At 51.0% G+C, this 57,671-nt stretch carries 42 protein-coding genes and 3 tRNA genes (1 of these 45 running past the window's edge); 24 read left to right on the top strand and 21 right to left on the bottom strand.

All coding sequences use genetic code 11. From position 1 onward, the window contains the following. From QET93_RS00225 to phoU, 6 genes are all read left to right on the top strand, one after another. Nucleotides 1-1,013, top strand: the 3' portion of a protein-coding gene (locus QET93_RS00225) for a flotillin family protein (RefSeq protein ID WP_280126763.1). The gene continues 481 nt to the left of window position 1, outside the view; the window shows 1,013 of its 1,494 coding nt (coding positions 482-1,494); the start codon falls outside the window, past its left edge; the stop codon is at nucleotides 1,011-1,013. 267 nt (nucleotides 1,014-1,280) lie between these two features. Continuing rightward, the gene (gene pstS / locus QET93_RS00220; RefSeq protein ID WP_280132569.1) at nucleotides 1,281-2,282 is read left to right on the top strand and encodes a phosphate ABC transporter substrate-binding protein PstS; all 1,002 of its coding nucleotides are present in this window, start codon (nucleotides 1,281-1,283) and stop codon (nucleotides 2,280-2,282) included. Between the two features lie 34 nt (nucleotides 2,283-2,316). Then, on the top strand, nucleotides 2,317-3,243 hold the full coding sequence (gene pstC, locus QET93_RS00215; protein ID WP_280126765.1) for a phosphate ABC transporter permease subunit PstC: 927 nt from the start codon (nucleotides 2,317-2,319) through the stop codon (nucleotides 3,241-3,243). Nucleotides 3,244-3,246: 3 nt separating this feature from the next. Next, complete coding sequence (pstA, locus tag QET93_RS00210) at nucleotides 3,247-4,134, top strand: phosphate ABC transporter permease PstA (protein WP_322190029.1); 888 nt, start codon at nucleotides 3,247-3,249, stop codon at nucleotides 4,132-4,134. After that, nucleotides 4,112-4,879: a phosphate ABC transporter ATP-binding protein PstB gene (gene pstB, locus QET93_RS00205; RefSeq protein WP_322190028.1), complete on the top strand. Its 768-nt coding sequence runs from the start codon at nucleotides 4,112-4,114 to the stop codon at nucleotides 4,877-4,879. The genes pstA and pstB overlap by 23 nt, the downstream gene beginning before the upstream one ends. A 22-nt stretch (nucleotides 4,880-4,901) precedes the next feature. Further along, nucleotides 4,902-5,564: a phosphate signaling complex protein PhoU gene (phoU, locus tag QET93_RS00200; RefSeq protein WP_280132567.1), complete on the top strand. Its 663-nt coding sequence runs from the start codon at nucleotides 4,902-4,904 to the stop codon at nucleotides 5,562-5,564. A 449-nt stretch (nucleotides 5,565-6,013) separates the two neighbouring features. Here the strand turns inward: phoU and QET93_RS00195 are convergent. Together QET93_RS00195 and QET93_RS00190 are read right to left on the bottom strand one after the other, a co-directional pair. Then, nucleotides 6,014-6,090: transfer RNA gene (locus QET93_RS00195), tRNA-Pro, on the bottom strand. A gap of 32 nt (nucleotides 6,091-6,122) precedes the next feature. Next, nucleotides 6,123-6,198 (bottom strand) — tRNA-Phe (locus tag QET93_RS00190). 208 nt (nucleotides 6,199-6,406) lie between these two features. Here QET93_RS00190 and QET93_RS00185 point away from each other — a divergent pair. The 6 genes from QET93_RS00185 (at nucleotide 6,407) to QET93_RS00160 (ending at nucleotide 12,315) form a co-directional block, all read left to right on the top strand. Then, a complete protein-coding gene (locus QET93_RS00185) occupies nucleotides 6,407-7,438 on the top strand; it encodes a DUF6268 family outer membrane beta-barrel protein (protein WP_322190027.1) in 1,032 nt (343 codons plus the stop codon). 125 nt (nucleotides 7,439-7,563) lie between these two features. Next, on the top strand, nucleotides 7,564-8,055 hold the full coding sequence (locus QET93_RS00180) for an HAD-IA family hydrolase (RefSeq protein ID WP_322190026.1): 492 nt from the start codon (nucleotides 7,564-7,566) through the stop codon (nucleotides 8,053-8,055). Nucleotides 8,056-8,176: 121 nt separating this feature from the next. Continuing rightward, entirely contained in the window at nucleotides 8,177-10,021 is a 1,845-nt protein-coding gene (locus QET93_RS00175) for a DEAD/DEAH box helicase (RefSeq protein WP_280126770.1), read from the top strand. Between the two features lie 139 nt (nucleotides 10,022-10,160). Then, the gene (gene plsY, locus QET93_RS00170) at nucleotides 10,161-10,814 is read left to right on the top strand and encodes a glycerol-3-phosphate 1-O-acyltransferase PlsY (RefSeq protein WP_280126771.1); all 654 of its coding nucleotides are present in this window, start codon (nucleotides 10,161-10,163) and stop codon (nucleotides 10,812-10,814) included. Continuing rightward, on the top strand, nucleotides 10,815-11,822 hold the full coding sequence (locus QET93_RS00165; protein WP_280132564.1) for an NAD(P)H-dependent glycerol-3-phosphate dehydrogenase: 1,008 nt from the start codon (nucleotides 10,815-10,817) through the stop codon (nucleotides 11,820-11,822). A 58-nt stretch (nucleotides 11,823-11,880) separates the two neighbouring features. Further along, nucleotides 11,881-12,315 carry an exosortase system-associated protein, TIGR04073 family gene (locus tag QET93_RS00160; RefSeq protein ID WP_280126773.1) on the top strand — a complete coding sequence of 145 codons (435 nt, stop codon included), beginning with the start codon at nucleotides 11,881-11,883 and terminating at the stop codon, nucleotides 12,313-12,315. Nucleotides 12,316-12,568: 253 nt separating this feature from the next. Here the strand turns inward: QET93_RS00160 and QET93_RS00155 are convergent, their stop codons facing one another. After that, complete coding sequence (locus QET93_RS00155) at nucleotides 12,569-13,147, bottom strand: hypothetical protein (protein WP_280126774.1); 579 nt, start codon at nucleotides 13,145-13,147, stop codon at nucleotides 12,569-12,571. A gap of 107 nt (nucleotides 13,148-13,254) precedes the next feature. Between QET93_RS00155 and folP the strand changes: the two genes are divergently transcribed. Further along, nucleotides 13,255-14,205 carry a dihydropteroate synthase gene (folP, locus tag QET93_RS00150; protein WP_280126775.1) on the top strand — a complete coding sequence of 317 codons (951 nt, stop codon included), beginning with the start codon at nucleotides 13,255-13,257 and terminating at the stop codon, nucleotides 14,203-14,205. A gap of 53 nt (nucleotides 14,206-14,258) precedes the next feature. On the opposite strand, the gene QET93_RS00145 is transcribed toward folP, so the two are convergent. Genes QET93_RS00145 through QET93_RS00125 form a run of 5 tightly spaced genes read right to left on the bottom strand, consistent with a single transcriptional unit; the run spans nucleotide 14,259 to nucleotide 18,587 of the window. Further along, entirely contained in the window at nucleotides 14,259-15,098 is an 840-nt protein-coding gene (locus QET93_RS00145) for a D-hexose-6-phosphate mutarotase (RefSeq protein WP_280126776.1), read from the bottom strand. Then, nucleotides 15,095-15,733 carry a pyridoxamine 5'-phosphate oxidase gene (pdxH, locus tag QET93_RS00140; RefSeq protein ID WP_280126777.1) on the bottom strand — a complete coding sequence of 213 codons (639 nt, stop codon included), beginning with the start codon at nucleotides 15,731-15,733 and terminating at the stop codon, nucleotides 15,095-15,097. Before pdxH ends, QET93_RS00145 begins: the two co-directional genes overlap by 4 nt. A gap of 42 nt (nucleotides 15,734-15,775) precedes the next feature. Then, entirely contained in the window at nucleotides 15,776-16,630 is an 855-nt protein-coding gene (gene nadC, locus QET93_RS00135; protein ID WP_280126778.1) for a carboxylating nicotinate-nucleotide diphosphorylase, read from the bottom strand. A gap of 22 nt (nucleotides 16,631-16,652) precedes the next feature. Beyond that, entirely contained in the window at nucleotides 16,653-17,537 is an 885-nt protein-coding gene (locus QET93_RS00130; protein ID WP_280132563.1) for a farnesyl diphosphate synthase, read from the bottom strand. A 36-nt stretch (nucleotides 17,538-17,573) separates the two neighbouring features. Continuing rightward, nucleotides 17,574-18,587, bottom strand: a complete 1,014-nt coding sequence (locus QET93_RS00125; RefSeq protein WP_345786058.1) for an aspartate-semialdehyde dehydrogenase — start codon at nucleotides 18,585-18,587, stop codon at nucleotides 17,574-17,576. Between the two features lie 143 nt (nucleotides 18,588-18,730). On the opposite strand from QET93_RS00125, the gene QET93_RS00120 reads away from it, so the two are divergent. Next, entirely contained in the window at nucleotides 18,731-19,429 is a 699-nt protein-coding gene (locus tag QET93_RS00120; RefSeq protein ID WP_280126781.1) for a hypothetical protein, read from the top strand. A gap of 24 nt (nucleotides 19,430-19,453) precedes the next feature. On the opposite strand, the gene QET93_RS00115 is transcribed toward QET93_RS00120, so the two are convergent. Beyond that, nucleotides 19,454-20,179 carry a GDSL-type esterase/lipase family protein gene (locus QET93_RS00115; protein WP_280132561.1) on the bottom strand — a complete coding sequence of 242 codons (726 nt, stop codon included), beginning with the start codon at nucleotides 20,177-20,179 and terminating at the stop codon, nucleotides 19,454-19,456. Nucleotides 20,180-20,316: 137 nt separating this feature from the next. On the opposite strand from QET93_RS00115, the gene QET93_RS00110 reads away from it, so the two are divergent. Further along, nucleotides 20,317-20,664, top strand: coding sequence for a hypothetical protein (locus QET93_RS00110; protein ID WP_280132560.1), 348 nt, complete (start codon nucleotides 20,317-20,319; stop codon nucleotides 20,662-20,664). A 122-nt stretch (nucleotides 20,665-20,786) separates the two neighbouring features. On the opposite strand, the gene QET93_RS00105 is transcribed toward QET93_RS00110, so the two are convergent. Further along, complete coding sequence (locus QET93_RS00105) at nucleotides 20,787-22,166, bottom strand: L-serine ammonia-lyase (protein ID WP_280132559.1); 1,380 nt, start codon at nucleotides 22,164-22,166, stop codon at nucleotides 20,787-20,789. A gap of 41 nt (nucleotides 22,167-22,207) precedes the next feature. Next, nucleotides 22,208-23,137: a thioredoxin-disulfide reductase gene (gene trxB, locus QET93_RS00100; protein ID WP_280132558.1), complete on the bottom strand. Its 930-nt coding sequence runs from the start codon at nucleotides 23,135-23,137 to the stop codon at nucleotides 22,208-22,210. A gap of 202 nt (nucleotides 23,138-23,339) precedes the next feature. Between trxB and QET93_RS00095 the strand changes: the two genes are divergently transcribed. Together QET93_RS00095 and QET93_RS00090 are read left to right on the top strand one after the other, a co-directional pair. Beyond that, nucleotides 23,340-23,414 (top strand) — tRNA-Val (locus QET93_RS00095). A 131-nt stretch (nucleotides 23,415-23,545) separates the two neighbouring features. Beyond that, entirely contained in the window at nucleotides 23,546-24,613 is a 1,068-nt protein-coding gene (locus tag QET93_RS00090) for a site-specific integrase (RefSeq protein ID WP_280132557.1), read from the top strand. Here the strand turns inward: QET93_RS00090 and QET93_RS00085 are convergent. From QET93_RS00085 to QET93_RS00045, 9 genes are all read right to left on the bottom strand, one after another. Then, nucleotides 24,610-31,674, bottom strand: coding sequence for a hypothetical protein (locus tag QET93_RS00085; protein WP_280132556.1), 7,065 nt, complete (start codon nucleotides 31,672-31,674; stop codon nucleotides 24,610-24,612). The genes QET93_RS00090 and QET93_RS00085 overlap by 4 nt on opposite strands. 21 nt (nucleotides 31,675-31,695) lie before the next feature. After that, entirely contained in the window at nucleotides 31,696-34,095 is a 2,400-nt protein-coding gene (locus QET93_RS00080) for a putative peptidoglycan-binding domain-containing protein (RefSeq protein WP_280132555.1), read from the bottom strand. Nucleotides 34,096-34,154: 59 nt separating this feature from the next. After that, on the bottom strand, nucleotides 34,155-34,664 hold the full coding sequence (locus QET93_RS00075; protein WP_280132554.1) for a hypothetical protein: 510 nt from the start codon (nucleotides 34,662-34,664) through the stop codon (nucleotides 34,155-34,157). 2 nt (nucleotides 34,665-34,666) lie between these two features. Next, nucleotides 34,667-35,068: a hypothetical protein gene (locus QET93_RS00070; RefSeq protein ID WP_280132553.1), complete on the bottom strand. Its 402-nt coding sequence runs from the start codon at nucleotides 35,066-35,068 to the stop codon at nucleotides 34,667-34,669. Then, nucleotides 35,065-37,404 (bottom strand): hypothetical protein, encoded by a 2,340-nt coding sequence (locus QET93_RS00065; RefSeq protein ID WP_280132552.1) that lies wholly within the window; start codon nucleotides 37,402-37,404, stop codon nucleotides 35,065-35,067. Before QET93_RS00065 ends, QET93_RS00070 begins: the two co-directional genes overlap by 4 nt. Continuing rightward, the gene (locus QET93_RS00060; RefSeq protein ID WP_280132551.1) at nucleotides 37,401-37,985 is read right to left on the bottom strand and encodes a hypothetical protein; all 585 of its coding nucleotides are present in this window, start codon (nucleotides 37,983-37,985) and stop codon (nucleotides 37,401-37,403) included. Before QET93_RS00060 ends, QET93_RS00065 begins: the two co-directional genes overlap by 4 nt. Nucleotides 37,986-38,059: 74 nt before the next feature. Continuing rightward, nucleotides 38,060-38,344 carry a hypothetical protein gene (locus tag QET93_RS00055; RefSeq protein ID WP_280132550.1) on the bottom strand — a complete coding sequence of 95 codons (285 nt, stop codon included), beginning with the start codon at nucleotides 38,342-38,344 and terminating at the stop codon, nucleotides 38,060-38,062. Nucleotides 38,345-38,523: 179 nt separating this feature from the next. Continuing rightward, the gene (locus QET93_RS00050) at nucleotides 38,524-39,624 is read right to left on the bottom strand and encodes a hypothetical protein (protein ID WP_280132549.1); all 1,101 of its coding nucleotides are present in this window, start codon (nucleotides 39,622-39,624) and stop codon (nucleotides 38,524-38,526) included. Between the two features lie 270 nt (nucleotides 39,625-39,894). Beyond that, entirely contained in the window at nucleotides 39,895-40,947 is a 1,053-nt protein-coding gene (locus QET93_RS00045; protein ID WP_280132548.1) for a LacI family DNA-binding transcriptional regulator, read from the bottom strand. A 316-nt stretch (nucleotides 40,948-41,263) separates the two neighbouring features. Here QET93_RS00045 and QET93_RS00040 point away from each other — a divergent pair, with 316 nt between their 5' ends. The 7 genes from QET93_RS00040 (at nucleotide 41,264) to QET93_RS00010 (ending at nucleotide 56,761) form a co-directional block, all read left to right on the top strand. Continuing rightward, complete coding sequence (locus tag QET93_RS00040; RefSeq protein WP_345786086.1) at nucleotides 41,264-43,981, top strand: sugar-binding domain-containing protein; 2,718 nt, start codon at nucleotides 41,264-41,266, stop codon at nucleotides 43,979-43,981. 35 nt (nucleotides 43,982-44,016) lie between these two features. After that, nucleotides 44,017-45,390 carry a sugar porter family MFS transporter gene (locus tag QET93_RS00035; protein WP_280132546.1) on the top strand — a complete coding sequence of 458 codons (1,374 nt, stop codon included), beginning with the start codon at nucleotides 44,017-44,019 and terminating at the stop codon, nucleotides 45,388-45,390. A gap of 59 nt (nucleotides 45,391-45,449) precedes the next feature. Beyond that, nucleotides 45,450-48,821, top strand: a complete 3,372-nt coding sequence (locus QET93_RS00030; protein WP_280132545.1) for a DUF5107 domain-containing protein — start codon at nucleotides 45,450-45,452, stop codon at nucleotides 48,819-48,821. An 80-nt stretch (nucleotides 48,822-48,901) separates the two neighbouring features. Further along, entirely contained in the window at nucleotides 48,902-51,091 is a 2,190-nt protein-coding gene (locus QET93_RS00025; RefSeq protein ID WP_345786085.1) for an alpha-L-fucosidase, read from the top strand. 23 nt (nucleotides 51,092-51,114) lie between these two features. Next, complete coding sequence (locus QET93_RS00020; protein WP_280132543.1) at nucleotides 51,115-53,967, top strand: sugar-binding domain-containing protein; 2,853 nt, start codon at nucleotides 51,115-51,117, stop codon at nucleotides 53,965-53,967. 35 nt (nucleotides 53,968-54,002) lie between these two features. Continuing rightward, on the top strand, nucleotides 54,003-55,517 hold the full coding sequence (locus QET93_RS00015; protein ID WP_322190025.1) for an arylsulfatase: 1,515 nt from the start codon (nucleotides 54,003-54,005) through the stop codon (nucleotides 55,515-55,517). Nucleotides 55,518-55,579: 62 nt separating this feature from the next. Continuing rightward, entirely contained in the window at nucleotides 55,580-56,761 is a 1,182-nt protein-coding gene (locus tag QET93_RS00010) for a S41 family peptidase (protein WP_280132541.1), read from the top strand. Between the two features lie 232 nt (nucleotides 56,762-56,993). Here the strand turns inward: QET93_RS00010 and QET93_RS00005 are convergent, their stop codons facing one another. After that, nucleotides 56,994-57,608, bottom strand: coding sequence for a DUF2238 domain-containing protein (locus tag QET93_RS00005; protein ID WP_280126794.1), 615 nt, complete (start codon nucleotides 57,606-57,608; stop codon nucleotides 56,994-56,996). Between the last annotated feature and the right edge of the window lie 63 nt (nucleotides 57,609-57,671).

Here is a 57,671-nt window from a genome sequence, read left to right as displayed (position 1 = left end):
TTACTGAAGGCGTCGATGTAGAATTGCACAAGGTCGGCCTTCACCTGATTAATGCCAATATTACGGACATTCAGGATGCCTCCGGGTATATCAATGCCCTGGGGCAGGAAGCTGCCGCCCGCGCGATCAATGACGCCATGATCAAAGTAGCTGATGAAACGCGCCGTGGTGAAATCGGCAAGGCTGAAGCCGAAAAGGAACAGAGCGTCAATGTGGCTTCGGCTCGTGCCGAGGCTATTGAAGGCCAGAACGAGGCTGCGATTAAGATTGCAGAATCCCAATCACGGTTGAAAGTTAAGCAGGCGGAAGCCAAGAAGATATCCGAAATTGCCGAGAAGGTTCAGGAAGCCAAAACCTTGGAAGAAGCCTATCTGGCTGAAAAAGAAGCTGAATTGAAGCGTGCCGAACGCGAACGGGCTACTCAGGAAGCCAACGTCCTGGTGAGTGCCCAGATTCAGAAACGGGAACGCGAAGTCCAGGCCGAAGCGACGGCTGCCGTTCTCAAGCTGGAACAGCAAGGTAAGGCTGATGCTCTCTTGATTGAGAAACAGGCCGAAGCCGAGGCTATCAGAAAGCTGGCGGAGGGCGAATCCCAGGCATTGCTCCTTAAAAAGCGCGCTGAAGGTGAAGGTATCGAGCTGGTGGGTAAAGGTGAGGCTGCTGCCGTGGAAGCAGTGCTGGCCGGCAAAGCCCATGGCTTTTTGCAAATTGTGCAGGCCGCCGGCTCCGCAAATGCCGCCTCCAACCTGCTGGTGACGGAACAGCTTACCAAGATCGTTGAATATCAGACGAATGCCGTGTCCAGTCTCAAATTTGACAAAGTTGTCGTTATGGGCAACAGCAAGGAAGCATCCGTGGGCGGGTTTGTTCAAAACCTCGTCAAGGATACCCTGCCTCTGCATGAACTGGGCAAGAGCGTAGGGTTGGAACTGCCGGGATTCCTCGGCAAACCGGTGGATGCCTCTGCACCTGCTACTTCGGTCGAGGTTCCTCCTGCCCGGGTTGAAGAATAAATTATAGAGCCATGAGCCGGCGGGAAGCAATTCCCGCCGGTTTTTTATTGTGTTTGAATGAGGCAGCGGGAAATGTCGGCTTGCTACCGGTTTCGGTTTTTTTGTTGAGAATGGGTTGGCGGAATGTTGTTGAGGCAGAAAGATTTTGGGATACTTCTATTGCCAGTGTCCGTTTTGTCACCCAAAAGTTGTCGTTAATTGGGCGGGAACAGGGGATATGTGATGCGCCGGCAGGTTTTTGCCTCCGGTATAACCCATACAGACACTATGTTAAAAAATCTGTTCATCATGCTGTTCTCCGTTGCCTCCGTTTCCGTCTCCCACGCGGAAATGAACCTCAATGGCGCCGGCGCTTCATTCCCGGCTCCCGTCTATCAGGCCTGGACGTTTGACTATTCCGCTAAAAATCCGGAGGTCAAAATCAACTACCAAAGCCTTGGCTCCGGTGCCGGAATTAACCAGATCAAAGCTGGAACGGTTGATTTCGCAGGGACTGACAATCCTCTTTCCCTTCAAGAGCAGAATGAAGCTGCTCTGATCCAGTTCCCGATGTTGACGGGAGGCGTTGTCGTGATCGTCAACATTCCGGGCATTGCCTCCGGTGCATTGAAGCTCGACCAGCAAACCCTTGCCGATATCTATCTCGGTAAGATCACCCGTTGGAATGACGATGCCGTCAAAGCATTGAATCCCGACCTGAATCTTCCCGACCTGAAGATCACGGTCGTGCGCCGTTCCGATTCCAGCGGTACGACATTTATTTTCACCGATTATTTGAGCAAAATTTCCTCCGAATGGAAGGAAAAGGTTGGTTCTGGTCCGTCCGTCAAGTGGCCTGTCGGTCTTGGTGGTCAAAAAAATCCCGGTGTGTGCAACAACGTTGCCAAGATCAAGGGCAGCATCGGCTACACGGAATACACCTATGCGGTGGAGTCCAATCTGAATTGCGCGATTCTGAAGAACCGCGAAGGCGTATTTGTTTCCCCCAGCGTGGAAACTTTCTCTGCCTCCGCTTCCAATGCGGACTGGCGGAACGCCCCCGGCTTATGCATGGCTCTGACGGATACTCCCGGTGAAAAATCCTGGCCGATTACGGGTGTGACGTACATCCTGATCCGCAAAGATCTTGCCGCCGATAAGAAGGCCGCTCTTACCCGTTATTTCAACTGGTGCTTTACGGAAGGCGCTCCTAAGGCGACGCAATTGAATTACGTGCCTCTGCCTGAAAATGTAGTCGGCCTGATCAATGCCGGCCCTCTGAAAAAGTAATCCCCATTACCCATACGCTCTGAAGGAACTCGCCATGTCTAAGACGGACCAATTGTTTAGAACCGTTTGCCTGGCCTGTGCTTCTCTGATCGGATTGTTGATGCTCAGCATATTCATTCAGCTGGGCATCAACTCCGGGGATGCCTGGAGCCGTTTCGGCATCGGGTTCCTCTGGTCGGATTCCTGGGATCCGGTTGCGAAGGAGTACGGTGCCTTGCCCAATATTCTGGGGACGCTGCTGACGACGGTTATCGCTCTTGTGCTGGCCTTGCCCCTGTCGTTTGTTTCGGCCATGTACGTGGTTGATTCCCCTCCATGGGTGAACCGGACATTGAGTCAGGCTATGGATTTGCTGGCGGCTATCCCAAGTGTAATTTACGGGATGTGGGGGTTGTTTGTCCTCGCCCCGCTGATGCAGGAATACGTGCAACCTTTTCTAGCGGAAACGCTGGGATTGGAGAAAGTGCCGGTGATCAGTGCCATCCTCGGCAAGGATTACAACGGATTCGGATTTCTGACGGCAGGTTTGATATTGGCATTGATGATCCTGCCCTACATGAGTGCGATCATGCGCGATGTATTCAAGATGACTCCTCCGATGCTGCGCGAATCCGCCTTCGGTATCGGTTGCACCAAACTGGAAGCCGCCCGCGACGTCATTGTCAAGTACGGTATCCGCGGAATCTTGGGCGGTGTATTCATTGGCCTTGGCCGGGCACTGGGGGAAACGATGGCGGTACTTTTCGTCATCGGCAACATGATGGATATGCCTCATGGGATATTCTCCAGCGGTACGACGATTGCCGCTACACTTGCCAACAACTTTGCCGAAGCGGACGGGTTGCAGAGAAGCACTCTGTTCGCTCTTGGGTTGATCCTGTTGATTATGTCATTCGGTATTCAGGTTTTCGCCCAATACTATCTGTTCGCTACAGGGGCCAAACGCGGTGAGGAACATTGAACTATGAAGAATTCTCAACAATTTGATACGATCATGAAGGAGCGCCCGATGGGATTCCGCAAACTGTCGGACTGCCTGCTCCGCATTTTTTCCCTATTCTCGATTGTGGTGGCTGTTGGCGGGATGGCATGGATTCTCGGAACGGTCGTTTACCATGGTATCGGGGTAATCGACTGGAGTTTCCTGACTAATCCGTCGAAACCTTACGGAAGTTCGAACTCCGGTATTGCCAATGCTTTGCTCGGGACCGTGTATGTGACGCTGGGCGCCGTGATCATGGCCGTGCCGCCAGCGATGGCCGCCGGGATCTATTTGGCCGAGTTCGGAAAATACGGGAAGTTTCCGAAGTTGATTCGTTTCAGCGCCAATGTGATGATGGGGATTCCATCCATCATCGTCGGATTGTTCGTGTACGGGTTGATCGTGGTGCCGACGGGACATTTTTCCGGATTTTCCGGGTCTTTTGCCCTGGCAATTATCATGTTCCCCGTGGTGATGCGTACGACCGAAGATATGATGGCTATGGTACCCAATACTCTGCGGGAGTCGGCCCTTGCCCTCGGGATGACTCGAACGAGGACGACTTTGTGCCTCGTCACCCGTGCTTCGAAAAACGGGCTTGTCACCGGAGTTTTGCTCTCTTTGGCCCGCGTTAGCGGCGAGACGGCACCGCTTCTGTTCACAGCTATGTTCGCCGATGCATGGCCGACGGATTATTTTTCCCAGCCGACTGCCAACATGCCCGTCCTGATTACGGAGTACTCTATGAACTCTCCCTTTGAGTCCATGCAGGCTGCGGGGTGGGGAGCTGCCCTGATTATAGCGGCAGTCATCTTGATTATCAATATTTCAACACGAATCATCTTCAATGACAGACAACATAAAAACTAAGATTTCGGCTCGTAATCTGAACTTTTTCTACGGAACTCATCAGGCTTTGTTCGACAACAATCTGGACATTGCCGAACACAGGATTACTGCAGTGATCGGTCCCTCCGGATGCGGTAAATCCACTCACTTGCGCATCTACAACCGCATTTTCGAACTTTACCGTGACCAGAGGACGGAAGGCGAGGTGTTGTTCGACGGGAAAAACATTCTCGACAATGATGTGGATATTCTGGAATTACGCCGCAAAATCGGCATGATCTTTCAGAAACCGACTCCGTTTCCCATGTCGATTTTCGACAATGTCGCCTATCCTCTCAAATTGCATTACAAGTTGAGCAAGTCCGAGGTCGCGGACCGTGTAGAGGAGGCTCTGAAGGGAGCTTCTATCTGGGAAGAAGTTAAGGACAAACTCAAAAAGAGCGGTCTGGCCCTGTCTGGCGGACAACAGCAGCGTTTGTGCATTGCACGAGCTATAGCCGCCGCTCCGGATGTATTGCTGATGGACGAACCTACAAGTGCCATTGACCCGGTTGCAACGTTGAAAATTGAGGAACTGCTCATGGAACTCAAGAAACGCTTCACTATTGTCATCGTGACTCACAACATGCAGCAAGCCGCCCGTGTCAGTGACTATACGGCTTTCTTTTACAAAGGCAGCATCATCGAGGTGAACGACACCAACATCATGTTTACCAATCCGAAAAACAAACAGACCGAAGAGTATATTACGGGACGTTTCGGTTAATAGATCTTACCGTTAAATTATTATGAAAGAACATTTTACTCATGAAATCAACCACCTCAAGGATATGGTGGAACAATTGGCTCGCGAAGTGGAAAACTCCCTGAAACGCGCACTCCAGGCCGTTGACTCTTTGGATTGCGACTCGGCTCATGCGGTGATAGACGGAGACTATGCCATTGACTGCAACGAAATAAAAATCGAGGAAGAGTGCCTCAAAATCCTGGCTCTCTACCAGCCTGTAGCAACTGATTTGCGTACCGTGATTACCCTGTTGAAGGTCAATAACGAGATCGAACGCGTCGGCGATCTTGCCGTGAACATCGCCCGACGTGTTCTACACATGGCTCCCCGGGTGGAGGAAGTGAAAGACAAGTTCGATTTCAGCTCCATGGCGGATAGTGCCCGCGGCATGCTGCGGAGTTCTCTGATGGCGATGAACGACAGCAATACCCTGCTGGCGTTTGAAACCATCCGCAAGGATTCGGTGGTGGACGACTTTAACCGCGAAAACGTCCGTAAAGCCGAGGAAATGATTGCCCGCTATCCCAACCAGGGGGGCTATTATCTCAATTGCGTCGGTATTTCTCGCGTACTGGAACGTGTTGCCGACATCGCCACGAACATTTGCGAAGACGTTATTTACCTCGAAACGGGTAAAATTGTCCGGCACTCCCGGGATTTATAAACAACCTGTCATAGGAACACCAATACGCCCGGCGTTGATTTTTCCAAATCGCGGCGGGCGTATCTTATAATTGATATCTAGGGGGGACTATTTTCTGGTTACGGGGTGCCAAGACCATTTACCGCATTGGCGGCATGGTCCGAAGAGCCATCTTTTTCCGGCGGCCTTTTGGCGGATTCCATATCGGCCGAATGGATCCTGAAGTCCGCATTTTTTACACGTGACGATCCATCCCGGGGCACGAGATTCCCATAGGGCAAGGTTTTCTGGTGTTGCCTCGGCACGAAGTGGTGCCGTCATGTTTTGCCAAATTTCATTGATAACGCCCATGATTTTTCAGTAAATGAAAATATGACGGGAGTCAATAGAATTGGGTCAACTTCAAAACGGCGGCTTTTCGTCAAAATGAATGCCCTCCAGCGACAAGTAAAACAGGAACCCGTTTAAAATGGTCGGGAAGACAGGATTCGAACCTGCGACATCCTGCTCCCAAAGCAGGCGCTCCACCAGGCTGAGCTACTTCCCGAATAAAAAAGGGTAAAGAATTGGGATAAAAAGTGGTGGCTCGGGACGGGATCGAACCGCCGACACGGGGATTTTCAATCACCTGCTCTACCGACTGAGCTACCGAGCCACTTGCAACTCCCTGTGGAGTTGACGGGAAAGAAACTACCATTGCTTCCCATTCTTGGCAATACTAAAATGATCGGAAAATGGATTTTTCAGCATTATGTGATTCTGAAGGAGGGATTACTATAATTGTTAGATTAACACTGTCAATGTATTGTAGTAAAATTACATTTTTTTCTTTCTTTGGGGCGTGATTCGGCTAAGACATGTACATGTGTCTTCCCAAGCGAGTATTGAGTATCTTTACAGGTCTGATTTTTGCTGCATGTGTTGCCAAGGGAGCTAACTATGATAGCGAGTATGGGTATGATACTTATCAGAATACATCCCCTCGGTATGATGAATCCTCGGCTTATGGCAGTGCGGGTGGGTATGATGCCTATGATTATTCATCCTATGATCCTTCGATCAATGATAATAGCGGCGGTGCGGGGAGTTCTCCCAAGCCTCTTTTCCCGTCACAGTCCTATTATGAGCTGCTGGGGCCGATGAAGGCGAAGAATGGTTCCGGGAATGTACATGTGACGAATTGGATGACGAAGTTCAATCTCTTGAACGACAAAGGTAACCGTTTTGTATTTAATATGGATGCTGCATTGCGCGTGACCTGGATTCATGGGAAAGAGGATGCTGATTTCGACATGGACCGCCTATATACTATCTGGCTTTCCGCGACGGCCGGATATCGTCTGTTTGGTTCGACTTATTTGATGGCAGGGCTAACCCCCGAACTATCTTCCGATCTGGATACATGGTGCAGTCGCGATATCTATTTGGGGGGACATGTGCTGTTACGAAGCAAAACGTCGGATTCATTCGATTATTCCATCGGGATGGCTTATGCTCCGCAGTTGGGGGATTCTCCTCTGTTTCCGTTTTTCATTATGAACTGGAAGGTGTCTCCCGTATGGACATTTCATTTCGAGGGTACCCGGTTTTCGTTGATGAATAATGAGGGTGGCGTTTTTTCCTGGGGTCCGTTTTGTTCGATTATGTCCGGTACCTGGACGGTGAAGCATAATCGGCGTTATGAACGTTTTTGCTGGACATCCGGCATTGTCGGACTTGCCACGGAGACGAAACTGGGAACTTGGGGGAGAGTCCATCCCAAGCTGGTGGTCGATGCGGGAGTTTCCGTGTATAATTCCGCCCGTTTTAAGACGGCGAACGGCAGGAACGAAATTTCGAAAAAGCAGATGGATCCCGGGTTTTATATCAAGGCGGGGTTGCAGTTTGCCTACTAATTTCTGTAGAGGAGATGTGTCCGATGATCAAGAATGCATTGATAGACGTTGGGAATGTCTTGTTGCGCCTTCGGAGTAATCCGTGGGAGGGACTGTTTCGTGGTTCGATCCCGGATGAAGCGAGAATGACGGCATTCAGACAATTGTATGCCTTGTTTGAATCGGGAGGGTTGCGGTCTGAAGAATTTATCAGCCGTGGTATGGAGATAACGAATTTCCAAGGCAGTGCGGATGAATTTTCCTTCCGGTGGTGCGATATTTTTGCTCCTATCCACCCGATGCATGATTTTTGTGCATGGATGAAGGAGCGTTCCGTCCGTCTGGTGCTTTTTTCCAATACGAACCCTTTGCATGAGGAAGAAATCCGGAAGAGTGCATTTTACAGGTTTTTTGACAATGCCGTGTATTCTTATGTCGTCGGAGAGATGAAGCCCGGTGACGGAATGTACGAATATGCAGTTTCCGGATTGAAACTGGATCCGGCAGAGACGTTGTATGTGGATGATCTGGTTGAGAATATTTTGACGGGGAAAGTCTTCGGATTCCGTTCCTACAGGTTCGATCCCATGCGGGTTGAACAAAATGTGGAGGAGTTGAAAAGTATTTTTGGTGTGTAATTTATTTATTTTAAGAGATGAAGATGAATTTGAACAAAGTTTTTCATCTTTGCGCTTGCCAGAAGGAGCATCAACCGTCAGCTTCATAACGTTCTGAAGCGCTCCTTCATTCCATTTATTTATGTCAGACGTATCCTCCTTTTCCTCCTTGGGCATTTGCCCTGAAATTCTTGAAGCTATTGAAGTTCTCGGTTTTGAGACTCCTTCTGCAATTCAGGAACGCGCTATTCCGGCGGCCTTGAACAGTTCCGATATCATCGGTCTTTCCCATACGGGATCCGGCAAGACGCTGGCTTTTGCCATTCCTGCTCTCGAAATGATCTCTACCGATGTACGAGGTGTCCAGGTTTTGTGCCTGTGCCCGACGCGTGAGCTTGCCGTTCAAATTTGCCGCGAGGTGGACAAGCTGGCCTTGTTTCTGGACGGGGTGTCCGCCGTTCCAGTTTACGGAGGTGCATCTTTCAAACCCCAGCTGGATGCCTTGCGCCGGGGAGTGCAGTTCGTTGTCGGTACGCCCGGTAGAATCATGGATCACATGGATTCCGGCGCACTGCGTCTGGATAACCTGAAGATGTTGATTCTGGATGAAGCGGACGAGATGCTGGACATGGGTTTTCTGGAAGACATTGACCGGATTGCCGATGCGATGCCGGACAAGAAGCAGACATTGTTCTTCTCTGCAACCATGTCCCCTCAGATCCGTGCTCTGGCGTCCCGGTTCATGACGGATCCGGTAGAAATTGCCATTGAGCGTCCGACGCTGACGGTGCCAACCATTGAGCAATTTTACTACGAGGTCGTGTTTTCATCCCGCATTGAGTTGTTGAGCCGCTTACTGGATACGGGCCGTGTGAAGATGGGACTCGTTTTTGCCAACACGAAGCGGGTGGTGGACGATATTGTAGACGGTTTAATGGCTCGCGGCTATGCGGTGGACCGCCTCCATGGGGATATGCCCCAGATTATGCGCGAACGCGTGATGGAGTCGTTCCGCCGAGGCAACCTGAAAGTGCTGGTGGCGACGGACATTGCCGCCCGAGGTCTGGACGTGGACGATGTGGATGCTGTGGTCAATTTTGAATTGCCTCGCGATCCGGAGGATTATGTGCATCGTATCGGTCGTACGGCTCGCGCCGGTCGCAAGGGCAAGGCTATTACTTTTGTCGGACGTCGTGATTTTGCTTTATTGAACCGCATTGAGCGCTTTATCGGTACGAAACTCTCTTGCGAGCCTGTAATGACTGCCGTTGAAGTGGAACAGTTGCGCACGGAGTCTCTCGTGGATGATGTGATCGAAAAATTGAAACCGGGGTCCGGGCTTCCGGAGGAATTGCGCGAAGTGGAAGCTTCCGCCGAGGATCTTGTGTCCGCCCTCTTCGAGCTGGTCAAGAGCAAATCCCATCGTGAGGTTCAGCCAATTCCGGAGGATAAGCCTTCCCGCTTCTCGTCGCGCAAGTCGCGAGGAACCGAACGCGAGGATGGTGAAATGCCCCAGAAGGGAGATTCCTGGGAAAGCAATGGAGAATCTGTCACCCTGTTTATGAATGGCGGCAAGATGCTGGGCATCCGCCCGAAGGATATTGCGGGGTTGTTTTACAATACGGTGGAAATGGACCGCGGCGCTATCGGGGATATTCGCATGTTCCCCAAACATTCCTTGATTGAAGTGGATGCGGCTGTTGCCCCCAAGTTGCTTGAAGCCCTGTCTACGGCGACGATTTGTGGTTACGAGGTCAATGTTCGCGAAGATAAAGGCGCTCCTGGACCGGAGCGAGAAGACCGGGGCAGAAGTCATTCTCGGCGTCCGTTTGCCGGAGGTTTCCGCGGTGGTCGTGGCGAGCGCTTTGGTAATTCGCGCGGCGGTTCGCGTAGCGGCGGTTACGCTTCCGATTCGGAGCGCGGCGGCTACCGTGACCGTGGCAGTCGCAGCGGTGGAGGATTCCGCAGCCAGCGAGGCCGTTGGTAAGTGTGCTTACCGGGTATATGTGATAGAGCCGGAAACCGCCATGCAAAGGTCGGCTCCGGTTCTATGTTATTATTCATAAATGTGTTGTCTGTTTACCGTTGCGTGGCGGTGCTGTGACGCGTATATTATTGACCAATTCGTGATCGCTTTTCTGTACATTATTGCTTCCTATCTGATTGGTGCCGTGCCGTTCGGTTATCTGGCCGGGCGCATCAAAGGAGTCGACCTGAGAGAACATGGATCGCATAATATTGGAGCGACAAATGCTGTGCGTGTCTTGGGTAAAAGTCTTGGATTCCCTGTGTTTGTATTGGACTTTATGAAGGGATTTCTCCCTGTATTTTGCTGGGCGCACTTTTCTTCATTCCTGCAGGGGCCCGGTTCCTCGGCCTGGATGTCGGAAACGGTGCTGGTGCTGGTTTGCCTGGCAACGATCGTGGGGCATACGTATACGTGTTACCTCCAGTTCAAGGGGGGTAAGGGAGTGGCGACGACGGCCGGTGTCCTGATGGCTCTGTCTCCCCAGGTGTTCGGCATTGCCATAGTCGTTTGGCTGGTTGTATTCCTGACGACGCGCTATGTATCCCTGGCGAGTATTGTGGCCGCTGTAGCCATGGTGGTGAGTGGTTTGTATTGCTATGGTTTTTTTGCATTGGGAGGGTTGGTCTGGAGGCCGGACGCCATTGTGATTATCTTTTTGCTGTTGGTGGCCATTTTGGTGATTGCCAAGCATCGGTCAAATATTTCGCGCCTGTTAAAAGGCACTGAACCAAAAGCATTTTCCCGGAAATAAATGAAAGAATTACAAAAAATTGCCATTGTCGGCGCAGGCTCTTGGGGAACAGCGTTGTCCATGGTCGCAGCCGAATCAGGCAGAGATGTCGTGTTGTGGACACAGGATAAAACCCAGGCCGAGCTCCTCGCTTCCACTCGACGAAATCCTTTTTTATTGGACGCGGCCCCGCTTTTGGCGGAAAATATCATGCCGACATCCGATTTAAACCAAGTGCTGGATGCTGACTTAGTATTGATTGTCGTGCCGTCCGTAGCGATGCGTTCCGTGGCCAGCACATTGCAGAATGCCGAACTGCGGCCGGACGCTATCCTCGTTTCCTGTACGAAGGGAATCGAACAGGGTACGCATTGCCGAATGACCCAGATTTTGAAGGAATACCTTCCCTCCAATAAGATCGGTGCGCTTTCCGGTCCCAATCATGCAGAGGATATTTGCATGGGGTTGCCATCGGCTACCCTGATCGGGTTCGAGGAGCAGGATTATGCCGATCGTGTCCAGAGAGCTTTGTCAACGGGCAAGTTCCGTGTGTACACATCCAATGATGTGACCAGTATGGAACTGGGAGGGACAATCAAGAATGTTTTTGCCATTGGGGCCGGTCTTTGCGTGGGACTTAAAATCGGGGATAATGCTTTGGCTGCCTTGGTGACGCGCGGTCTGGCCGAGATGACTCGCATCGGTTCCCTCTACGGGGGAAACAAGGAGACGTTCATGGGGTTGTCCGGAATGGGCGATTTAGTTGTGACTTGTTACTCTTCCCATTCGCGCAACCAGCGCGTCGGACAGAGCCTGGCCCGTGGTATTTCTCTCCAGGAAACGCTGGATTCCCTGAAGATGGTGGCGGAAGGCGTGCCCAATACGCGTTCCATCTATGAGATGGCACGGGAAGTCGGGGCTAGAACTCCTTTGATTGACGCTGTCTATTCAGTTCTTTATGAAGGGAAAGCCCCTCTTTCTGCCTTAAATGAATTGATGAATCGTGACCCACGTCCGGAACATGATTAAATCTTTTGTCATTTTTCGATTGATTTCCATTAGCGATATGTCATATATGAAGAACACCATGAAACGCGCCATTTATACTCTTCTATTTGCTGCCGGCCTGTTGGGCACAGCCATGGCAGATATTCAGGCTCCTCCTGCTGCCGAGTACACTCCTTCTCGCAAGTTGGGACGTGCTCTGAGCAATCTCCTTTACTCTGCTGAAGAAATCCCGGTCCAGATGATTCGCTGGAACTCCGAGGATGGCAACTATGCCGGGTTCTCCGTCGGCCTCGTTGACGGTACCTCCCGCATGCTTCAGAGAATGGGATACGGCCTGTACGAACTCGTAACCTTCTGGGCTCCGACCTACAAGTGCACCTACAAGCCCCCGTATCAGGGCTTCTGCGGCCAGAGCGGCCTTCGCGAATACAATCCCAACGGTGGTATGAGCGAATTTCCGGCTGAGTTGGGCTTCCAGAGCTACTACCGTTATTCTCGTACCCAGCTCGACTAATTGGTTTATCCGCTAGTCTATCGTAAGTTTTCAGAACCGTCTCTTATTGGAAGGGACGGTTCTTTTTTATACCTCTCGAAAGGAGAATATTACTGACTATCCCATGAACCCGTAGAGGTTCCGTCAGGATGTCGATACAGTCAGGTACAGGCGGGATTGAATCTACACGGGAAAACGCCGGGATAAAAAAAGGATGCTCCGCCGATAGTGTGGAGCATCCCTGCTGAAACTTTGTTGTAAAAACCGAAGATTCCTACTTATTTTGTGAGGGCTTATTGGGTTCCTGGGCCGGAGTTCCCGGAGGAGTAGTGGGAAGGGCTTGTTTGGGATCGTCGGCAAAGGGATCCTTTTCGGGCATGGATGCTTCCATCAGCTTTTTGTATTCTTCGGCAACGTCCTTACGGATGTTGATGCAGATGGGTTTGCTGCGGTTGCCGGCATCGTCGTAGGTGTAGATGAAGCGGCGCAGGAGAAGGTTGGTTTTCGAATCGTACATGCGTTCTTCCAGCAGCTTGGCGGTCTTTTTGTCGTAGCCGTAGGAGACTTTGTAGATTTCATTTTTCTTGCCGTCGTAGATTTTGCATCCGGTGAGTTCTCCCCATTTTCCGGTGGCGTACTGGGTGACGGAAATCAGAGTGCCGACCGAATTGTACATACGTTTTTGCATGCCCTTTTGGTTGGGGAGTCTTTTGAAGATGCTTTTGGAACCGTCATCATGGCGGATGACGCGAACATAGGGGCCGTCTTCGTCATTGAAGCCTTCGTCAACGGCGAAGGTAAGCCCGGAAATGGCCATGCAGATGATGGCGAGGAACATAGTGAATCTTTTCATGGTGGTAAATGGGCTGTTGGAATGTCGTTTCCTGCAGACTGTCCTGTTTGCACTTCTGTATTATGATAGAAAAGATCGGAAGGCAATCAAATGATCAAGCATGAATCATGAATCCTACTCCTGTACAGGATGGATTTTTTGCTGGCATGGTACGGAAAAAGCTCATCATGGAGGGGATTTTGGGGCAGAATACTCCCGTCATGATAGTGAAGAACATGATTTGGCAGACTGGAAGAAAAACTCTGGATGTCGGTGCCGGAGGAATATTGATGGGGATTTTGAACGTGACTCCCGATTCCTTTTCCGATGGAGGTGCCCACATGTCCTGTGAACAGGCTACGGTTCATGCCATGCGGATGATAGAGGATGGGGCGGCGATTATTGATATTGGCGGAGAGTCGACGCGTCCGGGATCCGAGAATGTGGACGAAGAGGTGGAGATGGCCCGCGTTTTACCCGTGGTTCGCGCTGTGAGGGCGGTATGCGGGGATGTGCTGATTTCCGTCGATACCCGTAAGACGGTTGTTGCCCGTGCCGTATTGGAAGCGGGGGCGGATATTATCAATGATATAGAAGGAATGCAGGCTCCTGGGATGGCTGAACTGTGTGCAGAGACAGGCTGCGGTGTGGTGGTGATGCATATGAAGGGAGAACCGAAGACGATGCAGGATGCTCCGGAATATGACTGTGTTGTTACTGAAGTCAGAGATTTCTTTTCAGAACGCTATGCTGCATTGATGTGTGCGGGGGTCAGGGAGGAGCAAATTTGCTGGGATCCCGGTATTGGCTTTGGCAAAACGCTGGAACATAATCTTGAATTGATTGCCCGCCTTGAGGAATTGCGTGTCGCAGAACGCCCGATTCTTCTGGCTCTTTCCCGCAAGCGGATGATTAGTACCATCCTTGGAGAGCTGGAGCGGGGTCGCCAGCCCTATGGAACGGCTGCCCTGACGATGTACGGCGACAGACACGGAGCCCAGATCCATCGCGTCCATGACGTGCGGGAATGTGCGGATTGCTTAAAGCTTCTGCGCGCGGTGGAAGCCTATGAAGCGTGAGCAGATAACTAATGACTTGGTTTCAATGAACGAGAGTATCGTCGAAGATTGAGTTACAGAGATTCTACGCTGATGGTCTGAGTGATAATGTGGGTGTGCCCGGGTTCCAGGCGAATGATGTTCTCCAAGGCATTCGCTGTTTCTACGCAGAGGAAATGCTGCCATGAGCCGGAGGGTAGGTCGTTGATGGAACGGGTTCCTTCTTCCCAGGGGTTCCAGATGACTACGGATGAGGCTCCCTGCCGGGTGATGCGGATCTGGCGGCACAGGGCGTGATCTTCCAGAATGAGTTCCTGAAGCGATTCGTCCACGCTATAGACCCGGTCGATGGCGGAATGCAGTGTAAGAGGAAGAGGGATTTTGGCGTGGTGGGCGGCTTGTCCTGCAAATTCCTCGTAAGGAGCATCTCCCAGGCCGGTGATGCGGCTTTGGCGGACATCGCCGAGAAGAAAGTAGTTGTGGAAGGCTTCCGTAAGATCGTGGGCGTGGTGTCTCGCCGTTGTCTTGAGAGACATGGTGAGGGTTTTCCCAAGACCGATGCGCAGGAAGGCGACGGGCATTCCTTCTTCGGCGGGGAGAAGACGGAGGGATATGTGGACTCCTTCTTCGGTTTCAGAGACGTTATCAAGCGTCCACTCCGAAATCCTGGCGATACCGTGAGAAGGAGCCCCGGGACGTTTACCGAACCATGGCCAGCAGATGGGAATGCCTCCGCGGATGGCCTTGCCCGGTTCCAGCTGTGTATCCGGGCTAAGGAAGAGACAGTCGTGTTCCTGTCCGGCGGGTTTCCATGAGGTCAGATGGGCTCCCTGGATGCACAGGCTGGCAGTGCAGTCTGCTGTAGAGATGTCAAGGAAGCGCAGTCCGCTGGCAGTTGTCCGTTCGGCGATCATGGCTGGAGACGTTCGATAGTCCAGGAATTATCTTCCCGGCGGGTGTACATGAAACGGTCATGGACGCGTCCGGGGCCGCCCTGCCAGAATTCGACTTGTGACGGGACGATCCGGAAACCTCCCCAGAAAGAAGGAATGGGAACCTCTCCGTCGGCAAATTTCCGTTTCAACTCCATGAGTTTCATTTCCAGAAGCTTCCTGCCGGAAATGACTGAACTCTGATGCGAGACCCATGCTCCCAGCTGGGAATCTTTAGGGCGCTTCATGAAGTAGCGCAGGGATTCTGCCCGGGAGACTTTTTCCGCTTTGCCGTAGATGATGATCTGGCGTTCGAGGACAACCCAGGGAAACATGATGCAGACATTCGCGTTTTCGCTGATGTCGTGTGCCTTGCGGCTTTCGTAGTTAGTGAAGAAAACAAAGCCTTCCTCACTGAAGTACTTGAGCAGGACAGTACGCAGAGAGGGATGCCCCTGTGCGTTGACCGTGGCGACGCTCATGGCGTTGGGCTCGGGAATGTTGGCCTCCAGCGCCTGATTGAACCAGATCTGGAATTGCTCGACCGGATTGGCATGGAGATCCTTGCGGTGGAGGGTATCTTTGAGGTATTCTTTTCTGAAGCTTGATAAATCCATGGCGTTTTCCGGAGGAGTTGATTGGTTGGGGATGAAACCCGATCAGGCTTGTACGGCGAAGTCGAGTCCGAGGTCCAGGGAGGGCGCAGAGTGGGTGATATAGCCCACGGAGATGAAATCAACGCCTGATTCCGCGATAGCGGCGACGGTTTCCATCGTGACTCCGCCGCTGGCTTCCAGCAGAGGAGTGGAGGAATCTCCGCGCATGGCAACGGCTTGGCGGAGCATGTCGGGGGACATGTTATCGAGCAGAATGTGATCGACTCCGTCGAGCTTGAGAAAAGCTTCGAGTTGGTCGAGTCGGTCGGCTTCAAGCTGGATTTCCACGCCTGGTTTTTCGGCTCGGAGCGTATTGATGCATTTCTGGAGGTGTTCCAGATTGCCATCCGTCATGAGATGGTTGTCCTTGACCATGGCACGGTCATAGAGTCCGAGGCGGTGATTGGTACCTCCTCCGTGAACGACGGCCGCTTTTTCGAGCAGACGGTATCCGGGGGTTGTTTTGCGTGTGTCGAGGATGCGTGCGCTGGTGTGGGATACTTGCTTGACGTATTTGCGCGTCAGGGTGGCGACGCCGGACAGGCGCTGGATGAAATTGAGTGCTGTGCGTTCGGCTCCGAGAATGGACTGCGCTTTCCCCTCGATCAACATGACGACGGCCCCCGGAGCTACGGCTTCTCCATCGTGCAGATACACTTCTACTTTCAGCGTGGGGTCTACGGTACGGAAGACTTGGGCGGCTACTTCTACGCCGGAGAGGACTCCTTTTTTCCGGGGAGTGAGGATGGCTTTGGCTGTGAGGGTTTCCGGGACGAAATACTGGGACGTGACGTCGCCTGTGCCGAAATCTTCTTCCAGGGCGAGTTTAATGAGTTGATCAACGTTATTGGAGACCATGAGTCTATAAGTGGAAATTAAATTAATTCTTACGGTTGAGGAGGTAATCCGCCAGCTGGACGAGGCGTTCTTTCCGGGATTCCGGGAACATGGACAAAGCATCCATGGCAGCCTGAGTAAGGCGATCGGCTTCCTTCCGGGCGCCCTCCAGGCCGAGGAGGGCGGGGTAGGTGGATTTTTCCGCATTGGCGTCTTTGCCGGCGGTTTTACCGAGTTCTTCAGTGGTGGCGGTGACGTCCAGAATGTCGTCGACGACTTGAAAGGCCAACCCCAGATTATAACCGAATGTGGTGAGGCTCGCAAGTTGTTCCGGGGTTGCGTTGGCCGTCATGGCTCCGAAGCGGAGCGCTGTGGTGAGCAGGGCAGCTGTTTTTCCTTCGTGAATGGCACGAAGTTCAGGTTCGGTGAGCTTTTTGTGTTCCCCTTCGAGGTCGAGAACCTGGCCGCCGATCAATTTGACGCTGCCTCCGGTGGAGGCAAGTTCGACGATGAAGTCCTTGACGGAATATCTTTCCGTCGGCTCGACCCTGGAGAGCATGGCGAAAGCCTCTGTCAGCAGAGCGTCTCCGGCCAGGATGGCTATTCCTTCGCCGAAGACTTTGTGGCAGGTGGGTTTGCCGCGCCGCAGGTCGTCGTTATCCATGCCGGGCAGATCATCATGAATCAGGGAATACGTATGCAGGGTTTCTACGACACAGGCGGGAAGGAGGGCATCTTCTTCCCTGCCTCCGCACGTTTGGGCAGCTGCCATGCAGAGGACGGGACGGAGCCGTTTTCCCCCGGCAAAAATACTGTACCGCATAGCTTGGTGAATGGTAGAGGGTACCGTCTCTTCCGGAGGGAGGAGGCGGTCCAGTTCTCGTTCGACCATTGTGTTGCAGTGTGCGATGTATTCCTTGAGATTCATGACGGGTTGGGATTGGTGGGCTAGTTTGCCGTTTTGTCAGTCGTGCTTGACGAGCAACTCGGCGATCTGTACGGCATTGAGCGCCGCTCCCTTGAGAACCTGGTCTCCGACGGCCCAGAGGTTGAGGGCGTTGTCGATGGCGAGGTCTTTGCGGATGCGTCCGACGAGGCAGATATCCTGGCAGGTTGTGTCCAGAGGCGTGGGCCAGGTGGAAGTTGCGGGATCGTCTTTGATGGCGATACCAGGCATGCCGTCATAGGCTTTACGGGCTTCTTCGACGCTAACCGGTCGTTCGAATTGGGCTATGGCCGAGATGGAGTGAGATCTATATACGGGGACGCGGACACAGGTGCAGGTGACCTTGAGATCGGGCAAGGAGAGGATCTTGCGGCTCTCGTTGAGCATTTTGAGTTCTTCCTTGGTGTACCCGGTATCCGTAAAGGAGTCGATTTGCGGGATGACGTTGAAGGCGATCTGGCAGGGGTAGACGCTGGGAGTAAAGGGGTGACCGTCCGCGATGGCGCGCACCTGGTTTTCCAATTCGGTAATGCCGTGCTGACCGCTACCGGAAACGGCCTGGTAGCTGGAGGCGATGATCGTCTTGAGGCCGAACTTGAGGTGCAGTGGATAGAGGGCCATCAGGGTGATGATGGTCGTGCAGTTCGGATTGGCGATGATATTGCGCGGGTGGTTGAGAGCTGCTTCCGGGTTGATTTCCGGAACGACGAGAGGAACATCGGGATCCTGGCGAAAGGCCGAGGAATTATCTACCACGACACAACCGGCCGCTGCGGCTATCGGAGCGAATTGACGGGAGATGTCGCCGCCTGCGCTGAACAGGGCGAGATCGACTCCTTCAAAAGAATTCTCCGTGAGTTCTTCAACGGTAAGCATCTTGCCCCGGAAGGATACTTGTTTGCCTGCGGAACGGGCGGAGGCCAGAAGTTTCAGAGATTTGAGCGGGAAATTGCGATTTTCGAGACAAGAGAGAATTTCGACGCCAACCGCACCGGTTGCGCCCACAATTGCGACGTTCATTGCTTGAGTCATAGTTCCAGGTCGGAGGGGGTAATATCCGTCCGCACGGGAAGTGTACAAGGATGAGGCTGATTGGCAATCCGATAGCGCGCCCCTCATGAATTTTTTCTTTCCCCTTGCATTGACATCTAAATCCTTGTGTGGATAGTTGCTGCATGTCGATTCGCCCTATTGGTATTGCCGTTGCTCTGCTGGCGTTTTCCTGCGTGTCCCATGCCTCCCATGTCGTTTTGACGGGAGGTCCTGCCCTGAAACGTTGGGAACAGTTAAGAATCAAACCGGATCGCCATGACAACTGGTGGGCGAATTTTGTTCGCGCTTCGACAATTCGCATCGCTCAAATCCAGCAGAAAAACCCCAAGGCGAAAATTACCTGGATTGTGTACCGTCCCGGTTATGAGACGCGTGCCCGCGAGGATGGCAAACCGTACGTGCAGTGGATTAATGACCTGGCTTCCAAATACAAGGTGAACATAAAGTGGGTGAAAAGCGCCGATGAGGCAATTTCCACGTTAAATGCAGTGCCGAGAGCTCGGGGAGAGAAAGTAGAGTCTTTCTATTACTTTGGCCATTCCAATGCCTATGCGTTCATGCTGGACTATGGCAATGAGATTATGGCGGTTTCCATGCAGTGGATTCATGAAACCGATCTGGAGAAGATCAAACCCGGAATTTTCCAGTCTGATGCCGAATGCTGGAGTTACGGTTGCTACACGGGAATGAGCATGTCCTACTGGTGGAACAAGTTGATCGGGATTCCTCTGTGGGGAAATACAAAATCAACCTATTATGCCCCCGTCTCCAACGGCTATCTGCCGGAAGGCGGAGGCAAGTGGGTTAATGGCGCCCAGTAGTGGGATCCAGGAGATATATTCTGTCTACTTTTGCTTATGAAGTAGTGGGAGTAGGGCATCGGCCCATATTTGGTAGCCTGCTGCAGTAAGGTGGACATGGTCTTTGAAGAGGCCTTCCTTTTGAGTCCCGTCCTCGTTGAGCATTTTGTCATTCAAGTTCAGGAAATCGGAATAAGGCAGATTTAATTTGGCAAGCTTGGCGTTGATTTCATCGCCTTGCCGGCGATGAGGAGTTGCTGGGTCGTTGCCGTAAGGCGTTACTCCCATAAGGATGAGGTGAGTCAGCGGGAATTTTCCCCGAATGGCTTTGCAGACGGATTCGATACCTCGGACGATGTCGTCCGTTTTTTGTTTGGCATCCCATTTGCCGATGTTGTTGGTTCCAAGCAGGATAATGCAACACTTCGGTGGAGTTGTTGTTTTAAGCCCGGTATCCTTGATGCGCCAGAGGACATTGTCCGTACGGTCTCCGCTGATGCCGAAGTTGACGGCTTTCATGGGGAGAAAGGCAGATTGCCAAATTTGCCTACCCTCCCGTTCCCAGCATTCCGTGATGGAATCACCCACAAAGAGGATATCGCATGGCAGCTCTTTCAACTGGCGTTTGACTTCCCGGGTTCTTGCCGGTACCCAGTGACTGGTGTTTTCCGTAGGGCGTGTTGCCGGGATGATGGGTTCGGAGGCAAGGGAGGATGAAGCCAGGAATGCAAGTATGAGTGGGTTTAGGACGGGAAGACGCGGAATTTTCATGGTTTGACGAGGGAGAATATTTCTGTGGTAGAGAGAAAAAGACAGAAGTTTTACCAATATAGTCCGGTGTTCCGACTCGTCAAGTTGCATGAACGGTCGGGATCATGGAATGATGCGAATGAAGCTTGACCGGATGGATGAGAAAAAATGCAGAGGGAGCCTTAAAAAAAGAGAGACATCCCGACTGGAGTGGAGTAAAGAGAGATAACCTTTCAAAAGAAAACATCCAGTTTATGAAAAAGTATATATTCCTTCTGCTTGCTGCAGCCCTTTGCGCTCCTGCCTTTTCTGCCGATAAGCCCGTCAAGAGGATGACCCCCGCTGAAAAGAAAGCGGCAATGCTTGAAAAATACGACGTGAACAAGAACGGTCGTCTTGATCCTGACGAAAAAGCAAAGATGAAGGAAGAGCTCAAGAAGGCTAAGGAAGAAGCTAAAGAAGCTCGCAAGGCTGCCGAAAAAGAAAAGGAAGCTTCTGCTGAATAAAGCTTTTCGATTATTGTATTTCCGTGGCCCGGTTTTCCGATTAGGAAACCGGGCCATGTTGCATATGGGGGGATGAGAAGAATGAAAAGGTCGTTCTTTTTCTCTTCGTAACTCTAGAACCCTTAGCAATTGACGACATTGACGGCCAATCCGCCTTGTGCGGTTTCCTTGTATTTGGACTGCATGTCGCGGCCGGTGTCCAGCATGGTACGGATGGCCTTGTCCAAGTGGACAAAGTGGTCTCCGCTCCCGCGCAGGGCAATGCGGGCAGCATTGAGAGCTTTGACCGAGGCGATGGCATTGCGTTCGATACACGGGATTTGGACGAGTCCACCGATGGGATCGCAGGTGAGCCCAAGGTTGTGTTCAATGCCGATTTCCGCAGCGTTTTCCACCTGTTCCGGAGAACCTCCCAAATATTCTGTCAGGGCGGCGGCTGCCATGGAACAGGCGACTCCTACTTCTCCCTGACAGCCGACATCGGCACCGGAAATGGAAGCGTTTTTTTTGTAGAGGATCGCGATACCTCCGGCCGTAAGAAGGAATCGCTCGACGGGATCGTCGTACGGGGATGAGCAGAACTTCGTCGCGTAGTTGAGGACGGCGGGAATGATCCCCGATGCTCCGTTGGTCGGAGCAGTGACGACGCGTCCGCCGGCTGCATTTTCTTCATTGACGGCAATAGCGTAGAGGTTGACCCAGTCCAGAATGGAAAGAGGATCCTGCAATTGGGCTTCGCCCCGGATGAGGAGGGTTTTGCGCAGTGCTCTGGCTCGTCTGGGTACATGGAGGGGGCCGGGCAATGTTCCGTTGGCTGTCAGTCCGTTTTTGATGCATTGCTGCATCGTGTGCCAGATGTGGCGTAGTTGCTTGCGAACTTGTTTTTCGGATTTGCAGACAGACTCGTTGGCAAGGACAATGTCCGAGATGGGGACTCCGGAATCATGTGCCATCCGGACAAGTTCATCTGCAGAGGAATAGGGAAAGGGATAGGTAATGTCCGGAGTATCCTTCGGGTTTCGCAATTCCTCTTCCGTCGAGATGAAACCACCTCCTGTGGAATAAATGACCATTTCTTCCACAGGTTTTTCTTCGGCATCAAGTGCCAGGAAGTGCATGCCGTTAGGGTGAAGAGGCAAGGGGGTGAAGTTGCTCAGGTCAACATCTCTGGAAGGGATGAACTCAATAGTTTTGCCGGGAGCCAGGGTTAGTTCCCGAGTCCGGTCGAGCTCGGCAATACGGCCCGGAATGGTTTTGGGATCAATATCTTCCGGCAATTCTCCCAGGAGACCCATGATGATAGCCGTGTCCGTACCGTGTCCGTGTCCTGTGGCGGACAGTGAGCCGAAGCATTGGCAGAGAACACGGGAGATCTGCCCCAATGACGGAGATTTTTGAATTCTGCTCAGGAACCGATTGGCTGCCCTCATCGGCCCAACCGTGTGGGACGACGAGGGCCCGATGCCGATATTGAACAGTTCGAAGACGCTGTAATGGTTCATGGAGAGGGTAAAATGAGCCTCTTGAAAGAAGGGAACGGCAATTAATGTCCCATGATATAGCGTTCCGCTTCGATGGCTGCGGAACAACCCATGCCGGCAGACGAGATGGCCTGGCGATAGTGGGGGTCGGCTACATCGCCGGCGGCGAAAAGTCCGGGAGTCTTGGTTGCCATGAGCCCGGGAGTCCGCATGATGTATCCGGCGGAATCGCGATCGACGAGATCTCCGAGGAAGGAACTGTTCGGTGTATGGCCGATGGCCATGAAGACACATTTGAGAGGGAGCTCGGAGGTTGCTCCTGTCCGGGTATCGGTAAGGATGGCTCCGTCTACTTCTCCCTTGTCATCCGTTATGTAACCGGAAATGACGGAATTCCAAACGGGAGTGATCTTCTCGTTTGCCAGCGTTCGTTCCGCCATGATTCTGGAGGCACGGAGAGTGTCCCGGCGGTGGATGAGATAGACCTTGGAGGCAAAGCGAGTCAGGAAGGCGGCTTCTTCGCAGGCACTGTCGCCTCCGCCGACGACGGCAACGGGAACATCCCGGTAGAAAGCGCCGTCGCATGTGGCGCAGGCTGTCAGGCCGTGACCGATCAGTTTTTCTTCTCCTTCGATGTCCGGGTAGCGTGCGGAAGCCCCTGTGGCGACAATAACTGTCTTGGACTGGTACTCCTGGCTGGATGTCTTGATGGTGAACAATCCTGTCGATTCGTCCTTGATTACGGAAATGACATCTTCATAAGCAAAGCGCGTTCCGAATTTTTCTGCCTGTTCCTGCATGCGGAACATGAGATCCGGCCCCATGATTCCTTCCGGAAAGCCGGGGAAGTTTTCCACTTCAGTTGTTGTTGTCAATTGACCGCCGATTTGGGATCCCGTGATGACAAGCGGAGTCAGGTTGGCCCTGGCTGTATAAATGGCAGCTGTGTATCCGGCGCAGCCGGCTCCAATGATAATGACGTTTTCGCTCATGATTTTCCTGTCGTTTTACCCTGTATCATAGAGCCTGTCCGGGTATTGACGAGCCAAAAAACTGCCATCGCATATCCCTAATCGCGGCATGGAATCCTTCCGAATGAGATGAGTTTCCCGGGGTAAATCGATGTCTTCTTGGATGATTTTTCTTGCCAAGTAGGATGATCGTTCGTATAAGCCCTTCACCTTCCAGTTTCATGCAGGGATAGCTCAGTGGTAGAGCGGCTGTTTTACACGCAGTTGGTCGGGGGTTCGAATCCCTCTCCCTGTACCATCATAAAGCCCGTAAGTTCAATGACTTGCGGGCTTTTCCTTTTTCTGGAAAATCGCATTGGCTGTCCGTAGGGCTATCCGTAGTAAGAGAAAATCATTGCAGTTTTCCCACCAGGACGCCATATCCTGTCTATGCGAATACAGCTTGAATCGACAGACTACGCGCACCTCTACCGGGAAAAAACGTCGGGCATCTATTACGCCAGAATAGACCTGAATCGGAAAACTGTCCGTAAATCGCTACGGACAGCCGTCCTCACCGAAGCAATTGCCAAATTGGCAACCTTCCTTGAACAGTCCGGAAACGAAACAACCGCCATGATTGAAAGCATGTCCTGGTTCATGTCTGTTGACACGTACATAGCACGGCAGGAACTTCGGCCAAATCTCAAACCACGCGCCCTAGATTCAATACGTTTTTTCGCAAACCATGCAAGAAGGCTCGTCGAACACGACAAACCCGCAGAATCAATAACGCCTCAAATGTGCCGGAATTGGTGGAAGAATGTCTCTCAATCGTGCTCGCCACGTACAGCAAACGGGATCCTTTCCACCGTAAGAAATATTTTCGGCATGCTTGTGGAAATGAAAATCGTCAATTCGGATCCCTCCGCAAAACTTGATCACCTGAAAGTTCAGCAAACATCATTCAACATCCCCAGCAAGGAAGACTTTCGGGCAATACTCGAAGAAATCAAGCGTGCACAATTTTTGTCAGGCTACAAGGGAGAATACGTCTATTCACAATCTACCGACATGGTGGTATTCCTCGCTTACTCCGGCCTCAGAATCGAAGAAGCCAGACGCCTTCTCTGGAAAGACATTGGCGCGGAATCAATCTCCGTCCCGGATATCAAACACGCCACATCAAGACGCACGCTATACATCAACCCATCCTTGCTTGAAGTCATTGAATCAATCAGAAGCCATACCCCGGATGCAACACAGGATTCCCATGTGTTTCCGATTGATCGCCCACGGAAAGCCCTCACAAACGCCTGCAAACGCCTCGGGTTGCCTCATGTCCGAGTTCACGACCTGCGCCACTTCTTCGCCACGTCGTGCATTGAAGCCGGCATAGATATCCCCACAGTTGCAAAGTGGCTCGGCCACAAAGACGGCGGAGCCCTTGCCATGCGCGTTTACGGACACCTCCGCGACGCGCACAGCAAGGAACAGGCATCGAAGCTCAGATTCTAGTTCGCAAGATGCGAGTCTGAAATCTCAGTTGCCGTCTTCACTGGATTCATCAGACTTCCTGTTAGCGTCATGTACTGGCCGATTGCTTGAGTTGTCTTATTGCCAACTCCACCAAGAGCACCACCGACAACACCAAAGAAGCTACCGAGGCGAAGTGTCTGTTCAATGAAATCACCGGAAGAATAATCCTTGTCGTCTGTAGCCATATTAAACAGTTTCTCTCCAGCTCTCCACCCACGCTTGACGTCAATCAAAGCACGTCCGGCAGATCCAGTGTACACCTTCATACCCATCTGGCTTGCAAGATACTCGAAGCCCTCGCCTATCAGAGGCATCCCGGAAACAGGGCCAGCCAAAGCCGCTCCGAGATAACCCCAGAATGTGCGTTCATCCCATTCATCAGGATCGTCCTTCATGAAATCAATCATGGCTCCAATTAGAGCATTGGCAAAACCATAGACGAACCACACCTGAAGAGCCTTTTTCCACTTCCCTTGCTTGAATAATCCGTAGATTTTCGCTGTCTTGTTGAAGTTCTCAGACATCATGTAGAATAGAACATGTCCAAATGCACCCCGGTTCAATTGGCCGAACGACTTGTCAGACCATTCGATGGGCTGTGCAGAGTGTAGCGATTGACGAACGGCAGCCCACGCCTCATCTTTCGCCAACTCTTCACTCATGCCTGCCTTCTTCGCTTTTGTGTACTTGATATTCCAAAGAGCAGCGGATCCTACAGCATTCGTGTAGGCATCAATATGATCCATAAGATCCATGCCAAACATGTTGGCAGCTTCCGCGAAAGAATAAACCTCATCATTCCCCAGCTTGGACATTCTCTCTGTATCGATCTTTCCAAGATCTCCGCGCTTGCGAGTATCAATCTCCATCCGCTTGTACATCTCCCAAACACTCATCTTGGCTGTGTTGTTCCTCATCTTGGCAATGGTTCCAACATAATCCATAAACCCGATACCTTCAGCACCAATCCAGGCATTAAGCACACCTGGAAGCTGCTTCATGAGGGTTTCGATTCTGAATGCAAGGATTGCCTTGGATTGCCCTGACATCAAACGGTTGAACAAATTGTTGTAATGTCCAACAGATTGCCCTTGTGTCTTTCCAGCGCGTTCGAGCAAATCAACCCATCGACGCAACCGGGCAAGATCCCCCTTTCCAAGGTTTACCAAGAGAGATTCAGCGACAGCCTTGTCTCTCAATAATGCCCGCCAGTCTTCAATGATGCCATGCATGTGATACCAGTTGTCAGTAAGATCCGTTGCTTCCCAGAAAATAGATAAAGCTCCGACGCTTGTATCGACCGTCCGGTTGTGATCAGTACGTTGTTTCATCCATCCGGTATTCTGCCCCTTGGTAGTCGGAACACCACTAATAATATCTGCAGCGTCCTCATCCGTCATTCTATCCGCAGCAACATACCGGGCTGGGTAATAGTTTTCCACTCTCGGGAACGGAACCCCGTATTCTTGCTGATATGGTTCTGCTATCTTGTCGCCCTGCTTCTTCAGCAGATCGCGCAACATGCGGCCAATCTCATACCCTTCTTTCCCGACATACTTTCGGAGTTGGTCAACAACCTCCGGCGTATATCCCTGAATCCTCATCTTTTCAGCCTGGTCAGGTTGCTCGCACTGCAAGATGATGTACAGTGCATTATCTCTACTCAGCACAAGAGACGGCGTCTCCACCGCATCATATTCGGTCATCGCCGAAATATGACTCCTCACCCTGGGATGCTTCCCTTCCGCTTTCTTGGTCTCTGTTTCCTCCTCATACTTGTTGAGCTTGTTGATGATCTCATCAATCGTAGTCATCGAGATATATTCCTGGCCGGTCTCCCACCTGCGGTCAGCCCACGCGGAACGTTCCTTCTCCGTCATGTCTCGAAGTTCCCGGGCTGTCTCTATCGCCACATTAACGTTTTGGCGAATCTTCCCAGTCTTCCTGATCCCGGTATCGTGACTTTCCTTGAACCACGTCATCCAGGCAACCTGGCTTTTCATATTATTTCTCTTCAGGAATTTTTCCGTGAGAACCTTATCGTAGATAGCTTGGACATCCTTCCCTCTCTGGTCTTTGTCTGCCCACATGGCTGTAAATGCTTCCGTCTGACGAGAACGCATGGCCTTCATGAAGTCTTTGATCCCTGTAATATTCTCAAGACGGTTCAAGAGATTATCCATGTTTTCAACAAAGTCCGGGAGATTTTTAAGAGCTGACCAGGTGCGTTTATACTCCTCATTGGCTTCGCGCAAGCTGTTTTCATGGACTTTCTTGCCGGACGAATCAAATGTCGATACGATCTTACGGAAGACAGCCTTGCGTGCCTCGCGTTTAGCTGTGGCATTCGCCTTCCACGCCTCCCGTTCCTTGCGGATATAATCTCTCAGGTTGTCGGATAAAATAGCAAGTTGCCCTGCGTCCATGCCCTTGATATTTCCGTACAATTCCACTCGCACAAGATCGTCCCTAAGATCATCAAGTTCCGCCTGCGTGGTATCATCCATCTGATCCGGATTCTCTTTTTCGATTCTATCAATCTCACTCGCAACGGACTTGATTTCAGACTCCTTCGCTTCCGCTGTCATATTGAGCAACGGCACAACATGATCACTAAGGTAGCTGTATGCTTCATAGGAGATTTTTCCCTTCTGCCTCTTTCCTTTCTTCACCTTCACGGACAAGACAGACTCAAGCATATCCTGGATATTGCGCTGCATGTCTTCGCGCGCCAATTGGTTCAGCTTTTCTGTTGCATCCTCCAGAGTGGATTCAATAAGATCCCTGAGCTTGCCTTCCGCCCATGCTCGTTTAGCTTCATCAATTTGGTCGCGCATGGTTTGATTGAACACCTTATTAATAGGTGCTCTGTCTGCTGCTCTGCCAGCAACGTTTGAAGCAATGCCCGCAGTCACTTCCATATCTTCGCGATTTTCACTGATCGCCTCAGAAAGCCCTCTTTTTATTTCTCGTCTGGCCGCGCTGTTAATGTCGGCTGTTTTATCAATTTTCCCAGTAGTAGCCAGTTCTGTAAGTATCTGGACACGATCAATAATTGGCTTGATTCTGCCTCGCTTCCCAACCGGCAGATACATTAACGCTGTTTTCAACAACGTCATGTTTCGTCCCAATGAAGCGAAGAACTGTTCCTGATCTGTTTCTCCGTTGTAACGTCCCCAGGTTGCAAGGTCTGATTGGATCTCCGAAGCCAGTTTATTAACAACCTTCAGGGGGGCGATACGATCAATAGTAGCCCTGTTGACAAGGCTATTGAGGTTCTCTGAAATGGAGAAGCTTGCCGGCATAGTTCCCCCGTCGTCGAAATGAAGCGTGACATCATTAATGTTGACAGAGGAAGATCCTTGAGGTAGAGAGAAAACATCTCCTCCACCAGCGAAATGGGACGGCAGAGCGACATTTGCTGTCGATCCTGGACCAAGGTGCGCGGTGTCGCTTTCCGCGTTTGTAGAAAGGTACTTTTGTCGAGTATCCCTCTGGTTTTTACCAGATGTTCGCTCTACAAGGGGGAGTTTCCTTCCTTTTGGTTTTTGTTTTTGATTAACTAAATAAGCTGTTGTAATTGAATAATATCCATCTTCTTCCACAAGTTGCAGAATCATCCAGGAAGACGGCCTTTTTCCTTTTACTAGCAATTCGCGGCCAGGGGTAATTTCCCACAGTTCACTTACATTTTCTAGAATATCGGACAAGTATTTTTCGGGAGAGGTATGTTCCCATAGCCCATCCAAATCCCGCGATGCCGCAATATGGGTTAATCCGTATCCTTTATGAAGACTTTTGTCATTACCAATAAGCAACCTGACAGGCATTTCCTTCTGCCCCTTGCGTTCAGGGATTGAAAACCAGTTCGGGTTTCCGTCCGGTCTTGTTACAAATGTATCTGGAGAAAGAACCTTCCCTGTATTATCCAAAGCCATCACGGAATAAGTTATTTTATTCCCACCTACTTCCTTGATGATTTCATTCGCGTCAGCCCTTCCTTGTTCCTCTCCTTCCCGGAGCCAGTATTGCTCAACGTGGCCGGATAGGTTATAGACTGTCTTGATAAAGTCTTCTCCAACAGGAACAGCCTCGCCAGCCTTTCTCCGTGTTTCCAGCTCATGGATGCCATTCCCAAGATCAAGCAATGCCTTAGCTGAAGAAACCCACTGGCGCACCATCATCAGGAAATCCTTCAACCACTGGGGAATATTCATCGTATTGGAGCGGTAAAGAATATCACCCTTCGCCAGCATCGACATCGCCTCAATAACCTTGCTCTTCGTCACCTCCCCTGTAAGCAAATCCTCCCCAGGCTTCAAATATCCCATCTCATGCAAGTAATCCTGCGTCTTCCTGATATTCTCAGCGTACCAATCGATTCCATGCTGAGTATTCCCCATGTCTTCGATTAGATGCGTTTCAAGCACCTCTTCCAGAAGTTCAGTCGTCGTTACCTCCCCCTTGTAATACCTGATCAAAGTCTGCCCATTCCTCATTGCCACACGGTACGCCCTGGATGCTGTGTTATCGGCATTTTTGATTTCACCACGTTCGACAGCAAGATCGATACGATTCTGCAAAGTATCTGCATTCGAGATAGCCTGTTGATAGGTCATTTGTGTCCCAAGATCTGTAGCCTGATCATTTGGGTTGGCTCCTTCATCAATACGCAACCGGGCAGCATCAGCCAGCTTGCGAGCTGTTTCCACTGTCTCAGCTTCCCCCATATCCTCAAACACAAACCTTCCAGTTCCTGCGAATTTCCCAATGAGTTTCTCCACAGAAAAATCATTCGCCGCCTCAATCATGCGCTGACGGATACCCTCACTCAAAAGCTCCTGCATCCGAGCGGTTGCTTCCTTCTCTCCCAGTTCAACAGAAGTCCATTCCGTGGTTCCATTAATCTTTGTTCCAGTTGAAAACCTCCATTGTCCATCTCCAAGATCTTCAACCTTCGGAAGATTCAACAACTCAACCTCTGCCTGATACGCCTTCGATTGAGACAACCAGGAATAATCATCCTTCATGCTCTTGAATCCTTCCTGGACATTGCTGAGCTGAGCATTCCTATCATTCTGATTCTGGATAGCTTCGAAAATTCCACGTGCCTTTTCGATGGGATCCGCCACATCAGCTAGTCTATCAGCTTCGGTTTTGTCGATTCCGACGCCCATAATCTGAGCTGACGTAATACGGGAGATTTTCGCCTCCCTGGCAAACGCCGGTATCTGAGCACCACCGGCAACAGCCCCGAAAACAAGCATCTGAAGCCCCAGTTCAGGATCTGCCGCTGCCGCGATTTGATCCTTCCAATCCTGAACGGTCATCCCATTACCAGAACCGAACAGCCTGGCAAGAGCCGCATCCATAGGAGCCTGCAAAGTTGGCTGGATAAACTCTTCCATCCATTCCGAGCCTCCGGCTGCCGCAGAAGCGGCTCCAAACCGGAGCGCGGCATTCCCATACATACCTTTGGACAAAGCATTGCGGAATCCGCCAGCGTAACCGGCGAACCGGCTTATTCCTGGAATGCCTCTCATCAGCTTGACGGTACGAAACAGGCTTTCACCACCAATTCGTTCGACCGCTACTTCTGTTGCTCCTGCAATCCCCCCGCGCAGAATTGATTCAAATTCACCTATCCCATCTCCCCTCAATTCATTATACCTGTCAGAAGACAATGCTGCAAATGTACCTACGCCGCGAGTTCCAAGAAACATTGCCGTTTGAGCGGACATCTTGCCTAGCCCGTCAAATAGCCTGCGTATAGCACCAGCACCATCAGGAGATTCAGCAAGCTGAGCGCGAATATTTTTAATTGAACTCATAAGCTCAGCGCGTTCCTGAGTTCTTGCTGTTCGATCGACATATTTTCCATTTTTATCTCGGACAACATAGACGGGCATATCACCACTCCCATGAAGTTCATGAATTGTATCTCCTTCTTCGAGATCGCCAATGGAAGAGTGCCTTGAAAAATCAACAACAGAATCAAACATGTTTCCCATTGTTCTTGCAAATGGAGAGACGATAGCGGTGCCGTCATTTCTTGTTCGTGTTGCCTGAAGTTGGTATGCACCCATTAAAATATCAAACGCCATGGGATCCTTCTTGCGGAGATCATCAAGCGACCTCATTGCCTTGTATGGATCCACATCTATAATCCCCTTCTGGTTATCGCCAAGCTTTTCCCTGGCAAGCTTCGTATGATCCACAACAAGACCACGCCCCTTGACAACGCCGGAATACTTCCCTCCTGAGTTTGCTTTCAGTTCATCGGCCTTTGCTTTAACGTCATCTTCCGAGACAAATTTCAGCGGCACGCCAACAGAGTTCGCCCAATCGCGGGCGTTCTGAATGCTCTTCGCCCATTGCGATCTCATCCCGCAATTTTCAATCGCAAAATTCTTTTCCTCCTCTGTTAATCCCTCGACTTTCTCCAAAGCTTCAAGACACGAAGCACCTGAAACCATCGCTTCAAAAAAACTGGGGCTTTTGTCTGCAAATGATTTTGCTGTTTCGCGCGCCTTCTTTTCAGCCTCTACAATAGGAGCCCGCTGTTTAAGATAGTGGCTCCAGATTTCAGGTGTAGTCAATACTCCTGTTTTGTTGATATCGTTGTACCTCCATCGAGAATCAGCATCATTGTCACCAGGCTTTGAATACATCAGCTCCAAAAGTTTATTGCCGCCAAGCCATCTCCTGTCTTCTTCGTCGGCCTCTTCCCATTGCTTGACATACTCCGCACCCAAAACATTCTTTGCTTTCTCTTTCGCTTCAGGAAACTCATTCCAGTCTCTGGCTAGGGCATCCAAAGTTTCAAGTTTTCTCTTTTTTGAAAGAGCATAGAAATTTGCCGCAGGGCTGATGCCATTGGCCAACAGTTGTTTTTGGTTGTAATCGACAATAGAATTTCCCAAAGAACGTGCTATTTCATTATTTTTGTCGTGAATGCCATTAAAGGTTTTCAGCGCATCGTTGAAGTCATCGTCATTGTCGATACTTGGAGGATTCAGAATCAGCGGATTGTTTTGCATGTTGTGAATTGTTTATATTGGTTACGCCATGTTGCTTGCCTGGCCATAGGCATTATTGTTTCGATTAATCCATCCTTGAAGGAACTTGCGTTTCTCTGGATTATTAGCCGCAATGGATCTATATAATCCTTCTCTTGAGTCTCTAAGGGCATTGAGAAGATCTCCTTCAGAATGAGATGAAAGGTATTCCTTGATAGCTTGAATTGTCCCTTGACCAAACTTCCGTGAATCAGGAATGCCAAGCGCGCGATGAACAACTCTTGCAACTCCGTATTCGCCTCCATTGAAATACATGTCACGGAGGAAGTAATCGATGCCAGACGATTGGACACCGGCAGATTGAAGAACATCTCCAACTGGTTTTGTATATGATGCAATATACCGTTGCGCTTCATCTTCGGCCTCCTGATATTTCCCGGAATCCAGCATTTCCTTTAACTTGGAAAACTCCTGGGGGTGGCTCCCATTGTTGATCCCAGCAATTTCATGAGTACCTCCACCGTCACCAGCCGGAAGCTTGTAGACCGTAAGATTTCCATTCTTATCTCTGCGAGCTTCATTGCCAATAATAAGAGACGAAGTAGACTTCACTTTCTTTTTCAATTCCTGCTCTTTCATCAAAGCGTCTGTATTGCCGTTACGTATCGACATATTGACCTGGTATGTATTACGTAGATCGTAATATCCTTTTCTGGCGATTGCATAAGACATCTTAGGAGTATCTCCTTCACATGTCCCAACAACACGGAATCGACGATAATGTTTATTGTCAAACGTTGCTTCCACAACTCCGTTTTCCTTGTCGAATCCTTCCATCATAGACTTGGGAAGAAGGATTCCTTCCGGCAAATCTTTCTGTTTTGCATCAAACCCAAGAGTAACCGCCTGTGGTTTCTCCATCGATCCGAAAACATCACTTGCCGGAATGGTTGCTTTATTGGAATTAACCCACTGAAGAAACTTGTTTTCTTGAAGTTGTTCCATTTGGAGAGCGGCATCGTCAAGATTCTTAGCATCATTATCCAACCCAAGATCTTGATTGCCTGTTAGCCGTCTTGCAATAGAGAACATGGCTTCTTGTTGCCGGACAGGAGACGCATCAATCCCTTCTTGCGTGGATCTCCAAGCATTGAATTCTTCAGAAATTCTTCCACGAAGATTGTCGGATATTTCCTTTCTTTTCCAATTTTCATAAGCAATTCTTGCTTGTCTCGCAGAGAGATTGTCTTTTATTCCGGCGATTTGCCCGAATCTCTTCCTCATTTCTCCTGAATTAACAGGATGTTTTATGTCTATTTCCCACAAGGATTCATCAACCTTGCCATCTTTAACATATGTAGAAATAGCCTTGTCATATTCTTTTTTATCAATCAGCAGTCCCGTATTCTGAATTCTATCCAAGATGCGTTCTGTGTCGATTGTCTTGCTTTTCAGATTCTTCCGCTCTGTTTCCGCTGCTGACCACTGGCTATTCAGGAATTCCTTCTCAAGCCCTAGCATTTCGTAACGTTTGATATACTGCTGCTTCCGAACAGCCATATCGATATCGTTCCAATTCGGATTAAACGCCCTGGCTTCCACGGCGGCAGCACGGTTGATCTCATCGATAACCTCATTTAGCCTCCCTGCTTTCTTGTAACGATACCAACGAGCTTCCTGTTCTGTAAAAAGTCCGGTATATTCTGGTTCAGTGTCTTCTCCCTTTTTGGAAGAAGAAGCTTTTTCCATTACAAATGATTTGTAGAAGCCATCCCGTAAAACGTCATCTCTTCCGCTTCGGATTTTTTGTCTCAGGTTCTCCTGTTCAAGAGGAGTAAATAAGTCATTCAATTTCCCATCGTTTAGTAGATCATAAAGACGCGTTGGATTATCGACTGTCATGTTGCGATAGAAATCCTTATCTTGAGTCAGCTTGATACTCCTGTTTGAAAATTCCTTTTGCTCAGGAGTGAAGTCTGTCCTCTCGCTTACAAGACGTTTGGCCTCATCGTAGTTCTGCGATTCGATGGCGTACTTGTAAGCGGATGTCCAACTTTGATCATAAAGATTCCGTGCGGTTCCCGACGCCTTGTCAATCACCCGAACATGTCCGTCTCCCTGACGGTTGCGCAAAACAAGCTCGACGTCATACCTGTCTTCCTGCGGAACATTCTTCAGTATGGAATCAATATACCGGTTTGATCTATTGATATAGTCTTCCTCCCATTTGTCCGTATCCTGGCGATTGTTGTACTCGGCATCCAGCTTCGCCATGAAGGCGTCATAGTTGTTCTGTGCGCCAAGAATCGTACCCTTGCGGGCGGCATCGCGTTCCTCTTTCCGCATCTTCTCGATTGCATCAAGGCCATCCAGCATGCCCTTTGACAACTTGCCGATTCCTGATGCAATTGCCTGCTGCCCGTCGTGGATAGCCGCAGGCATGCGAACCTGCATATAACCATATCCGCTTTGCGGGCTTCCGAAGTTTGGTATCCTGACATTCATTGATTCAATTCCTTGGGCTTGTTCTTTTCCTTGTAGTAGTAATAATTCGATCCAATAGACCCTATGGAACTTACGCCTCCCAGAAGGGTTCCGATGCTTCCCATCCTGAGACCGGCAGCCTGATTCATTCCCTGCGCGCGGGCAATCTGCCCCTGGGTTCTTGTCTGCTGCGCCTGAGTCATGCCACGGCGGAGAGTGTCGAGCCTGTCCACCTCATACCGCTTCGAGATTTCGCCCAGGACGGCAAGCGGGCTTCCTTCCATCACGGCGCCGGATGCCGCCACATCCGCATTCACGGATGCCAAGGCGCGACGCTTTTCAACTTCCGCGCGTCGGCTCTCCTCATAGGCTTCATCTGCCATATTCTGAGCCGTAATATCGGCTTGCCTGGCATTGTAATTTGCCATCGATTCTTCCGCCTTGGCTTGCCTGCTGCTGGCGTACATACTGTACCCCGTAGCCGCCGCCGTCGTGATGATGCTTCCTATTGCGAGTGCTTCCGCCATAATCAGATTTTCAGAAATACAGGGGTTTCCATTTCATCGCCCGCCATCCACCCAAGACGGCGAGCTGTCTTCAAGAGTCTTTTATCCCGGATTCCGCCCAAAATGATATGGCAACCGTTTTGCAGTCCAATGTCCCGCATCACATCCATCAGCCCACGCGCGGCCGCCATCCGACGCACCGCTGAAACATCCGGGTTGGTCGCCAGATTATGCAGGAATCCCACACCGCAATAACCATCCGTGACAAACAGCCATGCGGCGGCACAAGGAACCCCGTCAACCTCCATCACAACACCCGTTGGCGGAAGAGTCCGCGGATCCCACGCGAGCTTGCCGCGCCTCCGCATCCAGCCGTCCACCATCGCCGCATCCTCATCATTGGCCAATCGCGCTTGAATCTTCATGACTGCGCCCATTGAAGGTTGATTGCCAGCAAGGTAAACGCCTCTTCCAAGGAATGCCGTATCTCGAAACAGGCTTCCATTTGAGTCCTGCTTGTCAATGTATGCTGCACCCATCCTTGCTCATTCGTATTCCACGGAACAGGCGTCAATCCGTCCCCTTCCGTCCCGGCCATTAATCCGGAACCCTCATGGATTCGCAGCCACGCCTTGCCGACACGCTTCTTGCCGGACAACGTATTTCCGTCCTGGGCAATAAAATCAGCCGGCATCAGAACGGCATGGGCATCGTAGAGTACATTGCCATCCTTCCAGGCCGCACCATCGGGATTGAACACGATCCGCCCCAGATACCGGCCAGACGAATTTCTTATCACAACAAACACCTGATCATATCCTGACGGTTGGCCACCCCTCGGATCATGAATCACCGCTACCGCCTCACATGTCCAGCCGCTGCCGAGAATATGCCTGTGCCACGCAACCACTTGCTGTTGTCTGTTGTACGTGCATCCGGCAAGCTCGCCATTGCCCAGCACACACCAAATCACCGGAACCCGCGCACGCTGGAAAGCAACTGCCTTGATCCCGCTCTCACAAACATGATCGGACAGAAGAGACAAATCGACGGCCTGATACCTGTCTTGATCGTAGGCATAGGAATATTCATGAAGCCTTGTCGCCCCTTGCCCCACAAATACAAGGCTCGAAGGCGCGATGACCGGCATGAAGTTGTAGGATCCGACACCCGACTGCCTCCGCAGCTCAAACGAAGACGGAGTAATCGACTTGCCCGACTGCCCGCGAATCACCCACTCCCCCGACTGCGTGCCGACAACAATCCCGTCGTCGGCAGCCATCCAACAAACCTTGTCGCGGCTCTGCGAAAGCACCGTCAGGGACAAGCCGTCATCATCGTTGCTGCCCGTCGCAAAATTCGTATAGTCATCAATCTTGGAAGCATAAATCGTCTGCGGCTTTTCCTGCATCCCGCCCAGCCAAAGCCTGTTCTGGTAAAAGGCAATCACACCCGGATAAGACGCCTTCGCAATCGCCGCCTTGCTCCATGAGGTAGCCGTGAAATTCGACGTCATGTCTGACGAGATCATAGGCGGAGCCGTAACCTTCAATGCCGCGTTCTTCGTCCCGGAAACACTCTTTACCTGTGTTGTGTACGCAAGAGAAAACGAATCAATCGTCAAAACAGGCAATCCGGGAGAAGAATTCCTGAGACGAATCAACTTCGCGGCAATGACCCTGTTGTCGTCAAAAGAACCGCTTGCGTCAATTTGCTGCTGGCTTTCCGTCGTCGAGGATGCCGTAACGATAACCGAGAACGCAGGATCCCTTTCCGGGTTGACAGAATCGATAGTCGCCAACTGATCTGCGGGCGCGGCAAAAATCCTATATTCGGCATAAAACGATCCGGAAACTTGGAATCTCCATCCCGCGCCGGCTAAAAACATGCTGTTCCCACTGCTATTCCTTAAAACAATACCCTCCTTAAAATAATCGCCATACGAAGCGGCATTGTTCCCGCGCGTGGCATCCGCGGGAGTGAATTGCTTCATGGCACTCCAACATCTATACCAGCCGTTTCCCTCGGTCTGACAGAAACTATTCCCCGGTTCAATTGTGGATCCTGCCAAATTATCCACAACCGGGATTCCTTGTATTATAGTATTGTTGTTCGGTTCGTTGGATATTGCTGCAGCAATTGAGGCCGAATATTTGATCTCCATCGACTTGCTGCCCATCGTCCTGTTCACCGTCACTGTGGTGCCTACCATATCAGCCGTGAAGACATCCTTCTGCGCGGTCGCATCCATCGTCCACCACTGGTCAACAATCGACATGGTAATCGTCAGGTTGTTATCTGTGATCAAATCGGTTTGCGGCATCGTCGAAAAGTCAAGCTGCTCCATCGTAAACGAACTTCCGCCTCGCCATGAAAACTTCTGTGCCGGGTGATTCGGATGCACCAAAAACATCACATCGTTAATCTGGACGTACTGAATCCCCGAAAGCGCGGAATCCGTCCACGGAGAGGCAACAGAAGCAACCTTCGCCCCCTGGGAACTGTAAACATCCGTCGCGCCACTGCGTATATCCAGAACAAACGCATTGACCAGACTCGATTCAAAAGGAATCAGCCTGTGCGCCGTATCGGCAACAGAATCCTGAATAATCACACCGGGACGCCGAGCGATACCCCCGTGTTCCAGCACGATCATGTTTTCAAGCTTCTTGCAGGCAGCCTTGCGCTTGTCCAAATCATGCCGGCATGTCAACAGCGGGCTCCACTCGCCCGCATTCATCGATACGTAAAGATCATTCATAGTCTTGCCCTCAAAAGAAGAGATTTCGACAGATTCTTCATCGTCGGGTTATTCTCAGCAGAAAGAACCTCCCGCGCGTCCTGAGTAATCGCGTCCGGGAACTCAACCTGGTTCAACTTCTGAATCATGGCCGATTCCAGATTAGGAGACTGGCACACAGGCCCCGCCAGCTTTGCAGCCAGATCCAATGCGACGCATTCCGTAAAGAGCGGATCCCAGAAATCAATGTCAACATCGCCGTCAACATACTCGATTTCATCCACCTTTTCAGGAGATACAATCTCCCGGCCTCGAATCGAAAACACGGAAACCTGATACCCTCCGGCATACGGAAACATCAGGCGCACACAGGAATCGGGCAAATCAGCCCGGAAGTCTCCGCCATGCGGACAACTGCACACCCGTTCGCGACGCAAGGCAAAACTCCACGGATGCTTCCTGAGCATCTTCTTTACAGCAAGAGGAAAAAACATCTTCCCCGAAACGGACGGCTCGGACGCCTGGGATTTATATTGCTCATCCGTCACCCTGGGTTGCCCCAGCAGCAGAAGAGCCATGTTCACAACATCAACTTCTTTCATGATCTTCAAAGAGAAAGCCCGCACCCCTCACGTGAAAGCGAAAGGTGCGGGCAGGGTTCCAATACAACAACAAATCAGATTGCGGCAGTCACAAGGGTGAAGACAAGCTTCGTTCCAGTAGCGACGCCGGATGCGGCCGTAACCGTGGCAATGATTGGAAGATCATGCTCGCACTTCGCCGGCTTGATCATATCAGCTCCGCCCGCAAACTCCTTTTTAATGGGAGTCGTCGCGGCATCCTTGATATCAATCGCGGTGGAGTAGCGGTCATCATCCTTCGAATCGCCCACCTTCACGGACAAGGTCGTGGAAGCACTCCCCATCTTCGTAACAGAACAAAGCTGAGGAATGATAGCCATGCCGCTTTGCATCGGGTAGGTGAGTTCGATAACATCGTTGGCGTCATAAAAAAGATGCCACGAACTCAGGACGACTCTCCCGTCAAAAGGACCATTGCCTGATTACCCTGGAATCTGGTCAGAAATCCAAGGTATTTTTGATGTGCCATTATAAAATCCGCCCCGAAACGGGCGGTTTTTTAATGGTTAGTCTGGTTATTGTTCAGTAATTCTGAAACCATCTTAACTATTTCCTGGATACCTTTGTCATCATTCAAAACAACTTTATTGATGTATTTGTAATTGAAATATGTGTAATCAAGAACACTGAGAACATTTGTAAAATAGTCACTATTATACTCTAATAGAAAATCGGCATCATTAAATAAACAATATTTTTGAGATGGTTCTTCCTGTAGTATAATATAATCGCCAATGAACAAGGATTTTCTAATAATTCCATTTAGCATGACAAGTGAATTTTTATCTTGCCTGAATAAATTCCTATATATGCAAAATCTATTTCTTAAGACACAAATAACAAAGTCTTTTTTTATTTGGAAAGCATTTGAAAAGTCAGAAGCAAACGCATCTGTCGCGACATTAGCCTTTTCGCTGTTTGATTTTTTGATAAACAACCATAATATCTTAGAATACAAAAAACAAGCTATTTCAAATTTAACAATATTCTTATTGTTCTCACCCGTCGTTATTACACCGTCAAACTGTTTCCATGGATCATACATTTCCATAAACAAGTCCAAGATGTTTTTATGAATATATGGCCTATGAGTGCTTTTGTTATTCAAATATATATTTTTTGATTCCTCTTCTTTTTTAGTTAATAAAATATTATTTTCATAATATCCGATTCCTCTTGTATATCTCCCCAGAAACAATGATTCAAATCCAACAGAACTTCTACATATTTTATATGCAAACATTGATATATATAGAGATAATATTATTGTTATTGGTGATTTTATGATAATACCACATTCCATTCTTACGTATTCGTTGAATATATGAAATATAATAATAGACAAAGCCACCATGGTGGCGGATATAAATTTTCCATGCTGTTTATTTGAAATTAACCTAAAAATTATTGCTGGAATCAAACATATTATAAATCTAATTATTTGAAAAAAGAAAATGATGCAACCGATGGTAGCATCCCCCCACCCCGAATAGACCGACGACAAAACAAAATACACAAAGATAAGTTCTAGCTTACATGCTTTCCAAACTTTGCCTTGCGTGAAATCGGGAACAATTTTTATTTCATTTTGATCGCCCATAAGTTTTGTTCGTGCAATATTATCATAAACAGTATAATCTGCATCATGTACGGATTCAGGATATATTCAAGTTCATTTTCGAGCTGTCCGTAGGCTGTCCGTAGCAACCATTTTTTGAATACTATTTTCCTTTCACGAGTATTCCGTAACCCTTGTAAAACCTAGTATTTTACAGTATTCCTAACAGATCGTGAAAGAAAAAAACTGATTTACACGCAGTTGGTCGGGGGTTCGAATTCCTCTCCCTGTACCATCATAAAGCTCGTAAGTTCAATAACTTGCGGGCTTTTCCTTTTTCTGGGATCCGATAGTAGACTCCCTGGCAACGAGTTTTGTGGGCAGGATTTTTTCTTCGTGGGCAAGTTTGACTTTGGTATTGATCATACGCTTCAAAAGGAATTCTGCCGAGGTTTTGCCAAGGGCGACGGCGTCCTGAAAGACTCCCGTGATTGGGACTCGTGCCGTTTCCATTTCCAAAGTACCGGAAAAACCAGCCAGGGCTATTTGCTGCGGTATGTTGATACCGTGTTCCAGGAGGCCCATTTCGACCCCGATGGACAGGGAGTCGTTGAAACAGAGGACGGCATCGGGCTTTGGCCTGCATTTCAAAAGTTGGCTTGCCGCCTTTTTTCCTCCGGCGATGTCGGAGTCTCCCCTGATGATCCATTCGTCGGGTACGGACAGGTTGCGTTCCTGCATTCCCTCCAGGAATCCCCGTTTTCTTTTCCATTCGACGTAAGAGTCTTGCTTGGCTCCAACGTAAGCAATACGGGTGTGTCCCATTTCCAACAGATGCCTGGTCAGAGCCAGGGAACCGTCGAAGTCGTCCGCCAGGACGGAGTCTGACTTCCATTGAGGGATTTTCCTGTCGACGAACACGAGGGGGCAGTGCTGTTTTTTGATGATGGTGGCAGCGGGTATGCTGTCTTCCAGATGGAGGGGTGCCCAGATAATGCCGTTGACTTGCCGTTCGAGCAGGCAGGATACATCGTGAAATTCCTTGATGAGATTGTTGAAAGTACAGCAGAGAAGAATACGGTAACCGTATGAGGATAGGACGGCTTCGATGTTTTCCAGAATTTCGGCAAAGATGGTGTTGCCCAGATAGGGGAGGATGACTCCGACAGTCATGGAGGAACCGTGCCTGCCGAGTTCATGAAGGCTGCGGTTGGGTACATATCCCATGGACAAAGCCAGTTTGGTGATTGAGCGTTGCAATTGTTTGCCGACTCCGGGAGCTCCCCTGATGGCTCGGGATACAGTCATTTGGGAGACGCCAGCGGCCTTGGCGATGTCGTGAAGAGTTACTTTGTCTCGATTCATGAGATGTTTCTCCTAGGTGTTTTACGTTTCGAATGCGTTAAAAACAGGAAATCTGTTCTGATAACATAGAGGTGACAATCAACGACTTCAATGTGTTTTTTCGTTAAACTCGCGTTAATGGATTCAAATGCACTAAAGATGTTGAATCCGCTACGTTTTTTCTTCATAGCAAAGACTGAACTTCATCGCCAAACGAAGATAAATTCCCCAATCTTAAGCAGACAATCAAGATATGAACAAGAATCAGAACACATCCTGCCGACATGGTTTCCGGTCGGGATTATACCATGCTGCCAGCCTTTTGTGCTGCGGCCTGATGGGGCTAGCTCCGGTCATGGCCGAAGAAACGATCGACTTGTCCGGTACCTGGCAGTTCCAGTTGGACATGATGGGCTTTGGCAAGACACCCGGCTCCGAGTTATATAAGAAGGATCTGAACGACACCATTCTGCTTCCCGGTACGACGGATCAGGCGGGGAAGGGGGGGGCCAATCCGGCTCGTCATGTGGATCGCCTGACGCGAAAGTTCGAGTTTATGGGGCCGGCCTGGTATCGCAAGAGTGTCGTTATCCCGGAATCCTGGGCAGGCAAGGAGATTGTGCTGCATCTGGAACGTTGCCATTGGGAGACATCTGTGTATGTCGATGGCAATCCGGTTGCCGTAGATGAGCGTTTGAGCACGCCGAATCGTTTTGTTTTGACGAAGCAACTCACGCCCGGCGAACATGAAATTACTATTTGCGTGGACAACCGCCTCAAGTACCCTATGGACCAGTGGAACCACGGGACGACGGAGTACACGCAGACGAACTGGAATGGTATTGTCGGGGAGATGGAGTTGATTGCGGATGACCGCATCCGTGTGGACAAGCTCAAGACTATGCCCCAGCTTGCCAGCACGAGTGTGCGTGTGGAAGCAGTGGTTTCCAATCCCGATGCCGGACAGGCGAAGGGTGAACTTATGTTCTCCGTTCGTGAAAAAGGCGGCAAGCTTGTTGCCACGCAGAAGGTGCCCGTGGTGCTGGATAAGGCGGGGGCAACGGTTTCAGCCGAGATTCCGATGGGAGCTGATGTGAAGCTGTGGGATGAGTTCACTCCCAATTTGTATGAATTGACTGCTGATTTGTCCGTGGGAGATGTGAAGAATTCGAAGTCTGCCGTGTTCGGGATGCGCGAAGTGACTCAGGGCAAACACCATGTTCAGGTGAATGGACGCAATGTCCATTTGCGTGGAGCTCTCGATTGTGCGGTGTTCCCGCTGACTGGGTATCCATCGACGAATCCGGCGGACTGGAAGAAGATTTTTGAAACGGTCAAGTCGTATGGGATGAACCATATCCGCTTCCATTCCTGGTGTCCGCCGAAGGCTGCCTTCCAGGCCGCGGACGAAGTGGGGATTTATTTGCAGGCGGAACTTCCCATGTGGATCAAGGATGTGGGGAAATACCCGGCGCGCCGCGATTTCTTCGAGAAGGAAATGTACGCGATCCTCGATGAATACGGCAACCATCCTTCATTTATCCTGATGTGCAATGGCAATGAAAATCAGGGTGATTTCAATGTGCTGGAGGATCTTGTCAAGAAGGCGCAGGCTTACGATACCCGGCGTCTGTATTCTGCTTCGACAGCGCGTACCCATGTCAAGTCCGACCAGTTCTATGTGTCACACGTTACCGGCAAGGGAGGGATTACCGTGTACGAAGGCAATCCTTCGACAATGTGGGACAAGCGGAAGGAATCCGATATTGACGTACCTGTCATTGCCCACGAGTCCGGGCAAAGATGCATGTATCCCAACTTTGATGAAATGAAGAAGTATACGGGAGTGCTTGCTCCGCGTAACTTCGAGGTGTTCCGTGAACGACTGGATGCCAATGGCATGTTGGCACAGGCTGACGAGTTTTTCAAGGCGACGGGGGCGCATACTGTCCTTCAGTATAAGGAAGTGAATGAATCCCTCCTCCGTACGCCGAATTCAGGCGGATTCCAGTTGCTGGGGTTGGCGGACTTTCCGGGGCAGGGATGTGCCTTCGTCGGCCTTCTCGATGCCTTCTGGGAGAGCAAGGGCTTGGTGGAACCTGCCAAATACCGTGAGTCCTGTGCTCCGACGGTTCTTCTTTGCCGCATCCCCCAACGCGTTTACGGCAGTGGAGAAACACTCGATGCGCAGTTTGAGGTCTATCACTACGGCAACAAGCCGCTTCCAAAGGGTGATCTCAAGTGGTCTCTGGAGACTCAGTCCGGTGATGTCGTGATCAATGGCGTGCTGCCGATGAAGGAGATTCCATGCAGTACGGTTGAGGGAATTGGCTCTGTCAAAATCCCGCTGAAGGACGTCACGAAACCGTCCAAACTGACGCTCAAGCTGGCGAGTGCCGATGGACTGAAGAATTCCTGGGATATCTGGGTGTACCCCGAAGCGGGGACTCCGGCTCCGACGGAAGGCTATACCATTGCCCGCGAGTGGAATGAAAATGTCCGTCGCGATTTGAATGAGGGCAAAAATGTTCTCTTTATTCCCCGCGATGCGAAGGGCAGGAAGACGCATTTTGCCAGTCATTTCTGGAACCCGATCATGTTCCGCTGGAATCCGATGATTGTAGGTACCTTGATTGATAAAAACAGCAAGGCTTTTGGCAACTTCCCGACGGATGAATATGCCGACTGGCAGTGGTGGGACATTCTCAACTCGTCCCAGGCGGTGGATCTGACGGCACTGCGCCAGTTGAAGCCCGTGATTCAGAGTGTTGATACCTATGAATTCAACAGGAAGCTGGGCATCGCCTTCGAAGCAGCCGTGGGCAAGGGCAAGTTGTTTGTTCTCTGCATGGATGTGGATAAGAATATGGAGAAGCGTCCGGCATCCCGCCAGTTGCTCCGATCAATTGCCAACTATGTCGGCGGTCAGGAATTTGCTCCCGGAACCAAGGTGAGCCTTCCCGAGCTGGACATGATTTTCGGTGATTCATCCGTGGCTCCCAAAGCTGTTGACCAGGGCAATGACGAGGCCATTAAGCAACTTCTGAATCAATAAAACAGGATGAATCCACTCAACACATTCTGAGTACCATGAAACTTTACCTTCTTCTCATTTCCCTGGTATCGGCCATGGGTGGTTTGCTGTTCGGTTACGACTGGGTCGTGATCGGCGGGGCAAAACCCTTCTATGAGGTGTACTTTGGCATTTCGGATTCTCCAGCCATGCAGGGCTGGGTGATGGGTAGTGCCATTATTGGGTGCATTATGGGAGTGATGGTGGCGGGAGTTCTGGCGGACAAGTATGGGCGCAAGCCTTTGATGATTATTTCTGCCATCATCTTCATCATTTCCGCTATCGGAACGGGTTGGGTGGATTCGATCTTCTGGTTTATCATTTACCGTTTGGTGGGTGGGGTTGCCATTGGCATCGTGTCCAACCTTTCTCCGATGTACATTGCGGAGATTTCCCCGGCTAACAAGCGTGGAATGTACGTCTCGATCAACCAGTTGACGATTGTGCTGGGCATTCTTGCCGCACAATTGACCAACTGGGGCATTGCCGAGCCAGTGCAGGATGGAGTCAATATCCTCGATACGTGGAACGGCCAGATGGGATGGCGATGGATGTTCTGGGCGGAGAACGTTCCGGCGTTGCTCTTTTTCCTCTTCCTCTTCCTGATCCCCGAAAGTCCGCGCTGGCTGGCGATGAAGGGCTTTGCAGGCAAGGCGGAATGTGTGCTGGCACGTGTTGTCGGCGAGGAAAATGCGCGCAAGGAACTGATTCAGATTGTCCAGGGTAGTGAGGAAGAGAAGAAGAGTTCGTCCCGCGAAGGTCTCTCCCGGCTTACTCAGGGCAATATGCCCCGTCTCGTGATGATCGGGGTGGTGATTGCCGCCTTCCAGCAATGGTGCGGGATCAATGTGATCTTCAACTACGCCCACGAGGTGTTTGCTTCGGCGGGTTATAAAGTGTCCGATATTCTGTTCAACATCGTCATTACGGGGGTGACCAATGTGGTATTCACTTTTGTGGGCATGTACACGGTGGACAAACTGGGGCGCCGGACTTTGATGAGTCTGGGTTCCATCTCTTTGGCCTGCATCTATGGGATGATGGGGCTGTGCTATTACTATTCGGTTTCCGGCTGGCCTCTTCTGCTCCTGGTAATGGTGGCGATTGCCGCCTATGCCATGACGCTGGCACCGGTGACCTGGGTGGTGATTTCCGAGATCTTCCCGAACAGGATTCGCGGGCTTGCCATGGGGATTTCTACTTTTTCCCTGTGGGTGTCATGTTTCCTGCTGACCTGGACTTTCCCCATCTTCAATGCCTCGATGGGTGCAGCAGGCACCTTTGGCCTGTATGGAGTCATTTGCGTGGCTGGCTTCCTCTTCATCAGGAAGTACCTTCCGGAGACCAAACGGAAGTCTCTGGAGGAGATTGAGCGTGAGCTTGCCAAATAATCTGGAGCTCCGACTCATCAGAACATTTTTTAAATTATTATATTACTACGACAAAAGTCATGGAACCCATTACTGCTTATTTGATTCAATCCACAGTATCCACCCCGGGCGAGGTCCGGGCATGGGAAGAAACAATCATGTTGCCGACCTACCAGGCCGGGGAGGAAGAGAAAGCTCCTGTCTTTCTGGAAAAACGCGTTTATCAGGGGAGTTCCGGTTCCGTGTATCCCTATCCGGTTATCGAAAGTATTTCAGACACGAAAATAGATAAGGCTTATCGGGCTTTTTTCCTGGAGAATGAGTATGTGAAGATCATGATTCTGCCGGAATTGGGCGGACGCGTGCACATGGCATACGACAAGGTGAAACAACGCCACTTTGTATATTACAACCAAGTGGTCAAACCGGCTCTGGTCGGGCTTACCGGGCCATGGATTTCCGGCGGTATTGAATTCAACTGGCCCCAGCATCACCGTCCCAGCACCTTTTTGCCGACGGAAGCCCTGGTGGAGAAAAACGCGGACGGCAGTGTCACCGTGTGGTGCAATGAAGTGGAGCGCATGTTCCGGACGAAGGCCAGGCAGGGCTTCACCCTGCATCCCGGCCGTTCGTATCTGGAAATTTGCGTCGATGTGTACAACCGCACTCCCTTCCCCCAGACGTTCCTGTGGTGGGCAAACCCCGCCGTGGTGGTGAATAAGTATTACCAATCTGTGTTTCCGCCGGATGTCCATGCGGTGTTTGATCACGGGAAGCGCGATGTGTCTTCCTTCCCGATTGCGACGGGAACCTATTACAAGCAGGATTATTCTGCAGGCGTTGATATTTCCCGGTATGAGAATATCCCTGTGCCGACTTCGTACATGGCTGTCAAATCCAAATACGATTTCGTCGGGGGCTACCAGACGGATGATGAGGCGGGTGTACTCCATGTTGCCAGCCATCATGTTTCCCCCGGCAAGAAGCAATGGACATGGGGATGTGGGGATTTCGGGAAGGCCTGGGATCGCAACCTCACCGATGAAGATGGCCCGTATATTGAGTTGATGACGGGTGTTTACACCGATAACCAGCCGGACTTCTCGTGGCTGCAACCCTACGAAGAGAAGTCGTGGAAGCAGTACTTCATCCCGTATTCCGCTGTTGGTTATGTCAAGAACGCAACGACCGAGGCGATCGTCAATCTCGAAGTTCGGGACGGTCAGGCGCGTGTGATTGTCTATACGACGGGACGGTATAGCGATTTACAGTTGATTTTGGAAGATGCGGAAGGGAATGTTCTTGCCACCGAGATTTTCGATTCTTCGCCGGAACAGACTTGCGACAGGACACTTCCGGTGGGAAGTATCGAGGAAAAGGATATTTGCCTGAAATTGATGGCGGCCGATGGCCGGGAAATCCTGAGCTATCAGCCGGAACCAGCGGAAATCCACCCGGTGCCGGATCCCGCTCAGGCGGCAAAACGTCCGGCGGAGATTGCATCCATGGAACAACTTTTCCTGACGGGGCACCACCTGGAACAATACCGCCATGCCACCTATCTTCCGCAGGATTATTACATGGAAGCCCTCAAGCGCGAGCCGGGGGACATCCGTTGCAATAACGCCATGGGACTGCTCTATCTGCGCAAAGGACGCTTTGATCTGGCGGAAGGCCACTTCCGCAAGGCTATCGACACGGCGACGCAGCGGAATCCCAATCCCTACGATGGCGAACCATACTACAATCTTGGCTGGAGCCTCCTGATGCAGGATCGCTGTGACGAGGCGTACGATGCCTTTTACAAGGCTACCTGGAATGCCGCCTGGCAGGATCCCGCCTACCTGGCAGTGGCTCGTATCGATTGCCGTCGTGCCAATGCTCCGGATGGTCGCAATGTCCGGTGCTGGAACAATGCGCTGGAAGAAGTCGAACGTTCCTTGATTCGCAACTACCACAACCATCAGGCCCGGCAATTAAAGTGTTCCATCCTTCGCAAGATGGGCAGGATTGAGGAGGTGATGAAGTGGGCGAAAGATTCCCTCAAAATAGATGGCTTCAATCTGGGGTGCCTGTTCGAGCTGTACCTTTCGACCGGTGATGTTGACACATTGTCTGAATTGCAGGGACTCATGCGCGGTAACGCCCATTCCTACATGGAATATGCCTGCGATTATGCAGCTGCGGGCTTGTATGCCGAGGCGGAAGAACTGCTCTCGATGGCGATTCCGGAATCGGGCGAGGTGTACCCCATGGTGTACTACATGCTGGGCTGGCTGGCCGCCCGACAGGGGCGCGAAGCTGATGCGCGTGCCTATTGCTCCAAGGGTGAAGCAATGGACCCCGGCAGGTGTTTCCCCAACAGGATCGAGGAAGTTCTCATTCTGAAGGAGGCCATGCGTCTGAATCCTTCGGATGCGCGGGCTCCCTACTATCTGGGCAACTTCTGGTATGCCATGTGGCAGTACGATCTCGCCCGCGAGTGCTGGGAACTTTCCATTGAGCTGGATGCCGCTTTCCCGACAGTCCTGCGCAATCTGGCTCTCGCCTATTACAATAAGTACGATCTCAAGGCTGAAGCCATTGCCCTGCTGGAAAAGGCCTACTCTTTGGATGATCAGGACTCGCGCATTTTGATGGAGCTGGATCAATTGTACAAAAAAACCGGCATGTCTCCCGACAAACGCCTGAACTTCCTGCAACAGCATCGTGACGTGGTGGATGGTCGAGACGATCTCGTAGTCGAGCTGGTTACCCTGCTCAACCTTCAGGGACACCATGAAGAAGCGTTGGATGTAATCTCCAGACGCCATTTCCATCCTTGGGAAGGCGGCGAAGGCAAGATCACCGGGCAATACGTCGTGGCTCACGTGGCCCTGGCCAAAGCCGCCCTGAACGCGGGGCAGGCGGAACTAGCCTTGGAACACTTGAATGCGACGGATGTTTATCCAGAGAATCTCGGAGAAGGGAAGCTCGCCAATGCCGAGGAAAATGACATCAACTATTACAAGGGGCTTGCTCTGCGTGCCTTGGGGTATGACGAGGAGGCTTCCCGCTTCCTGATGCTGGCCACAACGGGTTCTAACGAGCCTCAGCAGGCATTCTTCTACAACGATCCTCAGCCGGACAAGATCTTTTATCAGGGGCTTGCCTGGCGTGCCCTGGGGCATGAGGACAAGGCGCGCGGCTGTTTCAACAAGCTGGTGGCTTACGGGGAAAAGCATTTGTACGATGAGTGTAGCATTGATTACTTTGCCGTCTCTCTGCCGGATCTCGCCATCTGGGAGGATGATATCAATTGCCGCAACAGGATTCACTGTTACTACGTGATGGGCTTGGGCTATCTGGGCTTGGAAAAGCAGACTGAGACTGCAACTTGCTTCGATGAGGTACTTTCCCTGTCACCTTCCCATCAGGGTGTTCTGATTCACAGGAAAATTCTAATGAACTAGACCCCATATATGGGAAGCGAATATCAATCATCGATTGTATGAATTATACGATACTGTTCCAGTCGGCTGTTTGCGTTGCCATGATCCATTCTTTTGCCTTGGCTGAAGAAGTTGCTACTTTTTCGACCATTCCGGTGGAGTTGGGCGAAAGTCAGGAATCCATTATACGGAAGGCTGCTCAGGTTGTCCCGACATCCAACCAGCTGGATGCTCTCAAAAACGAGTTTATCGCTTTTATTAACATGGGCCCCAATACATTCACCTGTAAGGAATGGGGGGATGGGAAGGAAGATCCGAAAGTTTTTGACCTGAAGACGCTTGATACCGATCAATGGTGCCGGGTGATGAAGACGGCGGGCATGAAGATGGTTATCATGACTGTCAAACACCACGATGGGTTTTGCCTGTGGCAAACCCGGTATACCGACCACGGCATGATGTCGAGTAACTTTGAAAATGGAAAGGGAGATATTCTTCGAGAACTGGTTCAGTCATGCCAAAAGTACGGATTGAAGCTGGGTATTTATGTTTCTCCGGCAGATTTGTATCAGATGGAAAACCCTCAAGGGCTGTACGGCAATGGCAGCAAAGCTACCAAGAGGACAATTCCCAGGAATGTTCCGGGGCGTCCCTTCAAGAGTACGGAGAAATTTGAATTTGAGGTCGATGACTACAATGAATATTTCCTGAACCAGCTCTATGAATTGCTGACGGAGTACGGCCCCGTGAACGAGTTGTGGTTTGATGGCGCCCATCCCAAGAGCAAGGGTGGGCAGAAGTACAATTATACCGCGTGGAAGGAATTGATCCATAAGCTGGCCCCAAAGGCTGTGGTTTTCGGGCGCGAGGATATTCGCTGGTGCGGCAATGAAGCCGGAGGAACGCGCGCTTCCGAATGGAATGTGATCCCCTACCAGTTTGACCCGCTGACGTCACAGCAATTCCCGGATATTACGGACAATGACATTGCCAGCCGGGAAAAACTCTACGCAGCCAAGTTCCTGCACTACCAGCCGACGGAAGTGAATACCTCGATTCGCGAGGGCTGGTTTTATCGCGACGATACCAACCAGAAGGTGCGCAATGCCGACGATGTGTTCGATATCTATGAGCGCGCCGTCGGGGGCAATTCCGTGTTCTTGCTGAATATCCCGCCGAATCGCGAGGGGAAATTCTCTCCGGCAGACGTCCAGTGCCTGGAGGAAGTGGGGCAACGCATTCGCGAAACCTACGGAACGGATCTTCTGAAGGGTGCCCAGGGTGATGTTGCTCTGCTGGATGATGATCTCGATACTTTTGTTCAGTTGCCGGGTTTGTCTGGTGAACTCATCCTGAGTATGTCTCATCCGGTGACGATCAACCGCCTGGTGCTTCAGGAGGCCATTGCCAAATGCGGTGAACGCGTGGAAGAACATGCCGTGGATGCCTGGATTGATGGAGCCTGGAAGGAAATTGCCCAAGCGACCAACATCGGTTACAAACGGATTCTGCGTTTCCCTGACGTGACGACGGACAAGATTCGCGTGCGTGTACTTCAATCTCGCAGCGTGCCTCCCGGCATCGCCAAAGTTTCTGCGCACTTTTACAAGAACCGTCCGCCGCAATTGCAGGTTACGGTAAGTAGGGAGAATAGGGTGACGCTGGAATCAGTCCGCCATCAGTTCGGGTGGAAATCCCATGGACAGGATGCGGCGAAGAATCTTGGCGGCACGATGGTAATTCACTACACGGTTGACGGTACGGATCCTACGGCTTCATCTCCCGTGTATAAGGCTCCCTTCACGATGGATTGCGGGATGCTGAAGGCCCTGGCCATTGCTGGCGGGCAGGCTGGCCCCGTATTCAAGGAAATCGTCGGTTATCCGAAGGGCGATTGGACGCTGGCGAAGTCATCCGGGCAGGAGCCCGGACATGAAGCCGACAAAGCTTTCGATGGCAATGACCAGACGTATTGGACGACTCCGCCCGGGCAATCTCCTCATTTCCTGGAACTCGATCTGGGTACCGAACGTCTCTTGAGCGGCTTTGCCTATACCCCGCAGAAGGAGAATGCCAAGGGGATGATGGAACGCGGCGTCATTAAGACGAGCCAGGACGGCAAAAGCTGGTCGGTGCTGGAAAACTTCGAATTCGGCAACCTGATCAATGATCCGACGAAGCGCGAACATTTCTTCAAGAAAAAGGTCAAGGCCCGGTACATCCGGGTGGAAGCTACCGGGATCGCAGCCGGAGGCAAGGAACTGAGCATCGCGGAACTATCCCTGTTCTAGCAGTGCTATCCCAGATTTTTCTTATGACAACGATACGACACATACTATCAACAGCCATTCTGGCAGGCGCATTGAGTTATGCGTCGATGGCGGACATTCCGCTCCAGGGTACATGGAATTATGCTTTGGACCCCGATGACAAAGGTGTTCAGGAACAATGGTTCGGCAAAAAGCTGGATCATGTGTTAACGCTCCCGGGCTCGATCCAGAGCCAGGGCATCGGAGAAAACGTGGGGCCCAATACACCGTGGGTCGGCAACAAGAGGGATACCAAGTCTGTATTGGGGGATCCCGTGTACAAAAAATATGCGCAGCAGGGCGGGGACATCCCATACAAAGTACCTTCCTGGCTGCAACCGGACAAATATTATCAGGGCGTTACCTGGTTCCAGAGAGAAATTGACCTTCCCGCTTCATCATCGGGTGAGTGGATGGTAGAACTGGAACGGACGCACTGGGAGACATCTCTTTATGTGGACGATCAGTTCGTTGGCAGCCGGGATTCGCTTGGTACGCCCCATCGTTACCTGCTCAAGGGGTTGACACCGGGGAAACACCGGCTGACGGTGCGGGTGGATAACCGCGTACACATCCCTGTCGGTATTGATGCGCACAGCGTTTCCGACCATACGCAGAGCAATTGGAACGGCATCGTCGGCAGAATGGCGATCAATGCACTTCCTCCTGCTCGCGTGGAAGATGTCCGGCTGACTCCGTCCGTGAAAGGCAAGTCCGTCCAGATGGATGCTTCCGTCAGGAAGAATCCCGTCCGGGCGAGCAAGGTTCTTGTAGAAGTGGTGACGGAAGATGGACGGAGAATCGGCGATCCTGTGGAATTACAGGTGGAACAGGGCGAGGGGACGGCGCAGGTACAGGCCAACTTGATCCTCGGCGACAAGGCCGAGCTTTGGGACGAGCACAATCCCGTGTGTTACTATGTCCGGACGACTATCGGTGAAGGCCGGGATGCCGATGTGAAGAAGACGGTTTTTGGCCTTCGCGAGTTCAAGGTGGATGGTACGCGTTTTGTTATTAATGGGAAACCGGTTTTCTTGCGCGGTACGCTGGAATGCTGTGTCTTCCCGAAGACGGGGTATCCTGCTACGGATGTAGCTTCCTGGGAAAAAATGTTCAAAATAGCCCGGGAGTATGGACTCAACCACATCCGCTTCCATTCCTGGTGTCCACCGGAGGCTGCCTTTGAGGCTGCGGACAAGTTGGGATTGTATTTGCAGGTGGAATGCGGAGCCTGGAGCATGGTGGTCGGCGATGATCCCAAACTCAATAACTGGGTGCGCGAAGAAGGAGACCGCATTCTTAAGGAATACGGCAACCACCCTTCATTCTGTCTGATGGCTTATGGGAACGAACCCGGCGGTAATAATCTTGTGAACTATCTGGCGAATCTCGTCGATAGCTGGAAGAAGGCAGACTCGCGCCGCGTTTACACGGGGGCCGCCGGGTGGCCGTATCTGGGAAACGCCGATTACTGGAATGCTCCGGATCCTAGAATCCAGGGCTGGGGAGCCGGACTCCGTAGCCGGATCAATGCCCAGCCGCCGACGTTTGACTATGACTTCCGCGACATCATCAAGAAGAACATGCCCACAGTCAGTCATGAAATTGGCCAGTGGTGTGCCTTCCCCGACTTCAAGGAAATTGCCCAGTACACGGGCGTTTTGAAGGCGAAGAATTTCGAGCTGTTTCAGGAAGTTCTTTCCAACAAGGGAATGGCCGATTTGGCGGACGAGTTTCTTTTTGCCTCTGGCAGGCTTCAAACGCTCTGCTACAAGGCGGATATCGAAGCCGCCCTGCGCACGCCGGACATGGGCGGATTCCAGCTTTTGGGCCTGACGGATTTTCCTGGTCAGGGTTCGGCTCTGGTCGGAACCTTGAATGCCCAATGGGGCTCCAAGGGCTATGTCGATGCGCAGGAGTACCGGACGTTCTGCAGCGACACCGTGCCTCTGGTGCGTTTCCCGCGCATGATCTGGCACAACAACGAAACCTTGGAAGTCCCGGTGGAGATTGCCCATTTCGGCAAGGAAACCCTGAAGGGAGCCTCGGTGGAGTGGAAGGCATCATGTCGAGACGGCAAGGTGGTGGCTTCCGGTCAATTCTCCAGCGATATCCCCTTGGGAAATGCTAATCAGGTTGGAAAGATTTCATTCCCTCTGTCTCAGATTGCAGATCCCGCATGCCTGACAGTGGAGGTGAGCGTCAAGGATGCTTCCGGAGCATCCGTCCAGGGGCGCAATATGTGGAACATCTGGGTGTATCCGGCCACACTTCCCGAGGTGAAGGATATGCCTTATGTGACGCATTGTTTCGATCAGAAGACTAGGGAACACCTGGCTCAGGGCGGAAAGGTACTCCTCTCCTTGAAGAAAGGCTCTCTCGCTCCGCAGAATGGCGGCAACATCGCCGTCGGATTCTCATCGATCTTCTGGAACACGGCCTGGACGAACAATCAGGCTCCGCACACGCTCGGCGTGTACTGCAATCCCAAACATCCGGCTTTGGCGGCATTCCCCAACGACGGCTATTCCGACTGGCAGTGGTGGGACATCGTGCATGACAGCCAGGCCATCGTGATGGATTCCCTGCCGAAATCGTATCGCCCCATCATCCACTACATCGACGACTGGTTCATCAACCGGAAGCTGGGGCTACTCATGGAAATGAAGGTCGGGAATGGCAAATTGATCGTCTGTGGCGCGGATCTCGACAAGGATTTGGACAAACGCCCCGGCGCACGCCAATTCCGCCACAGCATCCTGCAATACATGGCTTCCGCGGATTTTAACCCATCCCAGGAACTGACCGTCGAGGATTTGGAAAAACTGCTCCCTTCTTCACCCGTCAAAAACAAGTAATCTCACGAGGCATATCCGCTATGATAAAAGATAGTATGTTTGTAAGGACACTTGTGGGTTGTGCATGCGCAGCATGTTTTGCATGTACTTTACTGGCAGCTGAAGATCAAAATATTCCACGCCCCAAGGCAATCATTTATTTTTATGCGGATGATCTGGGATACGGCGATACGGGGTGTTATGGAGCAACAAAAATCCCTACACCCCATATCGATAAACTGGCGGAACAGGGAGTGAGATTTACCAATGCCCACAGTACGACATCCGTTTGTACCCCTTCCCGTTATGCTGTGATGACGGGGGAGTACCCGTGGAGAAAAAAGGGAGTCCATATTCTTCCGGGTGACGCTCCTCTCATTGTTCCAACGGCAGACAGGAGAATGACCCTGCCTTCGATGTTGAAGAAGGCAGGGTATAAAACATGTGCTGTTGGAAAATGGCATTTGGGGCTGGGCAATGGAGAAATCGACTGGAACAAACCCATTTCTCCGAATCCCAGGGATGTCGGTTTTGATGAAAGTTATATCATGGCCGCAACGGCTGATCGCGTCCCTTGCGTATATATCAGGAATGGGATTGTCGAGAATTTGGATCCCGATGATCCCATAGAAATCAGTTATAAAAAGAAAATCCCGGGTGTTCCCACAGGAAGAGAACATCCTGAAGCCTTAAGGTATTCATGCAATAATCAGCACATGGATACGATCATTAACGGCATTAGCAGAATTGGATTCATAAAAGGGGGAAAATCCGCTTTATGGAAGGATTGCGACCTTGCGGATGACCTGACCAATGAGGCCATTGCTTTTATCGAAAAAAATAAAGAGACACCGTTCTTCCTGTATTTTGCCACCAATGATATTCATACGCCCAGAGACCCCCATGGACGTTTTCTCGGCAAGAGCCAGTGTGGGATCCGGGGTGATGCGGTTGTCCAATTGGATGATTGCCTGGGGCGGATTGTCCAGGCTTTGGAAAAGGCAGGTATTAAAAACGATACTTTGATCATCTTCTCCAGTGACAACGGGCCGGTTGTGATTGACGGATATTACGATGGTGCCTTGAAAGATCTGAACGGACATCGACCGTCCGGCCCGTGGAAAGGTGGCAAATATAGTCTGGATGAAGGGGGAACGAGGGTACCGTTCATTGTATCATGGCCGGGACATACTGCTGATGGTACGACGAGTGATGCCCTTATTTCCCAAATGGATTTGGCCGCATCACTGGCTGCTCTCACCCGGCAGACTTATCCGGACGGAGTTTTCCCCGATAGCCAAAATTTGATGTCAACCCTTCTGGGACAAAAGAAGCAGGGAAGAAAGAATCTTGTGGAACAGGCTCTTAGCGAGACTCGGTTAGCCATGGTTTCCGGAGATTATAAATACATTCCCTCTTCTTCTGACAACAGGGCTAAAAAGAAGTCTTCCGATGCCATCCTTTACATCCTTAAGAATGATCCGGGAGAAACAGATAATATCGCCAAAAAATACCCTGAACTCGTGCAAAAAATTCATGAAGAGTTTCTTCATGAATTAGGGACGAAATGACCAACGGTATTGGTGGAGTATTGTGTTGCTTTTTCGCTGAGTCGTGATATGTGAGTGATTTAATGATTAAGCATGTTTTCACAGTGTGCATGCTGGCGTGTTTACTGGCATGTACAGGTAATGCCGGGGAGTATTCTTCCGACTGGAAGGCCTTTGAACAGGAAGTGGATGCCAAATATCCATTTTTTGAGCTGAAGAAAATCGGCAGCGACTGGAAGAAGGCAAAACGCAAACTGAAGGACAAGGCCGACCAGGCACGGAATGATGAAGAGTTTTTGAAGGTGGTAATGGAGGCTCTGGGTGTTTTGCGCGATGGACACGCGGGGTTTCAGAAAACCCGCTCCCCCATTCCCGCCAGAGAGCCGGAATATGCGTTGCCGCTCACGCTGGTGCCAGCCATCAACAAGCAGGTGGTCATTGCGGATGCTTCCCCGGAAGTGCTGAAAAACCTGCCTCCGGGAACACTGGTTCGCAGTATTGACGGAGTACCTGCCCGAAAATTTCTGGATACCAAGACGGAGGAAACATGGAAGCAGGGCGGTGGCTTTTCCAGTCCCCAGCGTGCGGCTGTATTCGTCTATCGCCAGCCCTTGGCTTCACAAAAAATCTCGGAACACAAACTCGTCGTCAGCGACGGAAAGCGCGATCGTACCATCACCTTGAAAAATGATTGGGAAGCGAAGGGATGGAATCATACCTACCACATGCCCAGGCTGGACCGTGGCGAGGGCTTCTGCTCATACACCCGGCTTCCCAGCGGCGTGGGATACATGTATCTTCGCCGCATCCGTGGGAAGGAAACCCTGCAAGGCGTTCGTGCAGCCCTGAGCAAATTCCCGGATACCAAAGGGTGGATTATCGACTTACGCGGCAATGGAGGGGGTAATTATAGTTCGGAGTTGCCTGCGGCATTGGTGGAGACCAAGCTCCCCCTGGCAGTAATTATCGATGCCGGCTGCATGTCGGCAGGCGAGACTTTGGCTCGCGATTTGAAGAATGGTGCTGGTGCAAAGTTGTTCGGGTCTACAACTGCGGGTGCTTCCAGTGCCAAATATACTTGGAGTTTTCCTAGTGGCGTAGCTACCTTGATTTTGTCTCAGCGGAGTCGTGGCGGTTTGAATGGGAAGCCCATTGAGTTTTTCGGAATAGCTCCTGACGTTCCAATTGAAGCCGACCCAGCGGAACTGGCCCGTGGTGAAAACAGCGAGATCAAGGCTGCGGAGAATTTCGTGTTGAAAAAATGAATCAGTCTCATTGTTGGAAATCATAATTAACGTACAATTAACAATAATTGCCCATATGATTTGCTGGAAATGATACGTATATTTTTATTGTATAGTTTGTTGTGATTTTTTTGCCTGGAGTAATTTTTGGATAGTGCGTTTCGTGACATTATGGATGTGACACGACGACCGAATTGAATACTATGCCAGTGACTGATGTCGCTACTGGTATAGTTAAGGGTACCTGTTGAATCTACTCAGTAGGAGGTAGTGCGTGAACGCTCCTTTTATAAGGCCTGATGAGGGAGAAGAGGATCAAGGCGAAGACGGCTCCGGCGGTATCGCAGAGCATGTCTTTTTGCGCATCCCAGATGTCGCCTTGCGCTCCGAGGATTTCGAGACCGTTTTCACCTCCATCAAAGACGGCATAAATCCATTCGAAAATTTCGTATCCGGCGGCGACAGCCATGATGGAGCTGAGGGAGAAGACCAGTGCTACCGGCAGGGTGAGCTTGCAGGTACGAGTAAGCCATTCGGCAATGGGGAAGGCGTATAGACCGATGAGGAAGTGGCTGATGCGATCAAAATGGTTACGTGGGGTGTCCAGCAGATCGGAGAACCATTGGAAGGGAACGTTGGCAAATGTGTAATGAGCGCCGATCGTATGCCAGAAGAGCCATGCGAAGATCAGAATACGACTTGTCGCACTGAAACGGAACCGGCTGTCGATGAAGAGAAACAGGATGAAGATGACTTCTGCCGGGGCAAATTCAATATACCAGACGCTGCGCATGACCGGTTCCCATCCCGACCATATGGAAAGGATGACGAACATGAGGGAGAGAATGACCGTAAATAATCTGCTCATTAAGGAAAAGGTTAACCGATACGACGACGGAATCCAATTTCCAAATTGTCCGGAGGAAAAAAG

This window comes from Akkermansia sp. N21116 (genome assembly GCF_029854705.2).
In the GTDB taxonomy this organism is placed as follows: domain Bacteria; phylum Verrucomicrobiota; class Verrucomicrobiia; order Verrucomicrobiales; family Akkermansiaceae; genus Akkermansia.
The sequence above is the reverse complement of the archived record's forward strand: the minus strand, read 5'-3'. Positions and strand labels throughout refer to the sequence as shown.

Excerpts from the sequence above, each read along its gene's own strand:
- pstS (WP_280132569.1), top strand. The coding sequence starts at position 1,281 with ATGTTAAAAAATCTGTTCATCATGCTGTTCTCCGTTGCCTCCGTTTCC.
- pstC (WP_280126765.1), top strand. The coding sequence starts at position 2,317 with ATGTCTAAGACGGACCAATTGTTTAGAACCGTTTGCCTGGCCTGTGCT.
- pstA (WP_322190029.1), top strand. The coding sequence starts at position 3,247 with ATGAAGAATTCTCAACAATTTGATACGATCATGAAGGAGCGCCCGATG.
- pstB (WP_322190028.1), top strand. The coding sequence starts at position 4,112 with ATGACAGACAACATAAAAACTAAGATTTCGGCTCGTAATCTGAACTTT.
- phoU (WP_280132567.1), top strand. The coding sequence starts at position 4,902 with ATGAAAGAACATTTTACTCATGAAATCAACCACCTCAAGGATATGGTG.
- QET93_RS00185 (WP_322190027.1), top strand. The coding sequence starts at position 6,407 with ATGTGTCTTCCCAAGCGAGTATTGAGTATCTTTACAGGTCTGATTTTT.
- QET93_RS00180 (WP_322190026.1), top strand. The coding sequence starts at position 7,564 with ATGACGGCATTCAGACAATTGTATGCCTTGTTTGAATCGGGAGGGTTG.
- QET93_RS00175 (WP_280126770.1), top strand. The coding sequence starts at position 8,177 with ATGTCAGACGTATCCTCCTTTTCCTCCTTGGGCATTTGCCCTGAAATT.
- QET93_RS00165 (WP_280132564.1), top strand. The coding sequence starts at position 10,815 with ATGAAAGAATTACAAAAAATTGCCATTGTCGGCGCAGGCTCTTGGGGA.
- QET93_RS00160 (WP_280126773.1), top strand. The coding sequence starts at position 11,881 with ATGAAACGCGCCATTTATACTCTTCTATTTGCTGCCGGCCTGTTGGGC.
- QET93_RS00155 (WP_280126774.1), bottom strand. The coding sequence starts at position 13,147 with ATGAAAAGATTCACTATGTTCCTCGCCATCATCTGCATGGCCATTTCC.
- folP (WP_280126775.1), top strand. The coding sequence starts at position 13,255 with ATGAATCCTACTCCTGTACAGGATGGATTTTTTGCTGGCATGGTACGG.
- QET93_RS00145 (WP_280126776.1), bottom strand. The coding sequence starts at position 15,098 with ATGATCGCCGAACGGACAACTGCCAGCGGACTGCGCTTCCTTGACATC.
- pdxH (WP_280126777.1), bottom strand. The coding sequence starts at position 15,733 with ATGGATTTATCAAGCTTCAGAAAAGAATACCTCAAAGATACCCTCCAC.
- nadC (WP_280126778.1), bottom strand. The coding sequence starts at position 16,630 with ATGGTCTCCAATAACGTTGATCAACTCATTAAACTCGCCCTGGAAGAA.
- QET93_RS00130 (WP_280132563.1), bottom strand. The coding sequence starts at position 17,537 with ATGAATCTCAAGGAATACATCGCACACTGCAACACAATGGTCGAACGA.
- QET93_RS00125 (WP_345786058.1), bottom strand. The coding sequence starts at position 18,587 with ATGACTCAAGCAATGAACGTCGCAATTGTGGGCGCAACCGGTGCGGTT.
- QET93_RS00120 (WP_280126781.1), top strand. The coding sequence starts at position 18,731 with ATGTCGATTCGCCCTATTGGTATTGCCGTTGCTCTGCTGGCGTTTTCC.
- QET93_RS00115 (WP_280132561.1), bottom strand. The coding sequence starts at position 20,179 with ATGAAAATTCCGCGTCTTCCCGTCCTAAACCCACTCATACTTGCATTC.
- QET93_RS00110 (WP_280132560.1), top strand. The coding sequence starts at position 20,317 with ATGAGAAAAAATGCAGAGGGAGCCTTAAAAAAAGAGAGACATCCCGAC.
- QET93_RS00105 (WP_280132559.1), bottom strand. The coding sequence starts at position 22,166 with ATGAACCATTACAGCGTCTTCGAACTGTTCAATATCGGCATCGGGCCC.
- trxB (WP_280132558.1), bottom strand. The coding sequence starts at position 23,137 with ATGAGCGAAAACGTCATTATCATTGGAGCCGGCTGCGCCGGATACACA.
- QET93_RS00090 (WP_280132557.1), top strand. The coding sequence starts at position 23,546 with ATGCGAATACAGCTTGAATCGACAGACTACGCGCACCTCTACCGGGAA.
- QET93_RS00085 (WP_280132556.1), bottom strand. The coding sequence starts at position 31,674 with ATGCAAAACAATCCGCTGATTCTGAATCCTCCAAGTATCGACAATGAC.
- QET93_RS00080 (WP_280132555.1), bottom strand. The coding sequence starts at position 34,095 with ATGCCTGCGGCTATCCACGACGGGCAGCAGGCAATTGCATCAGGAATC.
- QET93_RS00075 (WP_280132554.1), bottom strand. The coding sequence starts at position 34,664 with ATGGCGGAAGCACTCGCAATAGGAAGCATCATCACGACGGCGGCGGCT.
- QET93_RS00070 (WP_280132553.1), bottom strand. The coding sequence starts at position 35,068 with ATGAAGATTCAAGCGCGATTGGCCAATGATGAGGATGCGGCGATGGTG.
- QET93_RS00065 (WP_280132552.1), bottom strand. The coding sequence starts at position 37,404 with ATGAATGATCTTTACGTATCGATGAATGCGGGCGAGTGGAGCCCGCTG.
- QET93_RS00060 (WP_280132551.1), bottom strand. The coding sequence starts at position 37,985 with ATGAAAGAAGTTGATGTTGTGAACATGGCTCTTCTGCTGCTGGGGCAA.
- QET93_RS00055 (WP_280132550.1), bottom strand. The coding sequence starts at position 38,344 with ATGGCTATCATTCCTCAGCTTTGTTCTGTTACGAAGATGGGGAGTGCT.
- QET93_RS00050 (WP_280132549.1), bottom strand. The coding sequence starts at position 39,624 with ATGGGCGATCAAAATGAAATAAAAATTGTTCCCGATTTCACGCAAGGC.
- QET93_RS00045 (WP_280132548.1), bottom strand. The coding sequence starts at position 40,947 with ATGAATCGAGACAAAGTAACTCTTCACGACATCGCCAAGGCCGCTGGC.
- QET93_RS00040 (WP_345786086.1), top strand. The coding sequence starts at position 41,264 with ATGGGGCTAGCTCCGGTCATGGCCGAAGAAACGATCGACTTGTCCGGT.
- QET93_RS00035 (WP_280132546.1), top strand. The coding sequence starts at position 44,017 with ATGAAACTTTACCTTCTTCTCATTTCCCTGGTATCGGCCATGGGTGGT.
- QET93_RS00030 (WP_280132545.1), top strand. The coding sequence starts at position 45,450 with ATGGAACCCATTACTGCTTATTTGATTCAATCCACAGTATCCACCCCG.
- QET93_RS00025 (WP_345786085.1), top strand. The coding sequence starts at position 48,902 with ATGATCCATTCTTTTGCCTTGGCTGAAGAAGTTGCTACTTTTTCGACC.
- QET93_RS00020 (WP_280132543.1), top strand. The coding sequence starts at position 51,115 with ATGACAACGATACGACACATACTATCAACAGCCATTCTGGCAGGCGCA.
- QET93_RS00015 (WP_322190025.1), top strand. The coding sequence starts at position 54,003 with ATGTTTGTAAGGACACTTGTGGGTTGTGCATGCGCAGCATGTTTTGCA.
- QET93_RS00010 (WP_280132541.1), top strand. The coding sequence starts at position 55,580 with ATGATTAAGCATGTTTTCACAGTGTGCATGCTGGCGTGTTTACTGGCA.
- QET93_RS00005 (WP_280126794.1), bottom strand. The coding sequence starts at position 57,608 with ATGAGCAGATTATTTACGGTCATTCTCTCCCTCATGTTCGTCATCCTT.